Consider the following 57,263-nt stretch of genomic DNA (forward strand, 5'->3'; position numbering starts at 1 on the left):
CCTTCTTCTTGAGCTTCGAGCTTAACGGCCCGCGCCCCGTTCGATTTTTGAATATTTAAGGTTCAAAAATCGCCCAGGACGCTACCAACTGGGGAAATTTCAAACGCCCCTTTTGGGGAGATTACATCCGGCACTTACACCGACCAATAAATTCCTCAGCTACGATGGCCCAGAGGTGACCTCTGTGGTCGTCAATAAAGGCGCCCGGCGGGTCTATTTGCTGAACGGGGATGATATCTTGCGATCTTATGATATGGAGCTGGGCTTTGCCCCGCTGGGCCATAAAGAGATCGAGGGAGACGGCAAAACCCCGGAGGGGCAGTATTTCATCGATCGTCGCAATCCGAATAGCGCCTACCATCTGTCGATTGGGATTTCGTATCCCAATGCCGCAGACCGGGCCAAAGCGGCCGCCATGGGAAAGAGCCCCGGCGGAGAGATCTTTCTGCATGGTGAGCCCAACAACCCAAAGGCGCGCAGACGCGCGGCCCGCGTGGATGATTGGACGGCGGGATGTATTGCGGTGACCAATGAAGAGATCGAAGAGATCTATGCCATGGTCAAAAACGGGACGCCTATTTTCCTAAATCCCTAAGTGGGCTGTGCCCTTGAGGTCCCTCGCTGAAAGGGGCGATCTGAACCTTGCGCGCGGCACAATGGCGCCGCGCCAGGATACTGATATCTTTAGTTGATGATGGATGCCGGTGTAGTGTTGCCCATGATCAGGGTCCACCAAATTTTTCCATTCGGCTCCTGGAACCAGGAAAACCCAAGACTGTTGGCTTTGGGGTCAAGAATAACGGTCCGTGTGGTCGCATCTTCCATCCAGGCCGTCAGGGTTTGCAGCTCGGTCTCATAGGTTTCGGAAATCGTCTCACCAACAAGCTCACCAGTGAACCCAACCCGTGCGATACGATCAAGCGGGGAGGAACCGTCAGACCCAAAATGCCAGGGGCGGTTTTGAATGGACATGTCTCTGGAATGGGTCGCTGCTGCGGCCGTCAATTGTGCGTTCAGTTCGACTGACTGACGTCCAGCGGCTTGTCGCAGAGCATTGACTGAGTCCAACATCCGCAATTGCACCTTGTCGGCATTGCGAATGCGATAGACCTGACCAGAGCTGGTATCGCCGTCAGGTGCCGGCGCACAGGCGGCCACAAAGCTCATCAATCCGGCAAATAGGATCAGAAATACACGCGTCATTTTACACCCTGTTTCATCTGCTGATTGGTCCCATATCGTGCCTGTGGCATCGGCGCAAACCCGTCGGCGGTGATTTGATCAGTCGCGATTGGTTTGATTTGCGACTGCGGCATTCGCGCCATAAGATAGCGGCAAGAACTCTATCTCCTTACCGTTTGGAAAAGTCATGACTCGCAGTTTGTTTGGTTCCTTGTCTCGACGGCAGTTTATTGCCGGTTCCGCAGCGTTGACCGGCGCTGGTCTCTCGTCTGGTGCACTGGCCCAGGATATCGACGATGCAGCGGCAGAAGCCTATGATCCTCTGCGCCCGCCGCCGGAACCTGAACCGCCGGTGAAACGCAATATCTCTGCGTTTCGCTCCATGCGGTGGGAGCCGTATTTCGACAATCTGCGCAACGGTGCGATTCTGGTCGATCTGGACAGCCGGGCCCTGCATTACTGGTCCGAAGATGGGAATGATTACCGACTTTTCCCCTCTTCCGTGCCACTGTCCGAAGATCTGACCCGCAAAGGTCGCACAAAGATCATTCGCAAGGTTGATGGGCCCGGTTGGGCGCCCACTCCCAACATGCGCAAACGCAATCCTGAGTGGCCAGCCTATATTCCACCGGGTCCGGATAACCCATTGGGAACACACGCATTATACCTCAGTTGGAAGTACTATCGTATTCATGGGACCCATGATACCCGCAAGATCGGGAGGCGATCTTCGAATGGTTGTATTGGCCTTTACAACGAGCATATCGCTGAATTGTTTGCGCTCACAAAAGTGGGTACTCAGGTGTTGCTAATTTGACGACATCCCCAAGTGGTGGGATGTGGTGCACGTACAAGCAATTGCAATCTCGAATTTTTGCTGGTTAGACAAATGTTACGAGGTAAGTCTTGGGCGCGTGGTGCAGGTGGACTGTTCCGCGCAACTTTTTTGGAGGTTAACATGAAAAAACTCGTTATCGCTGCTGCTCTGACTGCTGCCGCTTCCACCGCAACTGCTGGCAACCTGTCCGAGCCAGTTGTTGAAGCACCGGTTATCGTTGAGCAGGCCGAAAGCTCCTCCAGCGGCATCCTGCTGCCGCTGCTGCTGCTGGTTCTGGTTGGCGCAGCTGTCGCAAGCAACTAATTGCTCGCAACAGATCTATAGAAAAGGCGGAGGATTCACCTCCGCCTTTTTTATTTGTGGGGTCTGAGCAGATTAGTGCGATCTGCTTTGCTGAATTTCGGCAAGAACCCGATCCATACAGTCCAAGATCATTTGGATGTCCTCGGCCTCGATGGTCAGAGGCGGGCGAATTTTGAGGATGTTGTCCTTCGGCCCTTCGCTGCCGATCAGGATGCGATGATCCCTCATTCGGTTTTTCAGGTAGGCACATAGATCCGTTGCCTCGGATCCATCGGGTTCGATCAATTCGACGCCGATGAACAGCCCCATGCCCCGCACGTCGCCCAGCATCGGATAGCGGGTTTGAAGCTCTTTCAGCCCCGAAATCAACTCTGCGCCGCGCTCTTTGGCGTTCTGCTGCAAGTGTTCATCTTCGACGATGGTCAACACCTCGGTCCCGATCCGACAGGACAGGTTTGATCCGCCAAAGGTGGAGAAAAACTCTGGTCCTTCGGCAAAGCTCGCAGCGATGTCCCGGGTTGTCACCAATACGCCCAGCGGGTGCCCATTTCCGATCGGCTTACCTAGGACGACAATATCAGGCGTGGCTCCCTGATGTTCGAAGCCGAAGTAGTAGTCCCCAAGCCGACCCAAGCCGGTCTGGACTTCATCCGCGATGCAGATCCCACCGGCGGCGCGAATTCTCTCATAAACAGCGGGCAGATATCCTTTGGGCGGAATGATCTGACCGCCAACAGATGGAAATGTTTCGGCGATGAAACCCGCAAGACCATAGCCTTTTGCGATCAACTGTTTGATTGCATCATCCACCAGCTCAGCGAACTTTTCCGCGCGCTCTGGATCGTCGCGGCGGAACCGACCGCGGTAGTCGTCAGCGACCTCCACTAGTTCCACCCAGTCTGATGGGCCAACACCACCTTTAGCGTTGAATTTATACGCGGAGATATCGATCACACCGGTGGTATTGCCGTGATAGCCGTGATCCGGGGTAATCATACCCTTGGCTTTGGTATGGGCACGCGCCAGGCGAAGCGCAAGCTCATTGGCCTCTGAGCCAGAATTCACAAAGAAGCAGACCTCCAGGTGACCTGGCATTTTCTCCAGGATTTTCTTGGCGAATGCGGTTTGCGCCGGATGGAGGTAGCGCGTGTTGGAATTCATGCGTTTGAGTTGATCTGCGGCGACGGATTGAATCCGCGGGTGAGCATGTCCGACGTGTGGCACATTGTTATATGCGTCGAGATAGGGGCGTCCCCATTCGTCAAAGAGATGATGCTTCCAGCCTCGCATCAACATCACTGGATCCGCATACGTGAGGCGCAGGTTGGGTCCAAAAAATGCTTCCCGGTCCGCCAAAACCTCGGCCTTCTGGGTGGGATGGTATTCGGTTTTTGCGTCAGGCAGGTTCAACAACGGTGCTGGATTGGGGCAGAGGGCGTTCCAGAGCCCCAAATCGTCTGGATCCGCGACGCCAGGCCAATCGGTTTCTATGCCCTCCGTGGACAGAGCGATCTGAAAATGGACATGAGGCGCCCAACCGCCATTTTGGAGCGCGGTGCCGAGCTGGCAGAACGCGGCCCCCTTTTCGATCTTATCCCCCGGATTGAGCCGGTCACAGCATTCGGGATCAAGGTGGCCGTAGAGTGTATAGAACGGATCGCCCTGGTCAGTCGTGTGTTTCAGGATGATGACACCGCCATAGTCCAGGTGGTCGGCGCGATTTTCAACTACCAGCACCTCGCCCTCCAGCGGCGCATGAAGCGCTTCGCCAGATGGAGCAAAGACATCGACCGCCAGATGCACCGTGCGTCTGTCACTGGCTTTGTAGGGGCCTTTGCGAAACGCACCAGCGGTATAGATCAAACGAGGCTCGTTGTAGTAGCCCAGCCACCAATCGGTTCCTTGTGCACCTGAAAACTCAGCCCCCACCTGCGCGGCTTCGGCCAGCGGCATATCAAAAGGGTTCTGCGGCCATGTTGAGTTTTCAACTGACAAAGACCCCATTGGGATGTCCGCCAGATCTTGGCCCATCAGGGGTGCAAAAGTCCCAGCATGGGTTTGGAGGTAGGCCATGACATCATCCGCCCCATCAACAACCGGCAGTCCGCAGGCGGTGCGCAAGCGCCCTGCGATCAGGGTGGGATGCTCTGCGTCTTGCTCCAGGAACTGCCAGGCCGGTGCCTGTGAAATGGTGATGTAGGGGTCGTCCGGATTGTCCTGCGCCATTAGTGTGGAGTTGATCACCGAAACCGCCAACCGCATGCGCAGCAATGGCCACAGCATATCGATTTCCTGCGCCGACAAGGGCGTGGTTGCATGATACCCCGCAACCAATGCCCGCAGGGCAGCCTGAGGGCGGGTTTGATCCAACACGATATAGGCCGCTGCAATCGCAAGATCGCAGATGCGCGGTGCCGCGCACATGTCCCCAAGGTCGATCAATCCGCTGATATGCGGTTCGGTTGTCAAACCCCCGCTGAAAAGGATGTTGTAGTCGTTGGCGTCATTGTGGATCGCCTGACGGTCCAGCTGGTCCAGATCAGGTTTGATAGAATTGAACGTGCTGCAGATCTCTTCGATCAGGCTGCGCCGTGCTGGTGTGTCGACGATGTGGATATGCTCTGCGATCCAATCTGCAGTCGTCAGATTCCATTTGAAGTCCCGGTGTAGAGCGGGGTGGTCAAACCCTTCCAGCGCCTGCGTGACGCCAGCCAGTGTTTGTCCAAATTCAAAGATGAGCGATTGGGATTTCGGATTGCTATGAGCATAGCAGGATCCCGGTAAACCGGTTTGCAGCCAGATAATCCGATCGTTGTTTTCGTTGTCGCGGATCGTCAGGCAGTGTTGATTCCCGGCCGTGGGGATGATCCGCGGCAGGGGGAGCTCCGGTGCAGATGTGGCAATCCGTTGCAGCGCGGAGATCTGCATATCGACAAGCGCGGGATCGCAGCCCGGGTGCATGGCTTTTAGAACATAGGTTGACTCATCTGCCGCTACCGCGCGGAAGTTCAGGTCGTATTCGCCATCAAGACGGGTCAACTCCGCCTGCAGGCCCCAATGCTCCTGCAGGGCGGCTTGCCAATATGTGGTGGTCATCAAATTCTCCCCGGTGCCGATTTTTTCGATCTGCCAAATATTGGATCCTATTTGACCCGGGGAGAGAATTTAGTCTAGCCACCCTTTCAGATTGCGACCGATCACACCTGCGAGCGCATCGATATGTTCGGCGTCATCGTTGAGGCAGGGAATGTACAAGAAGTCTTCACCGCCGGCCTCTTCGAAGCTCTCGCGGATCTCTTCGTTGATTTCTTCAAGGGTTTCGATGCAGTCCGCTGAAAACGCCGGCGCGATGACGGCGATATTCTTCTTTCCCGATTCTGCCAGCGTTGCGACATGATCAACGGTATAGGGTTTCAGCCATTCTTCTGGTCCAAATACCGACTGGAATGTCGTTGTGATCTCGGTGTCGGCCCAACCAAGCCGCTCTTTCAGGAGGCGAGTCGTTTTCTGACACTGGCAGTGATACGGGTCACCCTGCATCAGGTATCGTTTTGGCATCCCGTGATAGGAGACGACGAGGATTTCGGGCCTCTTCTCAGCGGCGGCATAGGCCTTTTCCACAGATCGGGCGAGCGCGTCGATATAGGCGGGATCGTCGAAATAGGGGGCCACGGTGCGCGCTGCCGGCTGCCATGGTTCCTCCATCAGCGCACGAAAGAACTGGTCATTTGCAGTTGCTGAAGTAGCGCCCGCGTATTGCGGGTAGAGCGGCACGAACAGGATTTTCTGGCAACCTGCTTCGATCATCTCACGCACTTTGGATTTGGTCGATGGGTTGCCATAGCGCATGCAGAAATCGACCATAACCTCAGAGCCGTAACGCTCTTGCAACGCGGCAGACATGGCTACGGTCTGATCCTTGGTGATGGTCATCAACGGGCTTTCGCCCTGTTCGTGGTTCCAGATCGATTTATACGCGGCACCCGAGGTGAATGGGCGTCGCGCCAAGATAATCAGCTGCAGCAGCGGTTGCCATTTCCAGGCCGGATAATCGATCACCCGTTTGTCCGAGAGGAATTCGTTCAGATATCGCCGCATCGGCCAATAGGTGTAGTCGTCTGGGGTGCCCAGATTTGCCAGCAAAACACCCACTTTTGCAGGCGCAATTTTCGGATGATCAGCCGGAGCATGTGCAGGGCAAGTGGCGAGGGTGGAGGCATCCAACATGTATCAGGTCCTGTGCGGTGTTCTGTCAGCAGAGTGTGCTGCTGGTGCTATCAATATGAATTACGGGTCAATTGACCAATCGGATCATTTCATCAGCCCCATAAGATAGGCCTATATCAGCTTCCGTCTACTCTGGCAGCTTGGTTTCGGGCACGCGCAGCGCGTCAGCTAGTCGCGCTTGGGCGGAACCTGGCCTGAGAGGTTTCTGCTGTGTTTCCGAGGGGCTCCAGCCAGTGAGGCAGATCAGATCAAAGGATGCGGGCAGGCGGCCGTCCGCTGCAGCATAGCTGTCCCGATAGATCGCTTCTGTTTCGGCAAACAGGCGGCGAGGGGAGGCGCATTTTTGTCGTTGGGCCAGCGCATTGGTCTCTCCCATCCCGCGAAGGTCGCGGATCAGATGCACAACATCGCGGTAGTGCGCGGTCAAGGGCACAACGTCGGCGACGGGCAGAGCGAATCCTGCGCGCTGCAGCAGGCCACCCAATCCCCGGACTTCACCCATCGGGGAAACCCGAGGGGATAATCCGCCCATGATGCGTGTTTCTGCAGCAGCCAATGCGCTGCGCAATTCCTGCAGGGTTTTGCCCCCCAGCATCACCACCAGCAACAAGCCATCTTCGCGCAGTGCCCGGCGACATTGGATCAACTGCCCAACAGGGTCATTGGCCCAGTGCAGTGACATCGCATGGACAACAAGATCATGCGCCCCTGCTTCCAGATCCAATGTCTCCGCGTCATCCACATGTTTGGCAGCAGGCATGAACACATCCCAGCCTTGCGCAAAAGGTGCGATAACCGCTGGATTTGTAAAGGATCTGTTAACCAAGGTGAGCCGATCCTCAATTTCCTCTCGCGCAATATCGTGAAGGAACAGAGCATCGGACACCACCCGTTTGCGATGAGCGATCAAGGCGTCGCGATCAAAGAGTTGCGGCGGGTTTGATGTGGCAGTTGTCATGAGGGGTATTTAGGTTGTTGCGCCAAAGGATACAAACAGCGGTTTCGCTGCTCTATCCACCGCGTTGCATTGCCTGTGGCGATTGGGTCGAAAGTGACTTTGGTCTTTGCGGACCGTGCTGGCGAGAAACGCCTTTCATTGGCAAAGTGTGTTGCGATGGATGTGGTGCACCTTTGATTGGGGAAGATGACGGGTTCGGTCTGGCCTGTGACAGTTGCCTTTCCCATCCGCCTGTCTGGGATCAGGGACGCGCGGCCCTTGTGTATGAAGGCACGGCACGGCGTCTGATTCTGGCGCTTAAGCACGGGGACAGGACAGATATCGCCCGGCCTGCATCCCAATGGCTTGCCCAAGCGGCGGCACCTTTCCTCCAGTATGATCCAATCGTGACGCCTGTGCCGCTTCATTGGAGCCGGTTTCTGTATCGTCGGTACAATCAATCCGCGCTGTTGGCTGCTGCCTTGGCCAAACGCCAATCTCTTGATTATTGCCCGGATCTTTTGTCGCGGGCGCGGCGGACCCCATCGCTCGAGGGCAAAAGCCGAGCCGACCGTCAGGCAATTCTTGCGGATGCCATTGCAAGTACGCCGCGCTGGGCTGCGCGGATCTCTGGGCGCAATATCTTGCTGGTTGATGACGTGATGACCAGCGGAGCAACCCTGTCCGCTTGTGCTATTGCAGCTTTGCGCGCGGGTGCGGCAGGTGTGCGCATTGTGGTGCTTGCCCGCGTCACACGGCCGTGATCTGACTCTGACAGGGCTGGCATTTCTGCCTGAGACATCCCAAATCAGCGTCAGACCTCTGATACGATCAATGGAGAATCGAATGAAACCTGTCGAGATCCACACTTCGCCGCTCTGCGGTTTTTGTCACGCGGCGAAACGTTTGCTGACGAGCAAAGGTGTATCCTTTTCCGAAGTCGATATTCTGGCTGCGCCAGATCGGAAGGCGGAGATGATCGAGCGTGCAAATGGTGGCCGGACCGTGCCGCAGATCTTCATTGGTGATACCCATGTTGGTGGCTGTGATGATCTTTATGCGCTTGATCGTTCTGGCAAATTGGATCCGTTGCTGGCAGCATAACTGCGTCAGTTCCGAAAAGAGAAACCCGTCATGCGCACCGCTTTGCTTCAAATCACGTCCAGCGACCAGCCTGATCAGAACCTAGAGATGGTGCAGCAGATGGTCGGGGACGCGGTCGCAAGCGGCGCCGGGTTTGTTCTGACTCCCGAGGTGACGAACTGTCTTTCGACCAGTCGGCGACATCAAAGCGCGGTGTTGCAGCTGGAAGCGGATGATCCCACCCTCGCCGGATTGCGCGCAACTGCCGCCAAACACGACATTTGGCTGTTGATTGGATCCTTGGCGCTGAAAACCACAGATGCAGATGGCCGTTTTGCCAATCGCCAGGTTTTGATCAATCCAGAAGGAGATATCACCGCGCGATACGACAAGATCCATATGTTTGATGTGGATGTCACGCCGGAGGAAACCTATCGCGAGTCGGACGGGTATAGACCTGGGCATCAGGCGGTTTTGGCGACCACTCCTTTTGCCAAGATCGGGATGACGATCTGCTATGACGTGCGGTTTCCACAGCTGCATCGGAGCCTGGCTCAGGCCGGGGCAGAGGTGTTGGTTGTGCCAGCTGCGTTTTCGCATGTGACTGGCGCAGCCCATTGGCATGCGCTGTTGCAGGCGCGGGCTATTGAAACTGGGTGCTATGTTTTGGCCCCAGCGCAGACAGGAACGCATCCTGCCACAGTCGGTCAGTCGCGCACCACCTATGGCCATAGCTTGGTTGTGGCACCTTGGGGCGAAATTCTTGTTGATGCTGGTACAGATGTGGGGATCAGCTACGTTGATCTTGACCTCGAAAAAGTGTCACAAGCGCGCAAACGCGTGCCTTCGTTGAAACATGACCGAGAATTTGACGGCCCTTGATGGATGACAAAAACCCCCTAGCAGTTTCGCTGTTCAGTGAGATTCTGATGGCTGACCAATTGGCGCGCACACGCCTGAGCAAGGTGATGCCAAAGGGAATGGAGTTGTCCCATTTTTCCGTGTTGAATCATCTGGCGCGCACTGGGCTTGAGCGGTCACCGGCACAGTTGGCCAAGGCTTTTCACGTCACCCGTGGTGCAATGACCAACACGCTGAACAAGCTGGAAACAGCGGGATATGTTCACATTCGCCCGGATTGGGACGACGCCCGACGTAAAATGGTGGCGATCAGCCCGGCGGGACGTCAGGCCAGGGACGCGGCGCTGGCCAGCATTGTGCCGATGATCAGCGAAGTCGTCAGTGAATTGGGCAGCGATCGGGTGAAGGCAGCTTTGCCCATCCTGCGTGAATTTCGGATGAAGCTGGGCAGTGGCGATTGAGCCGAACGCGTTGTGCGTTTTCAATCGCCATCCGCCATGCATTGAACCAAAGAACCAGCTTTTGTAGCAGTATCGGCCATCAAAACGAAAAAGGACGTCTGCAAGCAGACGTCCTATTGCCCCCCGTCAGGCTAATCCGTGAGTGGTAGTCTTAACGCCGTTTCACCTGGAACTGGGGTCTACGTGCATTCACTCGGGGTTGGTCAAGGAGTGTTAACCGTAACCCTTGAGTAGCATGATGAAATCTGCAGCCCAATAACGCAGAAGGATGCACGCCTATCCTTTCGTATAGGTGGTAGACGATCACGCCGCTGGCTTGGTGCTGGCGGTCACGTAATTGACGCTCAGATCACGGGCAGAGATCGACCAGGTCCATAGAATCGGATTGAACACGAAACCGCTGCGATCAACGGGGGTCAGGCCCGCCTGCACCAGGAGATCGCAAAGCTCATCAGGGGTGATGAATTTGGACCACTCGTGGGTTCCGCGTGGCAGCCACCGCATGACAACCTCCGCTCCAAAGATTGCCATCGCGTAGCTTTTGGGATTTCGATTGATCGTGGAACAGATCTGTAACCCACCTGGTTTCAGCAATTGCTGCGTGGCCGTGAGATAGCTGAGCGGGTCGGCAACGTGTTCAACAACTTCCATGTTCAGCACGACGTCGAATTGCTCACCATCCGCGGCAAGGGCTTCGGCGGTGGTGTGGCGATAGTCGATGTTCAGATTTGATTGCTCGGCATGAATTTGGGCGACTGGAATGTTGCCAGCGGCGGCATCAGCGCCAACAACCTCTGCGCCCAGCCTTGCCATCGGCTCGCTCAGCAGGCCGCCACCACAGCCGATGTCCAACAGGCGCAGGCCCGCAAAGGGTGCTTCTGCGGACAGGTCTCGGTCAAATTCTGCTGCAATCTGATTGGTTATGTAATCCAGCCGACAGGGATTAAGCATGTGCAAAGGTTTGAATTTACCCTTCGGATCCCACCATTCAGCGGCCATCGCTTCGAATTTTGCAATCTCGCTGGGGTCTACCGTGGATTGAGGCGCTTGCATTCCTGTCTCCGTGTGTTCTTTTATCGTTCAGGACTAAGTTAGGTCAGTAATGGACAAATACCCGTATCAAAAGCGTGCAGTGCAGTATTTGCACCCACCCCTTGAGCCCTTCGATCAACAGATGATCGATGTCGGGCAGGGACACCATATTTATATGGAGCAAAGCGGCAATCCGGATGGGTTGCCTGTGGTGGTTTGCCACGGGGGGCCGGGTGGCGGATCCAGCCCGGCGATGCGGCGGTATTTTAATCCGAAGGTCTACCGGATCATTCTGTTTGATCAGCGGGGCTGCGGCCGGTCCAAACCCCATGCGTCCTGTGAAAACAACACCACATGGCATCTTATCGCCGATATGGAGAAAATCCGCAGCCTGCTGGGAATATCAAAGTGGATCGTGTTCGGCGGCAGTTGGGGGGCGACATTGTCGCTGCTGTATGCGCAAACCCATCCAGACCGGGTCGATCGTCTTGTGCTGCGCGGGGTCTTTTTGATGACCCAGGCGGAACTGGATTGGTTCTACGGCGGGGGCGCTGGGCGATTCTGGCCCGAAACCTGGGCGCGTTTTGTGTCCCTGATCCCGGATGACGAGCGCGGTGATTTGATCGCAGCCTATAACCGGAGACTGTTTTCCGGGGATCTGGCCGAAGAGATCCGCTATGGTCGCGCCTGGTCGGCATGGGAAAACGCCTTGGCCTCGATCCATTCCAACGGCACATCTGGGGAAAGCCCGGGTGATTACGCGCGGGCTTTTGCCCGGTTGGAAAACCACTATTTCATCAACAATGGTTTTCTCGACTATGATGGACAGATCTTTGCCAACATGGGTCGGATTTCGCACATCCCCGGCGTCATCGTGCAGGGGCGTTATGATATGATTTGTCCCCCGGCGTCAGCGTGGCGGCTCAAGGAATTGTGGCCGAATGCACAGTTGAAGATGGTGCGCAATGCAGGTCATGCTCTGTCTGAGCCGGGAATCAGTGCAGAGTTGGTGCGGGCAATGGATCAGATCACAGAGGAACAAGGCCTATGACGCGGATCGACCGACGCGCGTTGTTCACCTCTGGTGCGGCGGCTGCTTTGCTGGCGGCCACTGGCGCAGGGTTGGCGGATACGCCGCGGCGGGGCGGTGTGCTGCGTCTTGCTGTGCCGCGTGAAGCAGATCTGATGCAACATGTTTTGCGCGGCGCGGTTCTGGATGGGCTGACGGAAATTGGCGCGGATGGGGTGCTGCGCCCTGAACTTGCCCAGCAGTGGACCAGTTCTGATGATGCGCGGGTGTGGCAGTTCGATTTGCGCAGCGATGTTGCGTTTCATGACGGATCGCCATTGACCGCAGAGGTGGCTGTCGCGGCTCTCCTTGATCGCGGTGATCATTTGCCCACGCTCCAGCATATGGAAGCCACAGCAGACCACAGCCTGCGTCTGGAACTTTCGCAATCCAACCCTCAATTGCCCTATTTGCTTGGCGATGCTGCGTTTCAGATTACCCAGCCAGGCATTTGGCCGGAACAAACGGCGTCTTTGGTGGGAACGGGATGTTACCAGGTGGAACGGGTTCGGCCTGGGCGGGATTTCAAACTGGCGCGGGTGGCAAACCACTACAAAGAGACCCAGGCCGGTTGGGTGGATAGCGTCGAACTGATCGTGATTTCGGACCCGTTGGTTCGGGCCGAAGCGCTGCGCGATGGATATGTGGATGTTGCCGCCTTGCCAGCTGCTGAGGGTTTGCTGTCTCGGGGTCATTTTTTCTTTCATCCCTCGGCTACAAATATGGCCCTGGCGGCACGACCGGATGTGGGCGTGCCTCGGGACATTGGGGCACAGTCCGCTTTGGATGATGGGCGCATTGCTGAACGGTGGTGGCGGGTCTGATCGCTGCGCGCCAGCCGTGGTGGCCCGCGCAATTGAACAACACTTGCAGTTTGGCCGATTAAGGCGTATACGCAGATCCAACAGCGGCGCGTTGGTTGAAAAGCCAAGCTCCACCGGAAAATTCAACGGGCCGCGCGCCCGTTTTTTTGTGTTCGAATCCTGGATTTGGAAACCGTATGACCAATGACCTGATAGCCAAGGCAGCCATCGATCGCAGGCTCGCTGAGATCATCACGCCCGTGATTGAAGATCTCGGATTTGAGCTGGTGCGCATTCGGTTGATGTCTGGCAAAGCGACGACGTTGCAAATCATGGCTGACAAGCCGGGTGGTGGCATCGAAGTTGACGATTGTGCCGAGATTTCCAACGCCGTTGGCGCCACTTTGGATGTGGAGGATCCGATCCTGGATGCCTATGCACTCGAAGTGTCCAGCCCCGGCGTCGACCGTCCGCTGACGCGTTTGAAAGACTTCGACATGTTCGAAGGCTATGAAGCCAAGATCGAAACCACCGAGTTGATCGATGGGCGGCGTCGCTTCAAAGGCGAACTGGCCGGTGTTGAAGACGATGAAGTGCTGATCAATATCGAAGAGCACGGTGAAACCGTGACCATCGGATTGAAGTTTGACTGGCTGAGCGACGCAAAGCTCGTGCTCACAGATGATCTGATCAAAGAAATGCTGCGTCAGCGCAAGGCTGCGGGCACTCTGAACGAAGACGCATTCGACGAAATCGAGGCCGAAGGGTCCGAAGAGGAGACAAAGTAATGGCTATCACCTCAGCAAACCAGCTGGAGCTCTTGCAGACAGCAGAGGCCGTGGCGCGCGAAAAGATGATCGACCCTGGGCTGGTCGTCGATGCAATGGAAGAAAGCCTGGCGCGGGCCGCCAAGAGCCGCTACGGCAGCGAAATGGACATCCGCGTGTCGATTGACCGCAAAACTGGTCGCGCCACATTCACCCGGGTCCGCACCGTTGTCGAAGATGACGCGCTGGAGAACTACCAGGCGGAAATGACCGTGGAACAAGCCAAACAGTACATGGCTGATCCAGCGGTTGGCGATGTTTTTGTCGAAGAGGTTCCGCCGGTTGAAATGGGCCGCATCGCGGCACAATCCGCGAAACAGGTGATCCTGCAGAAGGTGCGCGAGGCTGAGCGTGACCGCCAGTATGACGAGTTTAAAGATCGCGCAGGCACCATCATCAACGGTTTGGTGAAACGCGAAGAATACGGCAACGTCATCGTGGATGTTGGTGCTGGTGAAGCTATCCTGCGCCGCAACGAGAAAATCGGTCGTGAAAGCTACCGCCCTAATGACCGTATTCGCTGCTACATCAAAGATGTGCGCCGTGAGCCGCGTGGTCCGCAGATCTTCCTGTCGCGCACCGCGCCAGAGTTCATGGCCGAATTGTTCAAGATGGAAGTGCCGGAAATTTACGATGGCGTCATCGAGATCAAAGCTGTTGCACGCGACCCCGGCTCCCGGGCGAAGATCGCTGTGATCAGCTATGATGGGTCCATTGATCCCGTTGGTGCCTGCGTTGGTATGCGTGGCTCCCGCGTGCAGGCCGTTGTGAACGAGCTGCAGGGCGAAAAAATCGACATCATTCCGTGGAATGAAGACCAGCCGACCTTCCTGGTGAACGCGCTGCAGCCTGCAGAAGTGTCCAAAGTTGTCTTGGACGAAGAAGCGGGCAAGATCGAAGTGGTGGTCCCAGAGGAGCAGCTGTCGCTGGCGATTGGTCGCCGGGGTCAGAACGTGCGCCTGGCCTCGCAGCTGACCGCGCTTGATATCGACATCATGACCGAGGAAGAAGAATCCGCTCGCCGCCAGAAAGAATTCGAAGCCCGCACCCAGCTGTTCATGGAAACACTGGATCTGGACGAATTCTTTGCGCAGCTACTGGTTTCTGAAGGGTTCACCAACCTCGAAGAAGTGGCCTATGTCGAGATCGACGAACTGTTGGTCATTGACGGTGTTGATGAAGGCACGGCACAGGAGCTGCAGACCCGCGCTGCGGAGTATCTGGAAGCTCAGGCCAAGGCCGCAATCGATGCAGCCCGCGCTCTGGGCGCCGAGGACAGCCTGATCGAATTTGACGGTCTGACACCGCAGATGGTGGAGGCCCTGGCCAAGGACGACATCAAGACCCTGGAAGATTTCGCAACCTGCGCGGATTGGGAACTGGCCGGTGGCTGGACCTCCAACAAAGGTGAGCGGGTCAAAGATGACGGTATCCTGGAACCGCATGGCGTGACGCTTGAAGAGGCGCAGAGCCTGGTGATGACCGCGCGTGTTCTGCTGGGTTGGGTTGACCCTGCCGAGCTGGAAGCGGACGCAGAAGAAGATGCTGACCTCGAAGACGGTGATGAAACCGAGGCCGAGGCCTGATCAGCGGATACGGCGGAGCACGACGAATGACGCGTGGCGGAAGCGAAAAAGACCGGTCAGACGGACCAGAGCGGAAATGTCTCGCAACAGGTGACGTGCAGCCGAAACAGGGGTTGATCCGATTTGTGGTCGGCCCCGACGGCCAGGTTGTTCCGGATATTCTGGACAAATTGCCTGGTCGCGGTGTGTATGTGACAGCGACAAAAGCCGCGATTGCAGCCGCTGTGAAGAAGAAACTTTTTGCCCGTGGCTTCAAGGCACAAGTCGCTGTTCCGGAGGGGCTCGAAGAGACAATCGAAGCCCAGGTTCTGCGTCGTTTGGTTGATCTGATCAGTCTTGCACGTAAATCCGGTGATGCGGTGTCGGGCTATGAAAAGGTCAAAGACTGGCTGGCAAAGGAACATGCACGCGTTTTGATCCAGGCATCAGATGGATCTGGGCGCGGCAAATCGAAATTAAGCACGCCGCATCGTGGGAAATTCATCGGAGTTCTCACTGCGGATGAGCTGGGCATGGCATTTGGGCGTCAAACTGTGATACATGCGGCGCTGGCCTCTGGTGGACTCGGCAAACGTGTTGTAGAGGAAGCGCAACGACTACAAGGTTTGCGCGAAATGGTGGGCGGCAAGGGCCGCACGGAAGGATAAAGAGCTTTATGAGCGATAGTGACGGCAAAAAGACATTGGGTCTTCGTGGTGGGGCCCGCCCCGGGAATGTGAAACAGAGCTTCAGCCACGGTCGGACCAAGAATGTTGTGGTGGAGACCAAGCGCAAACGCGTTGTGGTCCCCAAGCCGACTGCGGCCAAAGGGGGCTCTGGATCGGCGCCAGCGGGAGACGGTTCTCGTCGGCCAGCGGGCATCAGCGATGCGGAAATGGCGCGTCGTCTGAAGGCTTTGCAGGCTGCAAAGGCGCGCGAAGCGGAAGAGGCTGCCCAGCGTGAAGCTGAGGAAAAGGCCCGCGCTGAAGAGCGTGAGCGCCGCCGTGCGGAGCAGGAAGCCAAGGAACGCGAACAGCGCGAAGCTGAAGAGCGTGCCCGCCAGAAAGCCGAAGAAGAAGAGCGCAAGCGTGTCGAAGCCGAAGCTGCTGCCAAGCGTGCAGCTGCTGATGCGGAGAAGAAGAAAACCGAAGCGGTCTCTCGCCCATCTTCCGCACCTGCACCACAGAATCGTAAAGGTGACCGGGAGCGTGATGACCGACAGAATCGTGGTGGCAAAGGCCGCAACGACGGTGGCGGTCGCCGGTCCGGCAAGCTGACACTTGGTCAGGCCACCGGTGGTGAAGGCGGTCGTCAGCGGTCCATGGCATCCATGAAGCGTAAGCAAGAACGTGCGCGTCAGAAAGCTATGGGTGGCTCGGTCGAGCGTGAAAAGATCATTCGCGACGTGCAGCTGCCCGAAGCCATTCTGGTGTCCGAGCTGGCGAACCGGATGGCGGAACGTGTGGCTGATGTGGTGAAGTCTCTCATGCAAATGGGCATGATGGTGACACAGAACCAGACCATTGATGCAGACACCGCTGAACTGATCATCGAAGAGTTTGGCCACAAGGTCACCCGTGTCTCTGACTCCGATGTCGAAGATGTCATCAAGGAAGTCGAGGACAAAGAAGACGACCTGAAATCGCGTCCGCCTGTGATCACGATCATGGGTCACGTTGACCACGGTAAGACATCGATACTGGATGCAATCCGCAATGCCCGCGTTGTTGCAGGCGAAGCCGGTGGCATCACCCAGCATATCGGTGCGTATCAGGTGAAGACCGAGAGCGGCACAGTGCTGAGCTTCTTGGACACACCGGGTCACGCGGCCTTTACCTCCATGCGGTCGCGTGGCGCACAGGTCACGGACATTGTTGTTTTGGTTGTCGCGGCAGATGATGCGGTGATGCCGCAGACGATTGAAGCGATCAACCACGCCAAGGCTGCCAACGTTCCGATGATCGTTGCGATCAACAAGATGGACAAACCGGCTGCCGATCCGATGAAAGTGCGCACAGACCTGTTGCAGCACGAAGTCATCGTGGAAGCCATGTCTGGTGAAGTGCAAGACGTCGAAGTGTCGGCGCACACCGGCCAGGGCCTGGAAGAACTGCTGGAAGCCATTGCGCTGCAGGCTGAGATCCTGGAACTGAAAGCCAACCCTGATCGCGCGGCACAAGGTGCAGTGATCGAGGCACAGCTGGACGTTGGCCGCGGTCCCGTCGCGACTGTTCTGGTTCAGAACGGTACCCTGCGTCAGGGTGATATCTTTGTCGTGGGTGAGCAGTACGGTAAGGTCCGTGCCCTGATCAACGACAAAGGTGAGCGGGTCAAAGAAGCCGGTCCATCGGTTCCGGTTGAGGTTCTGGGTCTGAACGGTACACCAGAAGCTGGCGACGTGCTCAACGTGACCGAAACCGAAGCTCAGGCCCGTGAGATCGCGGAATACCGTGAGCAGGCGGCAAAAGACAAACGTGCCGCTGCGGGCGCTGCAACCACGCTGGAACAGCTGATGCAGAAGGCCAAGGACGACGAGAACGTTTCGGAGCTGCCGATCCTCGTGAAAGCGGATGTGCAGGGTTCTGCCGAAGCAATCGTTCAGGCGATGGAAAAGATCGGCAACAACGAAGTGCGCGTTCGTGTGCTGCATTCCGGCGTGGGCGCGATCACGGAAACAGACATCGGTCTGGCCGAAGCGTCCGGCGCGCCGGTCATGGGCTTCAACGTTCGTGCAAACACCTCTGCACGGAATTCTGCAAACCAGAAAGGTGTGGAGATCCGCTACTATTCGGTGATCTACGATCTCGTTGATGATGTGAAAGCTGCCGCATCTGGCCTGCTCTCTGCTGAAATCCGCGAGAACTTCATCGGTTACGCAGAAATCAAGGACGTCTTCAAAGTGTCCAACGTGGGCAAAGTTGCCGGCTGTCTGGTCACCGAAGGTGTGGCCCGCCGCTCCGCCGGTGTGCGCCTGCTGCGCGACAACGTTGTCATCCACGAAGGCACGCTGAAAACGCTCAAGCGCTTCAAGGACGAAGTGGCCGAGGTTCAGTCGGGTCAGGAATGCGGTATGGCATTCGAAAACTACGACGATGTGCGTAAGGGCGATGTGATCGAAATCTTCGAGCGTGAAGAAGTCACCCGGACCCTGGATTGATCACCAGTCTGATAGCAAAAAGAAAACCCCGGTCATGCGACTGGGGTTTTTGTTTGTGGGTTAGGTCTCAACAGTGTCGATCATGACGTGGTTGATCAAAACGTCTGATCGCAGATCGGGCCAAAGATCACATCAGCGATGTTAGGCCGCTTCGCGGTCTGCGCGATCGATTGGCGCGCCGACGTATAGTTTGTCACCAACCCGCACGGTGATCCGGCCATCCGCATGTTGGCGCACAAAGGTGCCCTGGATCAGAATAAAAGAGCCTTGCTTGATCGTCCGTATCATGGTCGCCACCACCCTTGTCACAACAGAACCGTTACTGGGTCACTGTTCAGCATTCGTGAAAATGATTAACGATTGGTATATGGAGCGCGAGAAGGCACCGGCAAGGTTGGCGTTTTATGGTTACCGAGTGCAGCCCGGTGACGTTGCGGCACTGGCCAGCCCGCAGACTGGCCAGTATCTTGTGAGATCCCGTTACAGCCAATCCCGCAGGATCGGGATGAGCGGAATGTCTGCTTCGGGCATGGGGTAGTCCCGCAAATCTTGCGCTTTGACCCACTTCAGAACCTGTCCCTCTTTCGCCTGGGGGATGCCCTCCCATTTTCGGCAGGCGAACATAGGCATCAGCAGGTGGAAATCTTCATAGCTGTGGCTGGCAAATGTCAGCGGGGCCAGACAGGATTCCCATGTATCGATCCCGAGCTCTTCCTGAAGCTCCCTGATTAGAGCCGCCTCTGGTGTTTCACCCGGTTCGACCTTTCCACCTGGAAACTCCCAGAGACCAGCCATTGATTTGCCTTCGGGGCGCTGCGCCAAAAGCACGCGACCTTCGACATCGATCAGCGCGACCGCAGAAACGAGAACCATTTTCATGACCGATAATCCGCATTGATTGTGATGTATTGATGGGTGAGATCGCAGGTCCACACAGTCGCAGCCCCGTCTGCAAGGCCAAGATCGACCTGGATCAGGATATCCTGTTTCTGCATCTGTGCAGCGCCCATCGCCTCTTCGTAGGTGGGGGAGACCCAGCCCTTTTCGGCGACCAGTACGTCCCCAAAGGAGATTGAAAGCAGATCACGATCAGCCTCTGCTCCTGACTTGCCAATCGCCATGACCACCCGGCCCCAATTGGGGTCTTCTCCGGCAATCGCCGTTTTTACCAAGGGTGAATTGGCAATAGCCAAGCCATGAACCTTTGCATCGGCAGCACTGCGCGCGCCAGTCACCTGAATTTCAACAAATTTGGTGGCCCCTTCGCCATCGCGCACAACCTGATGTGACAGGTCTTGCATCACATCCCTCAGGGCTTGTTTGAACCCGTCATGGTCTGTCGCGTCCACTCCCGATGCGCCAGTGGCACAGAGCATCAGACTGTCGGAGGTCGAGGTGTCACTGTCGACAGTGATGCAATTGAATGTGCGATCACACAGCTCAGATAGCATCGCCTGCAGCGGGCCTTGGGCAATTTTTGCATCCGTGAAGATATAGACGAGCATGGTCGCCATATCCGGGGCGATCATGCCAGACCCCTTTGCGATCCCCGCAATAGAGACGGTTTTGTCCCCAATCGTGACCTGAGCAGACGCACCTTTGGCGAAAGTGTCTGTGGTCATGATTGCTTCTGCCGCGGCTTCGATGCCTGCCGGGTCAAGCGTGTCGGTCAGTGTGTCGATCTGCGTCACGATTCGGTCATGAGGGAGCAGCTCACCGATCACGCCTGTTGAGGCTGTGAAGATGCGCTCCTGCGGAAGATGAGTGCTTGTCGCAACCGCTTCGGTGATTTCCGCCACGGAGGTTTGACCGTAATGGCCGGTGAAGGCGTTTGAGTTGCCCGAGTTGACCAAAAGTGCCGCCCCTGCCTCATGGGCGGATGGGCTGGCTGCGGCCAGTTTCGCCTGACAATCCAAGACTGGCGCGGACCGCGTTGCAGAGCGGGTGAAAACCCCGGCAACAGTGGTGCCCGGGTCCATGACGGCGAGCATCACATCTGTGCGGTCTTTGTATTTCACACCAGCGGCAGTGGTCGAAAACTTCAGCCCCTCGATAACCGGCAGGTCTGGGAAATGATCCGGGGCAAGTGGTGAGCGCGGCAATGCCATCTATCAGTTCCTCACCAAGTCGAGATCTTTCAGGATCGCGGGATCAAGGTCTTCGATCTCCGGACGGATGATTTCGGCTTCACCGGTGAGCGTGCGGACGGTTTCCTCTACGGCTTCTTCGCGGATCTGCGCAGCCAGTTGATCGCGGATGTCTGCGAAATCCGGTGCGGCAGACTTACGCCGCTCATTGAGCTTGATGACGTGCCAGCCGAACTGGGTCTGCACTGGTGCAGAAATTTGTCCGGCGCTCAGAGCGAGAACCGCCTCTTCAAATTCTGGAACCATACGGCCTTTGGTGAACCAGCCCAGCTCCCCCCCGTTGGGACCCGATGGTCCGGTGGAGCGTTCCCGCGCCAGCGTCGCAAAATCGGCACCTTCCAGCAAATCGGATTGCACGCGGCGGGCCTCTTCTTCGGTTTCGACCAGAATATGGGAGGCGTTGAATTCGTCGCCACCGTCGCCACCGGAGTACTGCTCGGCATAAGCGGCGCGCACCTCTTCTTCGGTGGCTGCGTTTTCCATCACGCGTTCGATCACATCAGCCGCCATGAGCGAGCGGGTCTCATTTTCCAAAGACAGCGCCACATATTTCGGCAATTCGCCGTTCAACTGCTGCTTGAGGGTTGTTTGCTGAATGAGCTGATCAAGGATCGCATCATAAAGCACATCATCTGGCAGCTGCTGGTACTGTGCGGGCAACGTGGCCCGGGCAATAATCATGTGACCAATTGTGATCTCTTCGCCATTCACGGTTGCAACAACTGTGTCTGCATGTGGTGCTGCCGTGGCGGACATGGGCAGAGACAAAGCTGCGGCCAGAGCAAGCCCCGACAAAAAAGTGAGACCTTTGCGCATTGAAATCTTCCTATTATCTGGCCACGGCAGGCCGCAGCGTTGACACTGTATTTGCGGCCCCTTACATCGCCAAGAGGCCTTTGGCAGGACTGCAGTTCCATCATTGTTTATGGGTTGCAAGCGAGGCGGGCAAGCCTGCCAACGTCAGAGGTCAGTGATAGGACCGTTGGAGAAAACATGCTGGGTATCGGAACACTCGCCAAAAAGGTCTTCGGCACGCCGAATGACCGTAAAATCAAGGCGACACGGCCGCTGATTGCAAAGATCAACGCGCTGGAGCCCGAGTTCGAGCAGCTCAGCGACGAAGGTCTGCTAGAAAAAACCGAAGACTTGCGCAAACGCGCCTTGGACGGTGTCAGCCTGGATGATCTGCTGCCCGAAGCCTTTGCCAATGTCCGCGAAGCCGCCAAACGTGCGCTTGGTCTACGCGCCTTTGACACCCAGTTGATGGGCGGCGTGTTCCTCCACCAAGGTAACATCTCCGAGATGAAGACAGGCGAGGGCAAAACCCTCGTGGCGACATTCCCTGCGTATTTGAACGCTCTGACCGGGAAAGGCGTTCACGTCGTCACAGTGAACGAATACCTGGCCAAACGAGATAGCGAATGGATGGGCAAGGTCTTTGCCCAACTGGGGATGACCACTGGTGTAATCTGGTCCGGTCAGCCCGAGGCGGAAAAAATGGCCGCTTATACCAGCGATGTCACCTATGCGACCAACAATGAGCTTGGCTTTGATTACCTGCGCGACAATATGAAACCCTCGCTGGATCAGGTTTTCCAAAAGCACCACAACTTTGCGATCGTGGACGAAGTGGACTCGATCCTGATCGACGAAGCGCGTACGCCGCTGATTATCTCTGGCCCGGCAGAGGACCGCTCTGATCTTTACTCCACCATCGACAAGGTCATTCCTCTGCTGAGTGATGAGCACTACGAGCTGGACGAAAAGACACGCGGCGTCACCTTTACCGAAGTCGGCAACGAATTCCTTGAACAGCAGCTGATCGACCATGAGTTGTTGCAGGAGGGGGCTTCCCTCTATGATCCGGAAAGCACCACGGTTGTACATCACGTGAACCAGGCGCTGCGGGCGCACAAGCTGTTTCAGCGCGACAAAGATTACATCGTCCGTGACGGTGAAGTGGTCCTTATCGATGAATTCACCGGCCGTATGATGGCAGGTCGGCGCCTGTCCGAAGGGCTTCACCAGGCTATCGAAGCCAAGGAAGATGTGAAAATTCAGCCCGAAAACACGACTTTGGCGTCTGTCACCTTCCAGAACTATTTCCGTCTGTATGACAAGCTGTCGGGTATGACGGGTACGGCCATGACAGAGGCCGAAGAATTTGCCGAGATTTACGGTCTTGGCGTGGTCGAGGTGCCAACCAATCGTCCCATCGCGCGGAAAGATGAGGACGACCAAGTCTATCGTACGGCCATTGAAAAGTACCAAGCCATGATCAATGAGACCAAGAAGGCCCATGAAAAGGGTCAGCCGGTCCTGTTGGGCACCACATCCATTGAGAAATCCGAACTGCTCAGCCAGCTGTTGCAGAAGGAAGGGATCAAACACAACGTTCTGAATGCCCGGCATCACGAGCAGGAAGCCCAGATCGTTGCCGATGCTGGCCGTCTTGGGGCTGTGACCATCGCAACCAACATGGCGGGCCGAGGCACTGACATCAAATTGGGCGGCAACGTCGAATTCAAAGTGCTGGAAGCCATCGCCGAAGAGCCTGAGGGCGATCACGCAGCCATCCGTGCGCGCATTGAGGAAGCTCACTCCAAGGATGAAGATGCGGTAAAACAGGCCGGTGGTCTGTTTGTGATGGCATCTGAACGGCACGAAAGCCGCCGTATCGACAACCAGCTGCGTGGCCGATCCGGTCGTCAGGGCGATCCGGGTCGCACAGTGTTCTATCTCAGCCTCGAAGACGATCTGATGCGTATCTTCGGGTCCGAACGTCTGGACAAACTTCTGTCGACGCTTGGCATGAAAGAGGGCGAGGCGATCATTCACCCTTGGGTGAACAAATCCCTTGAACGGGCGCAAGCCAAGGTCGAAGGCCGGAATTTCGACATGCGCAAGAATGTGTTGAAATTCGATGATGTGATGAATGATCAGCGTAAGGTGATCTTCAATCAGCGTCGTGAGATCATGGCCGCAGAAGACCTGTCTGAGATCGTGGCCGACATGCGGCATGAAGTGATCGATGATCTTCTGGACGTGCATATGCCGCCGAAAACCTACGCTGACCAATGGGACAGCGAAGGCTTGCAGGCGCAGGTCCGCGAAAAGCTTGGCATGGAGCTGCCGGTGGTCGAATGGGCCGCCGAAGAAGGTGTCGATGACGAGCAGATCCGAGAGCGGCTTGCGGCTGCCAGCGACGAGAAAATGGCGGAAAAAACCGCAGCCTTCGGTCCTGATACAATGCGCAACATCGAGAAACAGGTGCTGTTGCAGACCATTGATAGCAAATGGCGCGAACACCTCCTGACGCTTGAACATCTGCGATCTGTGGTTGGGTTCCGTGGCTATGCGCAGCGCGATCCGCTGAATGAATACAAGAACGAGAGCTTCCAGCTTTTTGAAAACATGTTGGATTCTCTCCGTGAAACCGTCAGCCAACAATTGGCACATGTGCGCCCGGTTAGCGAAGAAGAGCAGCGCCAGATGCTGTTGCAGATGGCTGCACAACAGGCCGAGTTGCAAAAAGCCGCAGAGGCAGAAGCGACCCCGCAGGTCGAAGAACCCCTTGAAGGCTTTGTCGAAGACGACCCTTCGACCTGGGGTAACCCTTCGCGAAATGACAAATGCCCCTGTGGCTCTGGCAAGAAGTTCAAACATTGCCATGGCCGTCTGAGCTGAGTCAGTTCGAACGATCGCAAGACAGGTCAAATTGCACTGTTTTGCCAGATTTTCAGCAAAAGGCGGCCATCAATCGGCCGTCTTTTTTCGTCAGACTTTGTTAATACATCGCAAATGGAGGCGGCCATGATCACAAGGCGGACAGGACTGTTGGCTGGTGCTACCATCTGCACCGCGTTGGTGATTGGTTTGCTGATGCAGCAGACTGCGGACCGTCAGGCGCTCAGGGCGGAACAGGTGTCTGTCCCAGCATATGATCCCACCGTGCAGTCGGATCAGCCCCTGAAAATAGAAGCGATCAGTCTGACGGCAGCGCCTATTGATGCCGAAGATCAAAGCGCAGCGGCCACCAGGGTGGACCCCACCGCCGGATGTGACATGACAGTCGAAGCCATTGCGCGCCCCTTTGCGGAGGTTCGGCTGACCATCCTGTCGTTGTGCCGCCCGGATGAGCGTTTGACCATCCACCACAACGGCATGGTGTTTTCCAGCAATCTGGATGCGGCAGGTGCGCTGACGGTTCAGGTCCCTGCTTTGGCAGAAACAGCTGTTTTCATCATTGAGCCGCAGAACGGGCGGGGCAGTGTTGCGACTGTGACCGTTCCAGATCTCAATTCTGTGAACCGTGTGGCGCTGCAATGGGCTGGTAACAGCGGATTTGAACTGCACGCCCGTGAATTTGGCGCCAGCTATGGTGGCGCAGGCCATGTCTGGCATGGCTCCGATCTCAGCGCGGGGCGGGGCACGGTTGTGCAGTTGGGCAATGCCGCGCAATTGGCGCCCAGACTGGCAGAGGTCTACAGCATTCCGCGCGATGGTGGCCAAGCGGGTTCTGTCGATTTGACAGTTGAAACAGAAGTCACAGCGATCAACTGTGGTCGCGATGTCTCTGCCCAAACGCTGGAACTGCGCGACGGTCAGCTCAGAACACGGGATCTCACTCTGACGATGCCAGAATGTTCGGCGACAGGCGATTTTCTGGTGTTGAATAATCTGTTGGAAACCCTGAAAATCGCCGGAAACTAACCAGCGGTTTTATCAGGACTTGCCATGGCTTTGCATCGTGCGGTGATTTGCGCCGCACTTCTTTTTGTCGCTTCGTTTGCGAAATCAATGGCGCAGGACGTGACCCTGACCTCGCCAGATGGAGCGGTTGAAATCACCGGCAATATCCTTGGTTTTGATGGCGAATTCTATCGTGTCGACACCCAGTTTGGTGAGCTGACAGTTGATGGATCCGGGGTGCGCTGCGACGGGCCGGGCTGCCCGAGCCTGTCGGATTTTGTCGCTGAGATTTCTCTGTCGGGCTCGTCCACTATGGCCGAAGTCTTGATGCCGGCCCTGATCGAAGGGTTTGCGCTGCGCAACGGGTTCCAAACCCGTCGTGATGCACTGCCCGATGGCAATTTTGAATATGTGTTGTTGCAGCAAACCGGGCAAACGGCTGCCCGGTTCAGTTTCTTTGTCAGCAACACGGACGAGGGCTTTGCCGACCTACTTGCCAATCAGGCGGACATCGTGATGGCCCTGCGGGAAATTCGCCCCGAGGAACGCTCCCGCGCTGCTGAGATTGGTCTGGGCGATATGACAGGTCCAAACCGCAGCCGTGTGCTGGCATTGGATGCGATGGTGCCTGTGGTGGCGCCGTCCAATCCCGTTCAGGCGCTGTCTGTGCAGGACCTCGCAGGCGTTCTGACGGGTGAGATCGCAAATTGGTCGCGCCTTGGCGGACCTGATGCGCCGATCACGGTTCATTTGCCTGTTGCGGAATCTGGTTTGGCGCAAGCCATCGATGATCGGCTTGTCCCCCCTGATGTCGAGCAGCTGGGCAATCGGCTGCGGCGTCATGATCGCGGAAGCACGCTGGTCAGGGTGGTGGCGACAGACCCCTTCGCGCTTGGCTTTGCGAGTTTCGCCGAAACATCGACTGCGCGTGTGTTGACCCTTCAGGGGCCCTGTGGGTTTTCGCTACGCGCCAGTCGCAGATCCATCAAGACCGAAGATTACCCGCTCACAGCGCCGATGTTTCTGTATCTGCCGTCGAGACGCCTGCCGAAACTGGCCCGGGAATTTCTGTCCTATGTCCGCGGCCCAGGGGCACAGATTGTTATCCGTCGGGCGGGATTCGTGGACCAGGCGCCAGAGCGCATTCCGATGAACGCACAAGGCGATAGGTTGGCCAATGCGATTGCAGGGGCCGGGGCCGAGGTGTCGCTTCAGGAACTGCAACGGTTGATCACTGGCTTGTCTGGGCTGCAGCGCCTGACCACGTCGTTTCGATTTGAACCTGGGTCAACGCGCCCGGATGCACAATCGCGAAGCAATATCCTGCAGTTGGCCCGCGCTTTGGAAGCCGGAGAGTATGATGCGCGCCGCCTGGTGTTTGTCGGGTTTTCCGATGGCGATGGCGGCGCAGAGGCCAATCGTGCGATCGCGATGAAGCGGGCGGAGGCCGTGCGCGATGCTGTCATTGCAGCTGCTGAAACGGCCAATCTGGAGCGGACGCAGATCGATCTGGATGCCTTTGGCGAAGCGTTACCAATGGCTTGTGATGACCAACGCTGGGGGCGTCAGGTCAACCGCCGGGTTGAAATCTGGGTGCAATAGAGCGGTCTAGAGGTAATTGGCCGACCGAAAGCTCAATTCTTTTGATTGCCCGATGATCAGGTGATCGTGCAACGCAATGCCAAGTGGTTCCAAGGCCTGATGAATGCGGTGCGTCATGGCTATATCCGCCTGTGAGGGCGTTGGATCACCAGAGGGATGATTGTGGACGATGATCAGCGCGCTTGCATTCAGTTCCAGGGCTCTCTTGGCCACCTCGCGAGGGTAGACTGGCACGTGATCGACCGTGCCCTGTGCCTGTTCTTCATCGGCAATCAGGACGTTTTTTCGGTCCAGAAACAAAACCCGGAACTGTTCCGTTTCGCGATGGGACATAACGGTGTGACAATAGTCCAGCAACGCGTCCCAGGACGATAGCACATGCCGCTGCATCACCTTGGCTCGGGCCATGCGATGGGCAGTGGCCTCGACGATTTTCAGATCCGTGATTACCGCGTCTCCGATTCCTTTGATGTCCGCCAAACGTTCGGGAGAGGCGGTAATGACCCGATTGAAGTCCCCAAAGACATCCAATAGTTCGCGCGCCAGCGGTTTGACATCCCGGCGCGGGATGGACCTGAACAGCAGCAGCTCCAACAGCTCGTAGTCAGGCACGGCTCTGGCGCCACCCTCCATGAAACGCGTGCGCAACCGAGTGCGGTGATCGCGAATGTATGATGGTACCTGTGCGGCTCGACTGGGCACTGCCGACTGGGCAAACAGGGGTAGTGATCCATCTTGAAAGTGACGATCGTTCTCCATGCCTAATGATCTGGCGATCATGGTTGAGGAAAGGTTAACGATAGCGCCCGCCTCAGTGCGCAACCGTGAGAACAACAAAAAAGCGCCACAAGGGCGCTTTTCCGTAGATCCTTAAGAGGGCTGCGACAGGCTGCTAGCCCTTCATACCGTCCCAAAAACTCTTAACCGAAGAGAAGAAGCTACGCGATTCGGGGTTGGTGTTGTCTTCTGACAGCTCTTCGAATTCGCGCAGCAGCTCTTTTTGGCGCGCGGTCAGATTGACCGGGGTTTCCACTGCGAGTTCGATAAACATGTCCCCGGTTGCCCCACCACGCAGGGCTGGCATACCTTTGCCACGCAACCGCATCTGGCGCCCGGATTGGCTGCCTTCCGGTATCTGGACACGACCCCGACCGCCGTCGATTGTGGGCACCTCGATTGAACCGCCAAGCGCTGCTTTTGCCAGAGACACTGGCACGCGGCAGTACAAGTTGTTGCCATCCCGTTCGAACAACCCATGTCCGACGACTTCTACAAAAATGTAGAGATCCCCTGGAGGTCCACCGCGCATCCCGGCTTCGCCTTCCCCAGCAAGACGGATGCGAGTGCCCGTTTCGACACCGGCAGGAATGTTCACGGACAGGGATCTGTCTTTTTCAACCCGGCCATGGCCCTGGCAGCTCTTACAGGGGTTTTTGATGATCTGACCCAAACCAGAGCAGGTCGGGCAGGTGCGTTCGACAGTGAAGAACCCCTGTTGTGCCCGCACCTTGCCCATGCCCGAACAGGTTGGGCAGGTGGTGGGTTCAACACCGCCTTCAGCGCCGGTGCCGTCGCATGAGGTACAGGAGATGGAAGTCGGCACATTGATGGTCTTTTGCTGACCGGAGAAGGCCTCTTCCAGAGAGATGCGCAGATTATAGCGCAGGTCGGATCCGCGCGATGCACGTTGACGACCGCCTGCACCGCCGCGGCCGCCCATGAAGTCGCCGAACAGGTCATCGAACACATCGGAAAACGCGGATGAGAAGTCACCTCCGCCAAATCCTTGTCCGCCGCCAGGCCGCTGGCCGCCTCCCATACCGTTTTCGAAGGCCGCATGACCATAGCGGTCATAGGCGGCTTTCTTTTCCGGATCTTTCAGGACGTCATAGGCTTCGTTTGCTTCCTTGAACTGGGCCTCAGCATCAGGATTGTCTGCGTTCCGATCTGGATGCAGTTCCTTGGCTTTCTTGCGAAAGCCTTTCTTGATCTCATCGCCGGTGGCCCCTTTGGACACCCCGAGAACATCGTAATAATCTCGTTTGGACATCGGAAAACCCCTCTTGCCGCAACGCAAGCGGGCCGGCCCGGAGTACGGACCGGCCCGCTGTGGCCAAAATCAGACCTTAACGCTTGTTGTCGTCCAGATCTTCGAACTCGGCGTCAACGATGTCGTCGTCGCCCGGACCAGCGGAATCGTCTGCGGCTGTTGGTTCATCCGCGCCTTCTTCCTGGCTGGCCTTATAGATCGCTTCACCCAGCTTCATGGCAGCTTCGGTGACGTTCTGGACGCCAGATTTGATCTTGTCGGCGTTGGCTTTTTCGTCTTCGAGGTCGTCTTTCAGAGCGGCAATCGCCAGTTCGATGGCTTCGATTGTGGTTGGATCCACCTTGTCGCCATGCTCTTCCATCGACTTTTCGGTCGAATGGATGAGGCTTTCCGCCTGGTTCTTTGCCTCGATCAGCTCGCGGCGCTCTTTGTCCGCCTCGGCGTTGTCCTCGGCGTCTTTCACCATTTTTTCGATGTCCTCATCGGACAGACCGCCAGAGGCCTGGATGGTGATGTTCTGTTCTTTGCCGGTTGCTTTGTCTTTTGCACCCACAGAGACGATGCCGTTGGCGTCGATGTCAAAGGTCACTTCGATCTGCGGCATGCCACGCGGTGCCGGCGGGATATCTTCGAGGTTGAACTGACCCAACATCTTGTTGTCCGCGGCCATTTCCCGCTCGCCCTGGAACACGCGGATGGTTACGGCGTTCTGGTTGTCTTCGGCGGTGGAGAAGACCTGCGACTTCTTGGTCGGGATGGTGGTGTTGCGATCGATCAGGCGGGTGAAGACGCCACCGAGGGTTTCGATGCCCAGCGACAGCGGTGTCACGTCCAGAAGAACCACGTCTTTGACGTCGCCCTGCAGAACACCGGCCTGAATGGCAGCGCCCATGGCGACCACTTCGTCAGGGTTCACACCTTTGTGCGGCTCTTTACCGAAGAACTTGGTCACTTCTTCGATGACTTTTGGCATGCGGGTCATACCGCCAACCAGAACCACCTCGTCCACGTCGGATGCGGAGAGACCTGCGTCTTTCAGCGCTGCGGCACAAGGCTTCAGCGAGTTCTTGATCAGGTCGCCCACCAGGCTTTCCAGCTTCGCACGGGTCAGTTTCATGACCATGTGCAGCGGCTGGCCGGAGGACGGATCCATCGAGATGAACGGCTGATTGATCTCTGTCTGGCTGGAGGAGGACAGCTCGATCTTGGACTTCTCTGCAGCCTCTTTCAGGCGCTGCAGAGCCATCTTGTCCTTGGTCAGGTCGACACCGTGCTCTTTTTTGAACTCATCGGCCAGGTAGGACACGATGCGCATGTCAAAGTCTTCACCGCCGAGGAAGGTGTCCCCGTTGGTGGATTTGACTTCAAACAAACCTTCGTCGATTTCCAGAATGGTCACATCGAATGTGCCGCCACCAAGGTCGTAGACCGCGATGGTCTGAGTTTCTTCTTTGTCCAGGCCGTAGGCCAGGGCCGCCGCGGTGGGTTCGTTGATGATCCGCAGGACTTCCAGGCCAGCAATCTTGCCTGCATCCTTGGTCGCTTGGCGCTGCGCGTCGTTGAAGTAGGCAGGCACGGTGATCACCGCCTGGGTCACATCTTCGCCGAGGTAGGATTCAGCGGTTTCTTTCATCTTGCCGAGGATGAAAGCGGAAATCTGCGACGGGGAGTATTTCTCACCCTTGGCTTCCACCCATGCGTCGCCGTTACCACCGTTGATCACGGCAAACGGCAGGTTCTTTTTATCTTTTGCCAGGTCCTGATCGTCGAACCGACGGCCAATCAGGCGCTTCACACCGAAGACGGTGTTATCAGGGTTGGTGACGGCCTGACGTTTGGCGGGCTGACCTACAAGGCGCTCTTCATCGGTGAAAGCAACAATGGAAGGGGTGGTACGGGCGCCTTCGGCGTTTTCGATAACGCGGGGCTGTGATCCGTCCATGATGGCCACACAGGAGTTTGTGGTGCCGAGGTCGATGCCGATAACTTTGCTCATGTTCGATCCCTTATGGTTTTTCAAGGCGATTACCCGAAGCCTGAACCCATTTTGGCATTCCGGCTCCGATTGATGTGCGGTTGGGTCTGCACCTCACCGCGTCTCGGCGTATATAGGGAGCAGAAAAGGCCCCTGCAACCGCCACTTCACGTCCTGTTTCGTGATTTGAAGCGCTTTTTGTGCAGGGCACAGGTTAAGAACGGACTAAAGGCCATGGCCAAGTTGTGGTTGCGCGGATTTCAGTTGATCAAACCCGGTCTCGATTCGGTTGCGCAGCAGCAACTGGTTGAGTGTCTGCGCCCCATTTTGCGGGCGGCGCCGTTGTTTTCACCCGAGGTGCCGGGTGGCGGGAAAATGTCGGTGCGTATGACCTCGGCAGGTGCGTTTGGCTGGGTCAGCGATGCCTCTGGCTATCGCTATAGCGAGCGCCACCCGTCGGGTCGCCGTTGGCCAGATATTCCCGATCCCATCTTGCAGATCTGGCGGGACACCACGGGTTTGGACCGCCTGCCGGATTGTTGTTTGATCAACTACTATGGCGAAGGTGCCCGCATGGGTCTGCATCAAGACAAGGATGAGGCGGATTTTTCCTATCCCGTGGTCTCGATCTCACTTGGAGATGATGGGTTGCTGAGAATCGGCAACCAGGTTCGGGGCGGCAAGACGGATACGGTTTGGCTTGGATCTGGTGATGTGGTGGTGATGGGTGGAGAGGCGCGGCTAACTTATCACGGCGTGGATCGCATTCGCTTCAAATCCTCGCGGCTTTTGCCCAAAGGCGGGCGGATCAATCTGACACTGCGTGTGGTTACCTGATGATGAGATTGATCAGCGACGTGCGCCCCAGCTGATCGATGCATGACGGCGGGTGTAGAACTCTCCCATCAGGCCGATCATGATTAACACCACTGCGACCCAACCAGCATACTGCCAACTGGTGAAATGTGGGTTGTAGTTAATGAAGATATACCCGCGCGCTTGATCGATGCAGTGAAACAACGGGTTCCAGTCAAACATCGACAGCATGAAGCCAGGCAAGGTATTGGCCAGAAACATTTTGCCAGAGGCGATCATATTGGCCCGTTGATAAATCGTCGACATCAACCCGACCAAGGCCGGTGCCCAGGGTTTTATCACCAGCAACACCAGCCCAACGGCAGACCCGGTGATCCAGGCTAGCAGCAGCATGCCGAACGCTTGAATGGGTTGCTCGATGTGAATCGGTTTGAAACCAACATGATAGATGAACAGGATGATCAGCAGTGACATGATCTGCAGATAGAGCGAGCCCAAAGCCGCCGAGAGGATCGCGATGATCGTGTTCATGGGGGCGTGTTGCATCATGGGACTGCTGGGCCCCTCGGCACCGGTGACTGCGCCCACCGCTTTGGTGTGGGTCATGAACAGAAAGATGCCGGACATCACGTAGAGCAGAAAATCTCCGCGAATGGCGGCGCTGCGCATCCCCAGCATGACGAACATGACATAGAAAACAGCGACAAACAGAACGGCCTGCAAGAGATTGAGACCAAGTGCCATGAAAGCGTTGTTGTGTTTGGATCGGACGCTGCGCACCACGGAATGAAACACCACTTCGCTCATGGCGATGAAACCGCTGATGCAGGATCTTTTGTGGCGTCGATATTCAAACATGAGGTGACAACTGCCTGTTGCTGTCGGAGGAACTCTGCTTACTGATTTTATCGTTATCACGGAAATCTTGCTGTTCCGTTGCAGCCCCATCATAAGGGGAGCGGCAATTCTAATCAACCAAACCCATTGGGGAGAGCATCTGTGACCTACGAAGACCTTGTACCTGTCATGCGTCGCCTGGCGATTGAGGCGGGTGAAAAGATCATGGAGATTTACAACTCCGATGAGTTTGAGGTGAAGGTTAAGTCAGACGAAAGCCCCGTCACCGCCGCAGACGAAGCGGCAGATGCGTTGATCTCTGCTGGCCTGTGCGCGGCGTTCCCCGATGTGATGTTGGTGACCGAAGAGCAGGCAGATTCCCATGATACCACGGGCGACACTTTCCTGATTGTTGATCCTTTGGACGGCACCAAAGAGTTTATTCACCGCAGAGGTGATTTTACAGTAAACATTGCCTTGGTGGAAAAGGGCGTTCCCACAAGAGGGGTTGTTTATGCACCAGCGCGCGAGCGGATGTTCTTTACACTGGCGGATGGAAGTGCGGTGGAAGAAACCGGCGCCTTTGACCCGGCCGCAGTTGGTGCCACAACGCCAATTCGCGTCGCCGACAGTGACAATTCCGCGCTGATGGTGGTGGCGTCCAAATCGCACCGGGATCAGGCAACCGACGATTACATCAACAAATATTCTGTGAAAGACAGCAAGAGCGCAGGCTCCTCTTTGAAGTTCTGCCTGGTCGCGACGGGCGAAGCCGATCTGTATCCCCGCGTTGGGCGCACCATGGAATGGGACACTGCGGCAGGCCACGCCGTCCTGTCCGGTGCGGGTGGCAAGGTTGTGCGGTTTGATGACCACAGCCCGCTGATCTATGGCAAAGAGGGATACGCCAACCCGTTCTTCATCGCGCTGGCCCCAGGTGTTGAGTTGAAGCAGCCCTGATGTCTGTTCTCATTGTCATTCCCGCCCGCTACGCCTCCTCCCGCTATCCTGGTAAACCGCTTGCCGTGTTGACCGGTGCCAGTGGGGAAAGCCGCACTTTGGTCGAACGGTCCTGGCGTGCGGCCCAGGCAGTGCAGGGCGTGGATCGTGTCGTGGTCGCCACGGATGATCCGCGCATCCAGAAAGAGGCCGAAGGGTTCGGCGCTGAGGTTGTGATGACAGCCGAGAGCTGCGCCAACGGAACCGAACGCTGCGCCGACGCGCTGGCGCGGCTGGGTGGCGGCTATGACATCGTTGTTAACCTGCAAGGCGACGCGCCACTGACGCCGCATTGGTTCGTCGAAGATCTTGTTGAGGGGCTGCGCCAGGCCCCTGACAAAGGATTGGCCACGCCTGTGCTGCGCTGCGAGGGGGCGATGTTGAACAGTCTCCTGGCCGATCGCAAGGCTGGCCGCGTCGGTGGGACGACCGCTGTGTTCGGGCAGGACAACAACGCGCTCTATTTCTCGAAAGAGGTGATTCCCTTCACCTCCCACAGTTACGGCGATGCGGATCCGACGCCTGTTTTCCATCATGTGGGTGTTTACGCCTATCGGCCCGACGCTCTGGAAGCCTACCCGGATTGGTCGGTTGGCCCTCTGGAAACTCTCGAAGGTCTTGAACAACTGCGCTTTCTCGAAAACGGCCGCAAGATTCTCTGTGTCGAAGTCGAATCGCGAGGACGGGAATTTTGGGAGCTCAACAACCCCGAGGATGTCCCTGTGATTGAGGCAATGATGCGGAAAATGGGCCACAATTAAGCCTGAAAGACACGGCATCATAAAACAGCGGATGGGGTTGCCCAACATATACGGCTTTGCTGTTTCTTCTATCAGAGTTAGCCGTTACTCTTGACCAGAAGATAGCCAAGCAGCGAGCCGCCAGCCCCCTCATAATTCACGCCGTAGCTGCACGGTGAGACAAGCAGACAAGAGAGTGGAACATGCGTAGAAAAGTTACAAAGGCGATCTTTCCAGTTGCAGGCCTCGGGATACGGTTTCTGCCTGCGACGAAATCCGTTCCCAAAGAGATCATGACATTGGTTGACCGTCCTTTGGTCCAATACGCCATCGATGAGGCGCGGGAAGCCGGGATCAAGGAATTCATTTTTGTCACGTCGCGTGGGAAGGGCGCATTGGAAGACTATTTCGACCACTCTCCGATTTTGGAACAAGAGCTGCGTCGCAAGGGTAAAGACGACCTGCTTGATATCCTCAAGGGCACCAATATGGATTCGGGCGCGATTGCCTATATCCGTCAGCACCAAGCCTTGGGTTTGGGTCACGCTGTCTGGTGCGCGCGACGCCTGATTGCGAATGAGCCGTTTGCGGTGATCCTGCCGGATGATGTGATTGCCGCCGAAACGCCCTGTCTGCAGCAGATGGTGGAAGCCTACGAAGAGACCGGCGGCAATATGGTTGCTGCGATGGAAGTTCCACCAGAGAAGACGTCTTCTTATGGTGTGCTCGATGTCAAAGAGGATATGGGTTCGGTTGTGTCGGTCAATGGCATGGTCGAAAAGCCAAAAGCGGATGAAGCGCCATCCAATCTTGCGGTGATCGGTCGCTATATTCTGGCACCGTCAGTTTTGCGGAACCTCAATAAGAAAAAGCAGGGTGCTGGCGGGGAAATCCAGCTGACTGACGCAATTGCAGAAGACATCGCTGCAGATGTTCCTGTGTATGGCTACCGGTTCCGTGGTCAGCGGTTTGACTGTGGTTCCAAGGCGGGTTTCTTGCAGGCAACAGTTGCCTTTGCGCTTGCCCGCGATGAGCTTCGTGATGATCTGATGAGCTACATCACAGAAATTGTGCAGGTGTCCAAAGCCGCGCAATAGGCCTGTTTCACTTTTGGACAGCGATTGTTTATTGTCGCTGCCAAATGGCCGGACAACGTGGTTCGGTCCCGGAGCAGGAAGAGACAGCTTTGACATATATTTTGGTAACGGGTGGTGCGGGCTACATCGGATCGCATGCCTGTAAGGCGCTTAAGGCTGCAGGCTACACGCCTGTGACCTATGACAATCTGTCAACTGGTTGGCAGGACGCGGTAAAGTTCGGCCCGTTTGAACAGGGCGACCTGCGAGACAGAGAGCGTCTGGATGCGGTCTTTGCGCAATACCAACCTGCAGCTGTCATGCATTTTGCTGCCCTCAGCCAGGTCGGCGAAGCGATGAGCGAGCCAGGCCGCTACTGGGCGAACAATGTTGGCGGGTCTCTCACGCTGATCGAAGCAGCGGTTGCCGCTGGATGCCTCGATTTCGTGTTTTCCTCGACCTGCGCGACCTATGGTGAGCATGACAACGTTGTGCTCGATGAAAACACGCCGCAACATCCATTGAATGCCTATGGTGCCTCCAAGCGTGCGGTTGAGGATATCCTGCGGGATTTCGGCGCGTCGCATGGTCTGCGGTCCGTGATTTTCCGCTACTTCAACGTTGCAGGCGCAGATCCCGAGGCGGCAGTTGGTGAATTTCATCACCCCGAAACCCATCTTGTGCCCTTGGTGTTGGATGCCATTGACGGGAAACGGGATGCGTTGACGATCTTTGGCACGGACTATGATACCGCGGATGGTACCTGCGTTAGAGACTACGTACATGTTTGCGATTTGGTCGATGCCCATGTGTTGGGTTTGCGCTGGCTGACAGATGGCAAAGGCAGTGAGGTGTTCAACCTCGGAACCGGGACTGGATTTTCGGTGCGCGAAGTCATGGACAAGGCCGGAGAGGTCACCGGCCGGGCGGTTCCGCATGTCACCGGGCCGCGCCGCGCGGGGGATTGTACCAAATTGGTGTCGGGATCTGTGCGGGCAGCCACGGTACTGGGCTGGGAGGCCACTCGCTCCAATCTTGAAACTATGATCGCGGATGCGTGGCGCTGGCACAAGGTCGGCGCATACGAGCGGTAGTGTGGTCGTAAATCCCGCCACGTGGTCCAAGGTGGCAGAGCTGCCGCCAATATCCTTGGCGGCGGCTTATCGATTGCGTTGGAAGCGGCGACAGCTGCTGTGGCGGGCGTTTCGGGCCCGCAGGCAGCTGCGGCTGATTGCGGATCGCACCAGCAGCGCTGGGCCAGATCCTATTCTCGCCTTCACTGTTCTGCGCAACGAAATCGCGAGACTTCGGTTTTTTCTCTCGTTCTATCGCGCGCTGGGCGTTGGCCATTTTCTGATGGTCGACAACGGGAGCGACGACGGGACCCTGGCGTATCTGGCTGATCAGCCAGATGTTTCGCTTTGGTCCTGCACTGCCAGTTATCGAGCGGCGCGCTTTGGGCTCGATTGGCTGACATGGCTGCAAATTCGCTACGGTCACAATCGCTGGTGTCTCACCGTTGATGCTGATGAATTGCTGGTCTTTGGAGGGGATCAGTCCCATGGGCTGCGCGGTTTGACGGATCATTTGCAGCGTCGTGGTGTTTCCGGGTTTGGGGCGTTGATGCTGGATCTGTTTCCGAAAGGGCGCTTGTCGGACACCAACGGTGACGCAGATATGGACCCACGAAAGCTGTTGCCGTGGTTTGACCCAGGACCGTTTCGCGCGGTACGCCAACGGCCACGTGGTAACCTTTGGGTACAGGGCGGTTTGCGCGAGCGGGTCTTCTTTGCTGATCAACCGCATCGTTCCCCGACGCTGAACAAACTCCCGCTGGTGCGCTGGAACCGGCGCTTTGCCTATACCAATTCGACCCATGCGGCTCTGCCACGGCGATTGAATGCCTTGTACGATGGTCCTGGAGGCAGCTTGCCGTCTGGTGCCTTGCTGCACAGTAAATTTCTACCTCAGGTGGTTGCAGCGTCGCGCGTGGAAAAACAGCGGCGCCAGCATTTTCACGACCCGGATCAATTTGCCGACTACTATGATCACATCAGTGTGGATCCGGATCTTTGGCATGCGGGTGCAGTGCAGTACACCGGGCCAGAGCAGCTCGAACAGCTGGGCCTGATTTGTCCGATTGATTGGGACCAACCCCAAGGGACACAGCCGGCCTGAGACATCGGCTTGCAGCGCCGATGACGGCTGTCACCGGTGGTTTCCCGTGGCTTTTCGTCGCCTACAGGCGTTCGGCGTTTTGTTCGTCCTGACGCTGGCGCACCATTTGCCGTTTGGTGATCAAAGAGGCGGTGATAACGCCAATCGTGACAATCGCGATCATGATGGTGGACAGCGCATTGATCTGCGGATCCACCCCAAGTCGCACAGCCGAGAATATCTTGATCGGCAGCGTGGTTGCTGATGGTCCAGCAGTGAAGGACGCGAGCACCAGGTCATCCAGCGATAGGGTAAACGCCAAGAGCCAACCGGAAATGACCGCTGGCGCAATGATGGGCAGCGTCACCAACCGAAAGGCATCTGTCTGTGAACACCCTAGATCAAGCGCTGCTTCTTCCAGAGAGCGGTCAAAGGTGACCAGCCGGGAAGATACGACAACCGACACGTAGCACATGGCAAAGGTTGTGTGGGCCAGCACGATGGTCAACACACCGCGATCCAGCCCGATGCCGATGAACAACAGCAAAAGGGATAGGCCAGTGATTACCTCTGGCATCACGAGCGGTGCATAGATCATCCCAGAAAACAGCGTGCGCCCCAGGAAACGTCCCCCCCGTACCATGACATAGGCGGCCATGGTGCCGATCACCGTCGCGATTGTGGAGGAGATCGCAGCAACCTTCAAAGTAACCCAGGCCGCTTTCAGGAAGGCTTCGTTATGGATCAGCTCTCCGTACCATTTGGTCGAAAACCCACCCCAAACGGTCACCAGTTTGCTTTCGTTGAAGCTGTAGATGACCAGGATGATCATCGGTATGTACAAGAAGGCAAAACCAAGCGTCAGGGAAACTGTGTTGAACCAGCTCAGTCTGGTCATTGCTCTGCCTCCTGCTGTTTCTGCTGATTGCGCTGGAACAGCACAATGGGAACGATCAGGATCAGCAGCAAAACCACGGCAACTGCTGATGCCACCGGCCAGTCACGATTGGAGAAGAACTCCTCCCACAGGACTTTGCCGATCATCAGCGTATCAGATCCGCCCAATAGCGATGGGATCACAAATTCACCAAGGGTTGGGATAAAGACCAGGAAGCACCCTGCGATGATCCCGGCGCGAGACAATGGAATTGTTACCAGCCAAAATGCCTGTAGCCGTGAACAGCCGAGATCTTCCGCAGCCTCGATCAGGGCGCCATCCAACCGTTCGAGCGCCGCATAAATTGGCAGGATCATGAATGGCAGATAGGTGTAAACGATGCCGATATAGACCGCTGTATTGGTGTTCAGGATAACGAACGGGCTGTCGATCAGACCCAATGTCATCAGGAATTGGTTCAACAATCCTTCGTTGGAGAGGATGCCCATCCACGCGTACACCCGGATCAGAAAAGATGTCCAGAATGGCAAGATAACGAGCATGATCAGGGTTGGACGCCACTCTTCCGGAGCGCGCGCCAGGCCGTAGGCCATCGGATAACCCAGCAAAAGCGTAAATGCTGTGGATACTGCAGCAATCTTGAGCGAGCTCAGATAGGCCTTCCAGTACAGATCATCTTCGGTCAACCAAACGAAGTTTTCAAAATCCAGCTGTGCCAGAAAGGCCCAGATCCCGCTGGCCCAGTCGAATTGGGGTATATACGGCGGGCGCGCAATTGCGGCATCTGACAGTGCGATTTTCAGGACGATGGCAAATGGCACCAGGAACAGTGCAAGCAGCCACAGATAGGGGATAGCGATCAGGACAACGCGGCGCATCAGTCAGCCAGCAGAACGCCAGCCGTTGCTGTCCAGGACAGCCAGACCGGGTCTTCCCAAGTGAATGCGCGACGGGCGATGCGGCGGGTGTTGGCTGTCTGGGCCTTGATGACGGCGCCGGAGGGCAGCTCCACGTGATATGTCGATATGTTGCCAAGATAAGCGATGTCCAAGACCCGCCCCGGCACGGCGTTGTCTGCGCCAGTGGGCTCTTCGGCTGAGATGGTTACTTTTTCCGGGCGAATGGCCAGATGGCAGGATTGTCCTTCTGAAAAAGACTGAGTGCTGGACACATTCAGCGGTGCCAACCCATCTTTCCAGGCCAGAGAGTATTGATCCTGACCCGACGGGGAAGCCGTGCCGTCAATGATGTTCACATCACCAATAAAGTCGGCCACATAAAGAGAGTTTGGATTTTCATAGATCCGGTCCGGTGTCGCAACCTGAACCAGTTTGCCATTGTCCATGACCGCCACGCGGGATGCCACTGTCATCGCCTCTTCCTGATCGTGGGTCACAATCACAAAAGTGGTGCCGGTTTTTTCCTGAATGTCCATCAGCTCGAATTGCGTGTCTTGGCGCAGTTTCTTGTCCAGCGCTCCGAGAGGTTCATCCAGCAGCAAAAGTTTTGGTGCCTTGGCAAGCGATCGGGCCAGTGCGACGCGCTGTCGTTGCCCGCCGGAGATTTGATGCGGCTTGCGTCGTGCAAATTTCTCCAGTCGGGTTAGACGCAGCATTTCGTCCACCCGCTCCGCAATATCATGCTTCGGCCGATTTTCCCGCTTGAGACCAAAGGCAATGTTTTCCCAAACGCTTAGATGAGGAAAAAGCGCGTAGGATTGAAACATCATGTTCACCAGCCGTTTGTTGGGCGGGACTGGTGCGATGTCTTGGCTGGATAGGTAGATCTTTCCTTCGGTTGGGGTTTCAAACCCTGCCAGCATCCTCATCATTGTGGTCTTGCCACAGCCAGAGGGCCCAAGCAGCGCGAAAAACTCCCGTTCGTAGATGTCGAGAGATAGGTCATCAATTGCAGTGAAGACGCCAAACCGTTTGGTTACATTCTGGAATTGGATCAGCGGCTTTGCTTCTGGATCATTCCAGGGTTCAAAAACAGGCACGGTCATGTTGGCCTCCCCGACAGTCACAGATTTTCATGCTGGAACAGACATGTCTGCTGCGGCACGCATGTTATTTGTTGGAAGAGCCGCTGAATAACAGCGGCTCTGGTCGATACGGGCAAACAGTTATGTGCCGGATTTGACTTTGGTCCACATGCGCGTTGCCTTGCGCTGAACTTTCGGCGGGTAACCTTCTTTGATGTAGAGGTTTTCTACAGTTTCAGCGCTGGGGTAGATCGCTGGATCGCCGATAACGTCTTCTTCAAGGAACTCTTGCGACGCCTTGTTGCCGTTGGCGTAGTACACATAGTTTGAAGCCGCAGCCATGTTCTGGGCGTCCATGATGAAGTTCAAGAACTTATGAGCGCCTTCTGGGTTGGGCGCATCGACCGGGATCGCCATCTGGTCAAACCACATCAACGCCCCTTCTTTTGGCGCGTTGTATTCGATTTCGACACCGTTCTCAGCCTCTGCCGCGCGGTCGCGGGCCTGCAAAATGTCGCCAGACCAGCCAAACGCCACGCAGATATCGCCATTCGCCAGAGCATTGATATATTCGGAGCTGTGGAATTTGGTGACGTAGGGGCGGATGCCCATCAAAACAGGTTCTGCTTTGGCGACAACATCAGCGTCCATGCTGTTTGGATCTTCATTGATGTACTTCAGGGCAGCCGGGATCATTTCATCCGGTGCGTCCAGGAAATGCACGCCACATGAGGCCAGTTTTTCCATATTTGCTGGATTAAACACCAGATCCAACGAGTCGATTGGCGCATCTTCGCCCAAGATCTCTTTGACCTTGGCGACGTTCACACCGATCCCGGTGGTGCCCCACATGTAGTTGACCGAATATTCGTTGCCGGGATCATATAGCGCGGTGCGCTGTTCGATGGCGTCCCACATATTGCCAGAGTTGGTCAGCTTGCTCTGGTCCAGCTTCTGGAAGGCACCGGCCTGGATCTGCCGAGCCATGAAAGATCCCGTTGGCACCACAACATCATAGCCCGAACCGCCGGCCAGCATCTTGGTTTCCAGCAACTCGTTGCTGTCGAACACATCGTAAATCAGGTCAATGCCGGTTTCAGCTTCGAATTTGGCCAAAAGCTCTTCATCGATGTAATCGGACCAGTTATAAACCCGAACTTCTTCGGCGACAGCGGCCGCACTGCTGAGCGCCACGATGGCGGTCAATGTCATCGTCTTGAGTGTCATGAATGTCTCCCTGTGCGTGCCGGTTTCACCGACCGGCTGGTGAGATTTGATCAATTTTTGCCTCTTTGGGCAACACTGTTTATGTTTTCACCTGGAAAAACTTGGTGCAAGCTGCCCAAAAATTAGGAGGAAACCCCAAGGTGAATTCAAGCCAGTCAGATGCATCAAATGTGGCCACACCCGCTGCGAAACCACCGGCACATGAAACGGTCTATCAGACCATAAGGGGCCAGATTCTCTTCGGGGAGCTTGCCCCCGGGCAAGCGGTCACCATCCAGGGTCTAGTGGAGGCGCTGGGCGCAGGAATGACACCGGTCCGAGAGGCCATTCGTCGGTTGATTTCAGATGGTGCACTGATGTTTCAGGGCAACCGCCGCGTTTCAGTACCCGTCTTGGACAAGAACGATCTGGTGCAGCTGATTTACGCAAGAAAAACAATTGAATGCCAGCTGGCGCGTTTGGCTACTGAGCAAGTTCAACCGAGCGATATTTCGGCATTGGAGGCCATTGATACTGCCTTGGACCAGGCAATTTCCTCCGGGGATGTGGCTGGGTATTTGGTGCAGAACTATCAGTTTCACACACGGCTGTATGAGCTGGCGAATGCCCCAATCCTGAGCGATCTGGCCGATCGCTTGTGGCTACAGTTTGGTCCATCGCTTCGTGTCGTCTGTGGACGTCTCGGGACGCAGAGCTTTCCGGACCGCCACAAAGACATCCTGGAAGCGCTGCGCCGCAAGGATCCGGAACTGGCCGCTTTGGCGATGGAAAGGGACGTTGCACAAGGTATGGATCAGATCGCGCAGGGCTTGGAATAGATCGACTGATTCGATTGACACGCTCTAATTTGATCATATTCTTGGTCACATCTGTTTTTTTGGAGTCTGTCTGATGACTGCGATCACGAACCATCTGCCAACGGCAGAATTGCAAGCCCTGGACGCTGCGCATCACATGCACCCGTTCACCGCCAATGGTGAACTGGCAGAAAAAGGTGCGCGGGTCATCACCCGTGCCAATGGGGTGACGTTGACGGATAGCGAAGGCAATCAGATCCTTGATGCGATGGCCGGGCTATGGTGTGTGAACATCGGCTACGGCCGTGCGGAGCTGGCAGATGTGGCAGCGCGGCAGATGCGGGAATTGCCGTACTACAATACGTTTTTCCAAACCACGCATGCCCCAGTGATCGCCCTGGCCGCAAAGATTGCGGAACTTGCACCCGATGGGCTGAACCACGTCTTTTTTGCTGGCTCCGGCTCGGAGGCAAATGATACCAATATCCGGCTTGTCCGTCATTATTGGGCCGAAAAAGGCCAGCCCAGCAAATCGATCATCATAAGCCGCAAAAACGCCTATCACGGCTCATCCGTTGGCAGCGGCAGTCTTGGTGGTATGAGCGCGATGCACGAGCAGGGTGGGATGCCGATCCCCGATATTCACCACCTCAATCAGCCAAACTGGTGGGCTGAAGCGGGTGACATGTCGGAAGAGGCATTTGGACTGGCTCGGGCGCAAGAGTTGGAAGAGGCTATCTTGGAGCTGGGTGAAGACCGGGTCGCGGCCTTCATCGCAGAACCCGTCCAGGGCGCAGGCGGCGTTATTGTGCCACCTCATACTTATTGGCCTGAAATTCAGCGGATCTGCGATAAATACAGCATCCTCCTGATCGCGGACGAGGTGATTTGCGGTTTCGGGCGGACGGGCAACTGGTTTGGCAGCCAAACCATGGGCATTTGTCCCGACATTATGACGATCGCAAAAGGCCTCTCTTCGGGATATGCGCCAATTGGCGGCTCCATCGTGAGCGATGAGATTGCGGCTGTGATCGGCGCCGGTGAGTTCAACCATGGTTACACCTATTCCGGCCATCCCGTTGCGGCAGCCGTGGCGCTGGAGAATTTGCGTATCCTGGAGGAAGAAGGTGTCTTGACCCATGTTCGCGAGGTTGCCGCGCCTTATCTGAAGGAGAAGTGGGAGTCGCTCCTGGATCATCCGCTGGTCGGAGAGGCCAAGATTGTTGGCATGATGGGATCTATTGCGCTGACACCGAACAAAGCCACCCGCGCGGCGTTTGCGTCCGAAACCGGAACGGTTGGCTATATTTGCCGTGAACGGTGTTTTGCCAACAATCTGGTGATGCGGCATGTCGGCGATCGGATGATTATCTCTCCGCCATTGATCATTACGCCGGACGAGATTGATACGCTGATCGCGCGGGCGCGCCAATCGTTGGACGAATGCTATGAGCTGCTGCAGCAAAAGGATCTCTTGCACAGCGCATAGGTCCGCGCTGCTGCTGGCCGTGCTGATTGAGCGCGATAAACCGACTTCACGTTGACACCTATTGCAGCCGGGGGCCACGGGCCCTCGGCTTTGTCGTTTATTGGAAATTCCTGTTTCCGGTAACGGTTTGGTGAGCGAAAGGCGGCAAATGAGGGATTCGAATTCGATCAGAGAAATGACCGTCAAATAGGTCGTTTTATTTCGAAGAGAGGTCGCAATTCGTCCCGTTGCGCTATCTCATGTCCCTAAGGTTATTTTCATAGATGTGCTGGATGATCCGGTTGCACATCCCTAGGTGGGTGTGTTTACATCTAGACAGAAGTGCAGAGCCAATCTGCCGAACCAAATCAGGGAGCCTCCATTGGCTGATGCGTCACACACGAGCGCGTTCGTTGAATTCGAGCGCGTACAAAAGAGCTATGACGGCGAGAATCTTGTCGTCAAAGATCTTAACCTCACCATGCCTAAGGGTGAATTTCTGACAATGTTGGGCCCGTCCGGGTCGGGTAAAACCACCTGCCTGATGATGCTGGCGGGTTTTGAAACAGCGACACATGGCGATATCCGTCTGGGTGGTGTTTCAATCAACAACATTCCGCCGCACAAACGTGGCATCGGCATGGTGTTCCAGAACTATGCGCTGTTCCCGCACATGACCATTGCTGAAAACCTCAGCTTCCCGCTGGAAGTCCGCAAACTGGGCAAGTCCGAGCGCGAAGAAAAGGTCAAGCGCGCGTTGGACATGGTTGAAATGGGGGCCTTTGGCGGTCGTCGTCCTGCACAGTTGTCCGGTGGACAGCAGCAGCGTGTGGCGCTGGCCCGTGCGCTGGTCTTTGAACCCGAGCTGGTTTTGATGGACGAACCGCTGGGCGCGTTGGACAAGCAGCTGCGGGAAAAAATGCAGTTTGAGATCACGCATCTTGCGCACCAGCTGGGAATTACCACTGTTTATGTGACCCACGATCAGACCGAAGCGCTCACCATGTCGGACCGTGTTGCCGTGTTTGATGATGGGCGAATCCAGCAACTGGCGCCGCCAGACCAGCTGTATGAAGAGCCAACCAACAGTTTCGTGGCGCAGTTCATCGGCGAGAACAACACCCTCGAAGGGGTGGTCAAGGAAATCAACAACGGCATTGCACTGGTTCAGCTCGACGATGGTGAGTTGATTGATTGTAAGCCGATCAACGTCTCCAAGCCCGGAGAGCGCACCCGCGTTTCGATCCGCCCTGAGCGTGTCGAATACAACAAAGATCGGATGAGAGAGGGCGCCCACACTCTGAAAGCAGAGGTGCTGGAGTTCATCTACATGGGCGATATCTTCCGGACACGTCTGCGTGTTGCGGGCAACGATGAGTTCATCATCAAGACCCGTAACGCCCCCGATCAGACCCGCCTGCAGCCGGGCCAGCAGATTGAAATCGGCTGGTTGCCCGAAGACTGCCGGGCGCTGGATGCCTGAGAGCTCACGCTCTCGGCCAGCCGCAGCTCAACCATCGGCACGAAATGACTGATGGACAATGACTTTAGAACGACAAACGCAACAAGGAGTAGAGTGTCGATGAAACTCACCAAAATGACTGCCCTGGCAGCGACCACAGCGCTTTGTGCGCCGATGGCGATGGCTTCCGATATGGCAAATGAAATGACAATCGTGTCCTGGGGTGGTGCGTATCAAGAGAGCCAGCTGAAGGCCTATGTTGAGCCCTACCTGGAAATGCACCCTGATCTGAAAGTGATCTGGGACGAAAGCTCCGCTGAAGCGACCGCCAAAATGCGTGCGATGACCGAAGCGGGCAACGTCACCTGGGATCTGGTTGACGCCGTTGCCTCCGACGCGATGCGCATGTGTGACGAAGGTCTGATCGCAGAAATCGACCATGACGCTGTTCTGGCGGCTGCACCCGATGGCACCTCCGCAAGCGACGACTTCGGTGACCTGCTGGTCAGCGACTGCTTCGTGCCGCAGATCGTGTATTCGACCACATTCGGCTATCGCATGGATCTGGTTGGCGACACCGCGCCAAGCTCGATCTGCGACGTGTTCGATCTGGCTGCATACCCAGGTAAGCGCGCGCTGCAGAAGCGTCCGATCGACAACATGGAATGGGCGCTGTACTGCGATGGCGTGGCCAAAGACGAGATCTATGACGTCCTCGGCACCGACGAAGGCGTAGACCGCGCACTGGCCAAACTGGACTCCATCAAAGACCAGGTGGTCTGGTGGACCGCGGGCGCAGAAACTCCACAGCTGTTGGCTGACGGCGAAGTTGTGATGGGTTCCACCTTCAACGGTCGTCTGTTCTCTGCAATTGCAGAGCAGAACCAGCCCATCGACATGCTTTGGGACATGCAGTCCTTCGACCTCGACGGTTGGGTTGTTCCCGCTGATCTGCCGGAAGACCGCAAAGCGCGTGTCATGGACTTCCTGAAGTTCGCAACCGACACCCAGCGTCTGGCGGATCAGGCGAAGTTCATCTCCTACGGGCCGGCTCGTGCGTCCTCCGCACCGCTGGTTGGTCAGCACGCCATTCTGGGCATCGACATGGCGCCACATATGCCAACCGACCCAGCAAACGCTGGCAACGTACACGTCTACGACTACGAATGGTGGGCAGACAACCGCGATGATCTGGATGCGAAATTCCAGGCATGGCTGGCCAAATAATCTGTCTTTGATCTGACAGATCGACGGACGGGAGAGGGCTGCCAAGCGCAAGCTGCGGCCCTCTCTCCACCAACAAAAATATTCCGACGGGGGCTCCTGACATGAGCGATATCACCCAGACCGGACCGATGCTAGCCGCCGATGGCACGCCATTGAAGCGAAGCCTGGCCCGAGCGCTCCGGATGCAGAAGATCAGGGCTCTGATGCTCATTGCGCCTCTGCTACTCTTTATCCTAGTGACATTTATTCTGCCGATTGGCGACATGCTGTATCGCTCTGTCGATAACCGCATCGTGCAGAATACACTTCCACGCACCGTTGTTGCGATCTCTGCCTGGGATCCAGCGTCTGATGAATTGCCGGGTGAGGCCGTTTATGCGGCGCTTGCGGCAGACCTCAAAGATGCCGCAGAGGCCAAGACGCACACCCGCGTGGCGAAACGTTTGAACTACGAAAACCCTGGCATGGCGTCGGTGTTCCGTAAATCTGGCCGCAAGGTCAAGAAATGGAATGTGACCGATGAGGGCCCTTACAAGGAACGCCTGATCGAGCTGAACGATGGTTGGGCTGATCTGGAACTCTGGCGCACGGTTGCGACCTATTCCTCCGCGCATACGATGGGGTATTTCCTGAACGCTGTGGATCTCAAACTGGGATCCGAGGGGGTTGAGGTGCGCCCAGAGGATGAACGCATCTACAATACGATGCTGATCCGAACCATGCGCATGTCGCTGATCATCACCTTCAGCTGTATCATGCTGGGCTATCCGGTTGCATGGTTGCTGGCGAATTTGCCGACCAGCAAGGCGAACCTCTTGCTCATCCTGGTTCTACTGCCTTTCTGGACATCGCTCCTGGTGCGAACCTCGGCGTGGAAAATCCTTTTGCAACAGCAAGGGGTGATCAATGATACGCTGGTCTGGTTGGGGGTTGTTGATGATGCCAATCGACTTGTGCTGATCAACAACGAACTGGGCACGATTATCGCGATGACGCATATTCTGCTGCCGTTCATGATCCTGCCGATGTATTCGGTCATGCAGACCATCAATCCATCCTATCTGCGGGCTGCAAAATCTCTTGGTGCGACCAACTGGACCGCATTCTGGAGAGTGTATTTCCCACAAACAGTGCCTGGTATTGGCGCGGGCTCCATTCTCGTGTTCATCCTGGCGGTGGGCTACTACATCACGCCTGCACTGGTTGGCGGCACCAAAGGTACGTTCATCTCCAATCTGATCGCCTATCACATCTCGACCTCGGGCAACTGGGGATTGGGTGCGGCACTCGGGGCCATTCTCTTGGCAGTCGTGCTGCTGCTGTACTGGGTCTACGACAAGATTGTCGGCATCGATAACGTTAAGCTGGGATAACGGACATGAGTGCACTTCCTCCTTATGCAACCACCGGCCAACGCGTTTGGTTCTACTCCTTCCGAGTGATCTGCGGCCTGATCTTCTTTTTCTTGATCGCTCCGATCATCGTGATCATTCCGCTGAGCTTCAACGCGCAGGATTTCTTCACCTTTACGCCTGAAATGCTGCGGTTGGACCCTGAAGGTTTTTCGCTGAAACACTATCGCGACTTCTTCAGCAACGATTCCTGGCAGAGCGCTATGTGGAATTCCTTGCAGATCGCACCAGTAGCAACCCTGTTGTCGGTAGGCTTTGGTACTTTGGCTGCAATTGGTCTGAGCCAGCAGCATGTGCCGTTCCGGCGGGCCATCATGGCGATCCTGATTTCGCCAATGATTGTTCCACTGATCATTTCGGCGGCTGGTATGTACTTTTTCTACAGCAAGATCGGCCTGCAAGGCAGCTATCTTGGTGTGGTTCTGGCACATGCCGCCTTGGGCATCCCGTTTGTCATCATCACGGTGACAGCGACGCTGGTTGGGTTTGACCGCTCTTTGACGCGGGCGGCTGCGAACATGGGTGCAAACCCTGTCACAACCTTCTTCCGGGTGCAGATGCCATTGATCCTGCCAGGGGTGATTTCCGGTGGCCTGTTTGCCTTCATCACCTCCTTCGACGAAGTGGTTGTGGTGTTGTTCGTGGGGTCTGCGGGGCAGAAAACTCTGCCATGGCAGATGTTCATCGGCCTGCGTGAGCAGATTTCGCCAACCATTCTGGCCGTGGCGACCCTGCTTGTTGCGATCTCGATTGCGTTGCTGACTGTGGTCGAATTGCTGCGCCGCCGGTCAGAACGGCTGCGGGGTATGAGCCCTAGCTGAAGCCTGAGCGGATCTCCAGCATTCTGAAAAAGTAAGGCCCCGGATCATTCCGGGGCCTTTTTTGTTGGGATTTCAGAGGGCCTTGTTGTTCGCCACGGCCAGATGTGTCTGACCGTAGCGGTCTCGCTTTGCGCTGTCAGAGACGTTCGATCGCCAAAGCGATGCCTTGCCCGCCACCGATACACATGGTGATAAGCCCCTTGGAGCCACCAATCCGTTCCAGTTCATACAGCGTCTTGAGCGTTATGATCGCGCCTGTTGCGCCAACCGGATGACCCAGAGCAATCGCGCCTCCGTTCGGGTTTACCTTGGCGGGGTCAAGACCCAGCTCTTTGTTCACTGCCAATGCCTGTGCCGCAAATGCCTCGTTTGATTCGATCACATCGAAATCAGCGACGGACAAACCGGTCTTCGCCAGCAGGTTTTGAACAGCAGGAACCGGACCGATCCCCATGAATTCCGGGCGCACACCGGCATGGGCATACCCCAATATCCGGGCTTTGAGTGTCAGCCCTGCTTTCTCGGCTGCGTCGGCTGTTGCCAAAACCAATGCCGCGGCCCCATCGTTGATCCCGCTGGCGTTGCCGGCCGTCACTCTGCCGTCTTTTTTGAACACCGCCTTCAATCCTGCGAGCGCTTCAAGTGAGGTGGCTTTGGGATGTTCATCGACCTCAAACGGCACCAGGTCGCGTTTCACCTTGATCTCGATAGGTGTGATCTGGCTGGCGAAATGTCCGGCTTCGATGGCTGCAGCAGCACGTGTTTGGCTGGTCAGCGCAAAGTCGTCCATTTGATCGCGGGTGATGTCATGTGCATCGGCAACATTTTCCGCCGTGACCCCCATATGGCCGGTGCCAAAGGGGCAGTTCAACGCGCCTAGCATCATATCCAGCGCCCGCGCGTCGCCCATTTTCTGGCCCCAACGGGCGCTTGGTACGATGAAAGGGCTGCGCGACATGTTTTCTGCGCCACCTGTCAGCGCAAATTCAGCATCCCCAAGCATGAGCGACTGGATGCCAGAAACAATGGCCTGGGCGCCGGATCCACAGAGGCGGTTCACATTCATCGCGGGCGTTCCATTGGGGATCCCGGCCTGCATGGCCGCCACGCGGCTTAGATACATGTCGCGGGGCTCTGTGTTGATCACATGGCCAAAGACAACGTTGCCGATCTGCTGGGGATCCACGCCTGCGCGCTCCATCGCGGCTTTGGAGGCGACGGTTGCAAGATCTATCGGGCTTGTTGCGGCCAATGCGCCACCAAAGGTGCCGATGGCCGTGCGCGCACCATCGAGGATCACGATATCGGTCATTTTCTTTCTCCTTATCCGGTTTGCGCCACTTTATGCAGCTGCGCCGTGGTCTGTCCCCCGAAACGTCCCGTCAGAGCGTGCAAAAGATCCACGCCCAAAGATTTGACAAATGCTGCAGTTCAGCGCAGTGATTCCGTCATGACGGAACATGCAGACGATATCCTGACCCTCTTGCCTGCGCGCCTGAAAGAGGCGCGGCGGTCCCAGGGTCTGAGCCTTGAGGCAGTTGCCAATCTCTCAGGGGTGAGCCGCTCCATGGTGAGCCAAATTGAGCGCGGGGAAAGCTCTCCGACCATTGCCACGCTGTGGAATTTGACCCGCGCGTTGCAGGTGGATTTTGCAGGGCTTCTGGAGCGTTCGGACACGCAGAGCCGGATTGATGTGCTGCACACCGCGGATGTGCCATCGATTGAAAATATGGGCGAAGGCTGCCTGATCCGTATTTTGTCTCCGCCAGAAGATGCGGGCGGACACGAGGTCTATGATATCAGCTTCTCGGACGGGGGCACATTGAACAGCCAGCCTCACGGTCGCGGTACCGTCGAGCATCTGACCGTTCTGGATGGCACGGTCGATGTGACCTCGGGTACGGCAAGCGAACGGCTGCACATCGGGGATACCGCACGCTACGCCGCCGATGTGCCACATACCATCAACTCCGTTCACGGGAGCGCGCGTATTTTTCTGATTGTCAAAAACGCCTGATCGTTTTCTCGGATCGCTATATCCAGTTTCACGGATTTATTTCCGCTAAGATGAAATTCCCCTATTTCGGAATTTCATCCGCCATGTTAGAACTTCTTCTCGAGAGAGAAGGAGTTTCCGCATGTCCACTGATTTTCTGACTGACATCTCAAACACACTGGAAGAGATCAAAGCCGATGGTCTCTACAAGCGGGAACGAATGATCACCTCGCCTCAGGCGGGTGCCATCACCGTTGGCGACGCGGAGGTGATCAACCTGTGTGCCAACAATTATCTCGGTTTGGCAGATCACCCGGATCTGGTGCGTGCAGCGCGATCAATCATGGATGACAAAGGCTTCGGCATGGCCTCTGTCCGCTTTATCTGCGGCACCCAGGATATTCATCGTACGCTGGAACAGCGCCTGGCATCTTTCCTTGGCCAGGATGATGCGATCCTGTTTGCGGCCTGTTTCGACGCAAATGGCGGATTGTTCGAACCGTTGTTCGGGCCTGAGGATGCCATCATATCTGACAGTCTGAACCATGCCTCGATCATTGATGGCATTCGGTTGTGTAAGGCCAAACGCTATCGCTACCTCAACAATGATATGGCGGATCTAGAGGCCTGGTTGGTTCAGGCCCGACAAGATGGGGCCCGCCATATCCTGATCGCAACCGATGGCGTGTTTTCGATGGATGGGTATCTGGCCAATCTGCCGGAAATCCGCAGGCTGGCTGACAAATATGATGCCGTCGTGATGGTGGATGACTGTCATGCCACCGGGTTTATGGGAGCCACTGGCGCAGGCACGGCAGAGCATTTTGGGGTCAAAGTTGATATTGTCACCGGCACGCTGGGCAAGGCGCTTGGGGGCGGTATTGGCGGCTACATTGCAGGGCCGCAGCCAGTGATTGATCTCCTGCGGCAGCGGGCGCGGCCCTATCTGTTTTCCAATTCGCTGCCGCCATCAATTGTCGCCGCCGGTCTGGAGGCGATCCGGTTGGTCGAAGAGGGCGGCGCATTGCGGGCCCAGCTGTTTGAAAACACCAGATACTGGCGGGCAGGATTGCAGCAGCTCGGCTTTGATCTTTTGGAAGGCGAGCATCCGATTGTTCCTGTCATGCTGGGGGATGCCCAGTTGGCACAGGATATGGCAGCGGCACTGTTTGACGAAGGCGTTTATGTCGCTGGTTTCTTCTTTCCGGTGGTGCCACGAGGTCAGGCCCGCATTCGCACCCAAATGAACGCGGCGCTGACCCGCGCTGAGCTGGACCGGGCGCTGGCGGCCTTTGGTAAGGTCGGCCGTGAGTTGGGGGTTCTGTCATGACCTTACCCAATACTATGAAGGCGCTGGAAAAGAGCTATCCGCGTGAAGGTCTTTGGCAGGTTCAAGCTCCGGTTCCGGAGATAGGACCGGATGAAGTTCTGATCAAAGTCACCAAAACCGGGATCTGCGGCACGGATATTCACATCTGGAATTGGGATGAGTGGGCGGCCCACACGGTGCCCTTGCCGATGATCACTGGCCATGAATTTGCAGGTGAAATCGTTGAGTTGGGCCGCAGGGTCAGCGACCTGAAGGTGGGCCAGCGGTGTTCGGGCGAAGGCCATTTGATCCAAACCGATTCTCGTCAATCCCGCGCAGGTAAATTTCACCTCGATCCGGGTACGCGGGGCATCGGTGTGAATGAGCAAGGCGCATTTGCACAATATCTAAAATTACCAGCCTTCAACGTGGTGCCACTTCCGGATGAGATCCCGGACGAGATCGGCGCGATCCTGGATCCACTGGGCAATGCGGTGCACACGGCGCTGAGTTTTGATCTGCTGGGAGAGGATGTTTTGATCACAGGGGCCGGCCCAATAGGCATCATGGCCGCAGCTGTGGCGAAACATGCCGGCGCGCGCCATGTGGTCATCACGGATATCAATCCGGACCGTTTGGCCTTGGCCGAACATGTGGTCCCGTCGGTACGGACCGTGAATGTGAACGAGGAGGCCCTGCCGGATGTGGTGCAGGCGTTGGGGTTGAAGCAGGGGTTTGATGTCGGGCTGGAAATGTCGGGAAACCAGGCGGCGTTGGATCAGATGGTGGATGCATTGGTGATGGGGGGCAAAATCGCCCTGCTTGGCATTCCACCAGGTCAATCGCCTGTCGATTGGTCCCGGATCGTGTTCAAAGCCATCACGATCAAAGGCGTCTACGGTCGAGAGATGTTTGAGACCTGGTATAAGATGATCGCGATGTTGCAGAACGGGTTGGATATCAGCCGCGTGATCACCCATCGCTTTGATGTGGATGATTTTGCCAAAGGCTTTGCTGCGATGAAATCAGGTGCCAGCGGCAAGGTCGTGTTGGACTGGACCTGAGGAACGAGTGGGGGGGCTTTGCCCCCTCGGGCCTGCGGCCCTCACCCCCAGGATATTTTTGGCAAAGGGAAGGGGATCACGCAGGACACAGCATCATGGGGTGAGCGGCTGGCGCCCTTCTGGGGTCAATAGCCAGCAATCGCGGCCTTCGAAGACGGCGACGGCCAGTGGTTTGCCGTAGCCTGCGCCAGTGTCGAGATTGACCCGGTTGCCGTAATGCGTTGCCGCATCGACCGGTGTGTGGCCATGGACAATCAGTTTTGGATGATTGCCAGCGTGATCGTGAAACGGTTTGCGGATCCAGATCAGATCCTGTTCGGTTTGTTGATCAAGCGGTATGCCTGGTTTGATCCCGGCGTGGACAAACGCAAGATCCGTTGTCTGATGCATTGGCAGAAGGCCGTTCAGAAATCTGATGTGGCTGTCTGGAACAACAGCCTTGGTCTCTGCATGGAGATCCTCTAGCCGGGTGCGATCATCGAACGTGACCCCATAGCTTTCCAGGGTTTCCCGGCCGCCCAGACGGTCATGCAACCAGTGATAGCCGACCAGAAGATGCGGATCATGGCGTGGAGTGTCTTCGAGGAACCAGGCAAACATCCGGTCATGGTTGCCAAGCAGGGTGATCCAGTTCTGTCCTGCATCTTTTGCGTTCAGGATGCGATCAATCACCGCCCGGCTGTCTGCGCCGCGATCGATGTAGTCGCCCAGAAATACAACGGTGGGGCTGGGCCCGCCATCTGCGTGGATCAGTTCAAGTGCGCGCTCCAGCTGAGCGAGTTGGCCATGAATGTCACCGATGGCGTAAATCGGAGCGGTCATACAAGACTCCTGTGCCGTTTGTGTGAGCCTAAACGGGCTGCGCCGCCCGTTATAGAGGGGCGGCGCAGCTGTTGAAATGGGACTTTTAGCTCGGATTAGATGACATCAAACACCAGAGGCTTGATCTGGGTGAACAGACCAGTTTCCGCGAGCTTGGCCCGTGCTTCTGCTGGGACAGGCTCATCCACATAGAGCAGGGCGATGGCTTCACCTCCGGCGTCTGACCGCCCCAGGGTGAAGTTCGCAATGTTGACAGCGTTGTCCCCCATGGTCCGGCCCAAGGCCCCGATAATGCCGGGGACATCTTCGTTGGTTGTGTAGAGCATATGCGCGCCGACCTCGGCATCGATGTTGATCCCCTTGATCTGGATAAAGCGGGGTTTGCCATCGGAGAACACGGTACCAGCCACGGAGCGTTCGCGTTTTGCTGTGACCACAGTAACTTTGACGTAGCCGTCAAAGGTGCCGGATTTGTCCTGATTGGTCGTCGAAATCTTGATCCCACGTTCTTTGGCCACCACAGGTGCGGAGACCATGTTCACATCCGGGTTCACGCTTTTCAGGATGCCCGCGATCACGGCGCAGTTCAGCGCCTCCAGGTTCATATCGGCAACCACACCGTCGTATAGGACGTTGATTGCCAGCACGGGTTCATCCGACATCTGCCCTGCAAAGGAACCAAGGTGATCTGCGAGTTTGATCCAGGGTCCCATGACCTTGGCCTCTTCGGCGGTGACGGATGGCATGTTCAGGGCATTTTCGACGGCCCCATCCAGCAGATAATTGGACATCTGTTCCGCCACCTGAAGCGCCACGTTTTCCTGGGCTTCGGTTGTGGCGGCGCCAAGGTGCGGCGTGCAGACCACATTGGGCAGACCGAACAGCGGGTTTTCCTTGGCCGGTTCGACGGAGAACACATCAAAGGCCGCGCCAGCGATATGGCCGGAGGTCAGCAGTTCCGCGAGTGCAGCTTCGTCGACCAGGCCACCCCGCGCGCAGTTGATGATCCTTACGCCTTTTTTGGTCTTGGCCAGATTTTCCTTCGACAGGATGTTGCGGGTTTGATCGGTCAGCGGGACATGCAGGGTGATGAAATCCGCGCGGGCCAGCAGTTCGTCCAGCTCCAGCTTTTCAACACCCATCTTTGCGGCTTTTTCGGCGCTGAGAAACGGATCATATGCGACCACTTTCATCTTCAGCCCCCGGGCGCGATCACAGACGATGCCCCCGATGTTGCCCGCGCCGATCACGCCGAGCGTTTTATTGGTCAGCTCAACACCCATGAATTTTGACTTTTCCCATTTGCCAGCATGGGTCGATGCAGAGGCCTCGGGCAATTGGCGGGCCACTGCAAACATCATCGCAATGGCATGTTCCGCTGTGGTGATCATATTGCCAAAAGGCGTGTTCATGACGATGACACCGCGCTTGGATGCAGCATCTTTGTCGACATTGTCAGTGCCGATCCCGGCGCGCCCAACGACCTTCAGGTTGGGGGCGGCCTCCAGGATTTTCTCGGTGACTTTGGTGGCGGACCGGATGGCGAGGCCATCGTATTGGCCGATGATGGAGGCCAGTTTGTCTTTGTCCTTGCCGACGTCGGGCAGGAAATCGACATCAATGCCGCGGTCACGGAAAATCTGGACGGCGGTTTCGGACAGTTTGTCAGAGACGAGTACTTTGGGAGCCATTGTATTGGTCCTTTTGTTCGGGTGCCACATTGGGCAGAAAATGGGGAACTGTGCTCCGGCGGGTCATGCCGGAGCCACGTTGTTCTGTTGGTCAGCCTTGGGAGAGCAATTCGGTCTCATAGGCCCATTCGAGCCAGGGCAGCATTGCTTTGATATCGGCGGTTTCCACGGTGCCGCCGCACCAGATCCGCAGGCCGGCTGGTGCATCCCGGTAGGCACCCACGTCGAGGGCTACATTTTCCGTTTCCAGCCGCTTGGCCACAGCTTTTGCAAAGGCCGCGCCATCCTTGATCCGGTCATCGGTAAACCGGAGGCAAACGCCTGTGTTGGATCGTGTTGCCGGATCTTCGGCGAGATTGTCGATCCAGTCGTGTTTGGCGCAGAAATCAAAAATCGCTTGGGCGTTGGCATTGGCCCGCTTCATCAAGCCCTGAAGCCCACCAACGGACCGCGCCCAGTCCAGCGCCAGAAGGTAGTCTTCGACAGCCAGCATGGAGGGGGTGTTGATGGTGGCGCCTTTGAAAATGCCATCGATCAATTTGCCGCCTTTGGTGAGACGGAAGATTTTGGGCAGTGGCCAGGGTGGTGTGTAGCTTTCCAAGCGCGCCACCGCTCGGGGGGAGAGGATGATCATGCCATGGGCCGCTTCACCCCCCAGCACCTTTTGCCAGGAGAATGTCGTCACATCCAGTTTGTCCCAGGGCAGGTCCTGCGCAAAGGCTGCAGAGGTGGCATCGCAGATTGTCAAACCTTCGCGGTCGGCAGGAATCCAGTCTCCATTCGGTACGCGCACGCCCGATGTTGTGCCGTTCCACGTGAAAACGATATCTTTTGCGAAATCGACAGCCGCAAGATCGATCAAGGCGCCATAATCAGCAGTTTTGACTTCGGCGTCGATCCGCAACTGTTTGACCACATCCGTGACCCATCCTGCACCAAAGCTTTCCCAGGCAAGCATTTCCGTGCCGCGCGCGCCCAGCAAGTTCCACATCGCCATTTCCACCGCCCCGGTGTCGGAGGCGGGCACAATGCCGATTTTGTAGTCTGCGGGGACCCCAAGCACCTCTCGGGTGCCTTCGATGGCGGCCAGGAGCCTTTCTTTGCCGACAGCAGCACGGTGGCTGCGCCCAAGTGGGGCGTCTGCGAGTTTTTGCACATCAAAAGCGGGGGGTTTGGCACAGGGGCCAGAAGAAAAACGCGGATTGGCCGGCCGCGTTGCCGGTTGTTCAATAGCCATTACTGCTACCCTTCCAGATAAGCGCCTCTCGTTGGGGAGAGGTGTCCCACTGACCGGAGTACTGCTCCTCCGAGGGGGTCGCAACACATGAATCGCCATTTCGCGGCTATTTTGGAATCAATTGCGACGCATTTTGACGCCTTTCGGAAACATATGATCGGGATTCAACCAAACGGTCCGTTGGGCGAACGATGAGGGTGGCTCCTTGTCATTTCTTTGCAGAGGACAGGGAAACAGGGGCTTGGCCTTGCCTGTCTCGCAGGCTTATGACTGGCGCAGTCTTTCTGATGGAGCATTGTCATGTTTGTTGTCACGCTTTTGTGCGCCCCCGCAACAGCAGCGCTTGCGCCTGCTTTGATCGAATCCCTCCGCAATGCGTGGGGTGGCGGTGATGTGCAGTGGCTGGCCCCGG

52 protein-coding genes and 1 pseudogene (1 of these 53 running past the window's edge) are annotated in these 57,263 nt (G+C 56.6%); 32 read left to right on the forward strand and 21 right to left on the reverse strand.

Annotated elements, in window-relative coordinates; all coding sequences use genetic code 11:
* Positions 1-112: 112 nt before the first annotated feature.
* Complete coding sequence (locus tag Q0C28_RS01535; RefSeq protein ID WP_293572884.1) at positions 113-595, forward strand: L,D-transpeptidase family protein; 483 nt, start codon at positions 113-115, stop codon at positions 593-595.
* 89 nt (positions 596-684) lie between these two features.
* On the opposite strand, the gene Q0C28_RS01540 is transcribed toward Q0C28_RS01535, so the two are convergent.
* Positions 685-1,203 carry a CAP domain-containing protein gene (locus tag Q0C28_RS01540; protein WP_293572885.1) on the reverse strand — a complete coding sequence of 173 codons (519 nt, stop codon included), beginning with the start codon at positions 1,201-1,203 and terminating at the stop codon, positions 685-687.
* Positions 1,204-1,369: 166 nt separating this feature from the next.
* Here Q0C28_RS01540 and Q0C28_RS01545 point away from each other — a divergent pair, with 166 nt between their 5' ends.
* Together Q0C28_RS01545 and Q0C28_RS01550 are read left to right on the forward strand one after the other, a co-directional pair.
* Positions 1,370-1,999, forward strand: a complete 630-nt coding sequence (locus Q0C28_RS01545; RefSeq protein WP_293572886.1) for a L,D-transpeptidase — start codon at positions 1,370-1,372, stop codon at positions 1,997-1,999.
* A 141-nt stretch (positions 2,000-2,140) separates the two neighbouring features.
* Positions 2,141-2,323 carry a hypothetical protein gene (locus Q0C28_RS01550; protein WP_293572887.1) on the forward strand — a complete coding sequence of 61 codons (183 nt, stop codon included), beginning with the start codon at positions 2,141-2,143 and terminating at the stop codon, positions 2,321-2,323.
* Between the two features lie 72 nt (positions 2,324-2,395).
* On the opposite strand, the gene Q0C28_RS01555 is transcribed toward Q0C28_RS01550, so the two are convergent.
* The 3 genes from Q0C28_RS01555 to Q0C28_RS01565 form a co-directional block, all read right to left on the reverse strand.
* Positions 2,396-5,419, reverse strand: coding sequence for an aminotransferase class III-fold pyridoxal phosphate-dependent enzyme (locus Q0C28_RS01555; RefSeq protein ID WP_293572888.1), 3,024 nt, complete (start codon positions 5,417-5,419; stop codon positions 2,396-2,398).
* Positions 5,420-5,488: 69 nt separating this feature from the next.
* Positions 5,489-6,550, reverse strand: coding sequence for a ferrochelatase (gene hemH, locus Q0C28_RS01560; RefSeq protein ID WP_293572889.1), 1,062 nt, complete (start codon positions 6,548-6,550; stop codon positions 5,489-5,491).
* A gap of 127 nt (positions 6,551-6,677) precedes the next feature.
* Positions 6,678-7,508: a methyltransferase domain-containing protein gene (locus Q0C28_RS01565; RefSeq protein ID WP_293572890.1), complete on the reverse strand. Its 831-nt coding sequence runs from the start codon at positions 7,506-7,508 to the stop codon at positions 6,678-6,680.
* A gap of 14 nt (positions 7,509-7,522) precedes the next feature.
* Between Q0C28_RS01565 and Q0C28_RS01570 the strand changes: the two genes are divergently transcribed.
* The 4 genes from Q0C28_RS01570 to Q0C28_RS01585 all read left to right on the forward strand — a co-directional run bounded on the left by Q0C28_RS01570 (position 7,523) and on the right by Q0C28_RS01585 (position 9,892).
* Entirely contained in the window at positions 7,523-8,251 is a 729-nt protein-coding gene (locus tag Q0C28_RS01570) for a double zinc ribbon domain-containing protein (protein ID WP_293572891.1), read from the forward strand.
* Positions 8,252-8,333: 82 nt separating this feature from the next.
* Positions 8,334-8,591 carry a glutaredoxin 3 gene (gene grxC, locus Q0C28_RS01575; RefSeq protein ID WP_293572892.1) on the forward strand — a complete coding sequence of 86 codons (258 nt, stop codon included), beginning with the start codon at positions 8,334-8,336 and terminating at the stop codon, positions 8,589-8,591.
* A 30-nt stretch (positions 8,592-8,621) separates the two neighbouring features.
* Positions 8,622-9,452, forward strand: coding sequence for a carbon-nitrogen hydrolase family protein (locus Q0C28_RS01580; protein ID WP_293572893.1), 831 nt, complete (start codon positions 8,622-8,624; stop codon positions 9,450-9,452).
* Positions 9,452-9,892, forward strand: a complete 441-nt coding sequence (locus Q0C28_RS01585; RefSeq protein ID WP_293572894.1) for a MarR family transcriptional regulator — start codon at positions 9,452-9,454, stop codon at positions 9,890-9,892. Before Q0C28_RS01580 ends, Q0C28_RS01585 begins: the two co-directional genes overlap by 1 nt.
* A 303-nt stretch (positions 9,893-10,195) precedes the next feature.
* Here the strand turns inward: Q0C28_RS01585 and ubiG are convergent, their stop codons facing one another.
* Complete coding sequence (gene ubiG, locus Q0C28_RS01590; RefSeq protein ID WP_293572895.1) at positions 10,196-10,945, reverse strand: bifunctional 2-polyprenyl-6-hydroxyphenol methylase/3-demethylubiquinol 3-O-methyltransferase UbiG; 750 nt, start codon at positions 10,943-10,945, stop codon at positions 10,196-10,198.
* A 49-nt stretch (positions 10,946-10,994) separates the two neighbouring features.
* Between ubiG and pip the strand changes: the two genes are divergently transcribed.
* The 6 genes from pip to infB all read left to right on the forward strand — a co-directional run bounded on the left by pip (position 10,995) and on the right by infB (position 18,345).
* A complete protein-coding gene (gene pip / locus Q0C28_RS01595) occupies positions 10,995-11,975 on the forward strand; it encodes a prolyl aminopeptidase (RefSeq protein WP_293572896.1) in 981 nt (326 codons plus the stop codon).
* Positions 11,972-12,817 carry an ABC transporter substrate-binding protein gene (locus Q0C28_RS01600; RefSeq protein WP_293572897.1) on the forward strand — a complete coding sequence of 282 codons (846 nt, stop codon included), beginning with the start codon at positions 11,972-11,974 and terminating at the stop codon, positions 12,815-12,817. The genes pip and Q0C28_RS01600 overlap by 4 nt, the downstream gene beginning before the upstream one ends.
* A 176-nt stretch (positions 12,818-12,993) precedes the next feature.
* Complete coding sequence (gene rimP / locus Q0C28_RS01605) at positions 12,994-13,584, forward strand: ribosome maturation factor RimP (RefSeq protein ID WP_293572898.1); 591 nt, start codon at positions 12,994-12,996, stop codon at positions 13,582-13,584.
* Positions 13,584-15,209, forward strand: coding sequence for a transcription termination factor NusA (gene nusA / locus Q0C28_RS01610; RefSeq protein ID WP_293572899.1), 1,626 nt, complete (start codon positions 13,584-13,586; stop codon positions 15,207-15,209). Before rimP ends, nusA begins: the two co-directional genes overlap by 1 nt.
* A gap of 26 nt (positions 15,210-15,235) precedes the next feature.
* A complete protein-coding gene (locus tag Q0C28_RS01615; protein WP_293572900.1) occupies positions 15,236-15,856 on the forward strand; it encodes an RNA-binding protein in 621 nt (206 codons plus the stop codon).
* An 8-nt stretch (positions 15,857-15,864) separates the two neighbouring features.
* Positions 15,865-18,345, forward strand: coding sequence for a translation initiation factor IF-2 (gene infB, locus Q0C28_RS01620; protein ID WP_293572901.1), 2,481 nt, complete (start codon positions 15,865-15,867; stop codon positions 18,343-18,345).
* A gap of 141 nt (positions 18,346-18,486) precedes the next feature.
* Here infB and Q0C28_RS01625 read toward each other — a convergent pair whose 3' ends face one another.
* The 4 genes from Q0C28_RS01625 to Q0C28_RS01640 all read right to left on the reverse strand — a co-directional run bounded on the left by Q0C28_RS01625 (position 18,487) and on the right by Q0C28_RS01640 (position 21,308).
* The gene (locus tag Q0C28_RS01625) at positions 18,487-18,633 is read right to left on the reverse strand and encodes a hypothetical protein (protein WP_293572902.1); all 147 of its coding nucleotides are present in this window, start codon (positions 18,631-18,633) and stop codon (positions 18,487-18,489) included.
* Positions 18,634-18,825: 192 nt separating this feature from the next.
* Positions 18,826-19,224: an 8-oxo-dGTP diphosphatase MutT gene (gene mutT, locus Q0C28_RS01630; protein WP_293572903.1), complete on the reverse strand. Its 399-nt coding sequence runs from the start codon at positions 19,222-19,224 to the stop codon at positions 18,826-18,828.
* Entirely contained in the window at positions 19,221-20,453 is a 1,233-nt protein-coding gene (gene argJ / locus Q0C28_RS01635) for a bifunctional glutamate N-acetyltransferase/amino-acid acetyltransferase ArgJ (protein WP_293572904.1), read from the reverse strand. The genes mutT and argJ overlap by 4 nt, the downstream gene beginning before the upstream one ends.
* A gap of 3 nt (positions 20,454-20,456) precedes the next feature.
* Positions 20,457-21,308, reverse strand: coding sequence for a peptidylprolyl isomerase (locus tag Q0C28_RS01640; RefSeq protein WP_293572905.1), 852 nt, complete (start codon positions 21,306-21,308; stop codon positions 20,457-20,459).
* A 177-nt stretch (positions 21,309-21,485) separates the two neighbouring features.
* On the opposite strand from Q0C28_RS01640, the gene secA reads away from it, so the two are divergent.
* The 3 genes from secA to Q0C28_RS01655 all read left to right on the forward strand — a co-directional run bounded on the left by secA (position 21,486) and on the right by Q0C28_RS01655 (position 26,786).
* Entirely contained in the window at positions 21,486-24,179 is a 2,694-nt protein-coding gene (gene secA, locus Q0C28_RS01645) for a preprotein translocase subunit SecA (protein ID WP_293572906.1), read from the forward strand.
* Positions 24,180-24,305: 126 nt separating this feature from the next.
* Positions 24,306-25,205, forward strand: coding sequence for a hypothetical protein (locus tag Q0C28_RS01650; protein ID WP_293572907.1), 900 nt, complete (start codon positions 24,306-24,308; stop codon positions 25,203-25,205).
* A gap of 24 nt (positions 25,206-25,229) precedes the next feature.
* Positions 25,230-26,786 carry a phosphate ABC transporter substrate-binding/OmpA family protein gene (locus tag Q0C28_RS01655; protein ID WP_293572908.1) on the forward strand — a complete coding sequence of 519 codons (1,557 nt, stop codon included), beginning with the start codon at positions 25,230-25,232 and terminating at the stop codon, positions 26,784-26,786.
* Between the two features lie 6 nt (positions 26,787-26,792).
* Here Q0C28_RS01655 and radC read toward each other — a convergent pair whose 3' ends face one another.
* The 3 genes from radC to dnaK all read right to left on the reverse strand — a co-directional run bounded on the left by radC (position 26,793) and on the right by dnaK (position 30,832).
* Positions 26,793-27,545, reverse strand: a complete 753-nt coding sequence (gene radC, locus Q0C28_RS01660; RefSeq protein ID WP_293572909.1) for a DNA repair protein RadC — start codon at positions 27,543-27,545, stop codon at positions 26,793-26,795.
* Positions 27,546-27,678: 133 nt separating this feature from the next.
* The gene (dnaJ, locus tag Q0C28_RS01665; protein ID WP_293572910.1) at positions 27,679-28,836 is read right to left on the reverse strand and encodes a molecular chaperone DnaJ; all 1,158 of its coding nucleotides are present in this window, start codon (positions 28,834-28,836) and stop codon (positions 27,679-27,681) included.
* 76 nt (positions 28,837-28,912) lie between these two features.
* On the reverse strand, positions 28,913-30,832 hold the full coding sequence (dnaK, locus tag Q0C28_RS01670) for a molecular chaperone DnaK (protein ID WP_293572911.1): 1,920 nt from the start codon (positions 30,830-30,832) through the stop codon (positions 28,913-28,915).
* A gap of 213 nt (positions 30,833-31,045) precedes the next feature.
* Here dnaK and Q0C28_RS01675 point away from each other — a divergent pair, with 213 nt between their 5' ends.
* Entirely contained in the window at positions 31,046-31,648 is a 603-nt protein-coding gene (locus tag Q0C28_RS01675) for an alpha-ketoglutarate-dependent dioxygenase AlkB (protein WP_293572912.1), read from the forward strand.
* A gap of 12 nt (positions 31,649-31,660) precedes the next feature.
* Here the strand turns inward: Q0C28_RS01675 and Q0C28_RS01680 are convergent, their stop codons facing one another.
* Positions 31,661-32,485 carry an ABC transporter permease gene (locus Q0C28_RS01680; RefSeq protein WP_293572913.1) on the reverse strand — a complete coding sequence of 275 codons (825 nt, stop codon included), beginning with the start codon at positions 32,483-32,485 and terminating at the stop codon, positions 31,661-31,663.
* A 141-nt stretch (positions 32,486-32,626) separates the two neighbouring features.
* On the opposite strand from Q0C28_RS01680, the gene cysQ reads away from it, so the two are divergent.
* The 5 genes from cysQ to Q0C28_RS01705 all read left to right on the forward strand — a co-directional run bounded on the left by cysQ (position 32,627) and on the right by Q0C28_RS01705 (position 37,457).
* Positions 32,627-33,424: a 3'(2'),5'-bisphosphate nucleotidase CysQ gene (cysQ, locus tag Q0C28_RS01685; RefSeq protein WP_293572914.1), complete on the forward strand. Its 798-nt coding sequence runs from the start codon at positions 32,627-32,629 to the stop codon at positions 33,422-33,424.
* Positions 33,424-34,224, forward strand: a complete 801-nt coding sequence (locus Q0C28_RS01690; RefSeq protein WP_293572915.1) for a manno-octulosonate cytidylyltransferase — start codon at positions 33,424-33,426, stop codon at positions 34,222-34,224. The genes cysQ and Q0C28_RS01690 overlap by 1 nt, the downstream gene beginning before the upstream one ends.
* A gap of 182 nt (positions 34,225-34,406) precedes the next feature.
* Complete coding sequence (gene galU / locus Q0C28_RS01695) at positions 34,407-35,300, forward strand: UTP--glucose-1-phosphate uridylyltransferase GalU (protein ID WP_293572916.1); 894 nt, start codon at positions 34,407-34,409, stop codon at positions 35,298-35,300.
* Positions 35,301-35,389: 89 nt separating this feature from the next.
* The gene (galE, locus tag Q0C28_RS01700) at positions 35,390-36,373 is read left to right on the forward strand and encodes a UDP-glucose 4-epimerase GalE (protein WP_293572917.1); all 984 of its coding nucleotides are present in this window, start codon (positions 35,390-35,392) and stop codon (positions 36,371-36,373) included.
* Position 36,374: 1 nt separating this feature from the next.
* The gene (locus Q0C28_RS01705; RefSeq protein ID WP_293572918.1) at positions 36,375-37,457 is read left to right on the forward strand and encodes a glycosyltransferase family 2 protein; all 1,083 of its coding nucleotides are present in this window, start codon (positions 36,375-36,377) and stop codon (positions 37,455-37,457) included.
* A 61-nt stretch (positions 37,458-37,518) separates the two neighbouring features.
* Here Q0C28_RS01705 and Q0C28_RS01710 read toward each other — a convergent pair whose 3' ends face one another.
* The 4 genes from Q0C28_RS01710 to Q0C28_RS01725 all read right to left on the reverse strand — a co-directional run bounded on the left by Q0C28_RS01710 (position 37,519) and on the right by Q0C28_RS01725 (position 41,545).
* Positions 37,519-38,334, reverse strand: a complete 816-nt coding sequence (locus Q0C28_RS01710) for an ABC transporter permease (RefSeq protein WP_293572919.1) — start codon at positions 38,332-38,334, stop codon at positions 37,519-37,521.
* On the reverse strand, positions 38,331-39,212 hold the full coding sequence (locus Q0C28_RS01715; RefSeq protein ID WP_293572920.1) for an ABC transporter permease subunit: 882 nt from the start codon (positions 39,210-39,212) through the stop codon (positions 38,331-38,333). Before Q0C28_RS01715 ends, Q0C28_RS01710 begins: the two co-directional genes overlap by 4 nt.
* Positions 39,212-40,339 (reverse strand): ABC transporter ATP-binding protein, encoded by a 1,128-nt coding sequence (locus tag Q0C28_RS01720; protein WP_293572921.1) that lies wholly within the window; start codon positions 40,337-40,339, stop codon positions 39,212-39,214. The genes Q0C28_RS01715 and Q0C28_RS01720 overlap by 1 nt, the downstream gene beginning before the upstream one ends.
* Before the next feature lie 120 nt (positions 40,340-40,459).
* Positions 40,460-41,545: a polyamine ABC transporter substrate-binding protein gene (locus Q0C28_RS01725; protein WP_293572922.1), complete on the reverse strand. Its 1,086-nt coding sequence runs from the start codon at positions 41,543-41,545 to the stop codon at positions 40,460-40,462.
* A gap of 140 nt (positions 41,546-41,685) precedes the next feature.
* On the opposite strand from Q0C28_RS01725, the gene Q0C28_RS01730 reads away from it, so the two are divergent.
* The 6 genes and pseudogenes from Q0C28_RS01730 to Q0C28_RS01755 form a co-directional block, all read left to right on the forward strand.
* On the forward strand, positions 41,686-42,363 hold the full coding sequence (locus Q0C28_RS01730) for a GntR family transcriptional regulator (RefSeq protein WP_293572923.1): 678 nt from the start codon (positions 41,686-41,688) through the stop codon (positions 42,361-42,363).
* Positions 42,364-42,436: 73 nt separating this feature from the next.
* The gene (locus Q0C28_RS01735) at positions 42,437-43,831 is read left to right on the forward strand and encodes an aspartate aminotransferase family protein (protein WP_293572924.1); all 1,395 of its coding nucleotides are present in this window, start codon (positions 42,437-42,439) and stop codon (positions 43,829-43,831) included.
* Positions 43,832-44,192: 361 nt separating this feature from the next.
* Positions 44,193-45,293 (forward strand): ABC transporter ATP-binding protein, encoded by a 1,101-nt coding sequence (locus tag Q0C28_RS01740; protein ID WP_293572925.1) that lies wholly within the window; start codon positions 44,193-44,195, stop codon positions 45,291-45,293.
* 99 nt (positions 45,294-45,392) lie between these two features.
* Positions 45,393-46,499 carry an extracellular solute-binding protein gene (locus tag Q0C28_RS01745; protein ID WP_293572926.1) on the forward strand — a complete coding sequence of 369 codons (1,107 nt, stop codon included), beginning with the start codon at positions 45,393-45,395 and terminating at the stop codon, positions 46,497-46,499.
* Between the two features lie 101 nt (positions 46,500-46,600).
* Entirely contained in the window at positions 46,601-47,872 is a 1,272-nt protein-coding gene (locus Q0C28_RS01750) for an ABC transporter permease (RefSeq protein WP_293572927.1), read from the forward strand.
* Positions 47,873-47,886: 14 nt separating this feature from the next.
* Positions 47,887-48,732: pseudogene (locus Q0C28_RS01755) on the forward strand (ABC transporter permease); the annotation flags it as partial.
* Between the two features lie 136 nt (positions 48,733-48,868).
* Here the strand turns inward: Q0C28_RS01755 and Q0C28_RS01760 are convergent.
* Positions 48,869-50,044: an acetyl-CoA C-acyltransferase family protein gene (locus Q0C28_RS01760; protein ID WP_293572929.1), complete on the reverse strand. Its 1,176-nt coding sequence runs from the start codon at positions 50,042-50,044 to the stop codon at positions 48,869-48,871.
* Between the two features lie 138 nt (positions 50,045-50,182).
* On the opposite strand from Q0C28_RS01760, the gene Q0C28_RS01765 reads away from it, so the two are divergent.
* The 3 genes from Q0C28_RS01765 to tdh all read left to right on the forward strand — a co-directional run bounded on the left by Q0C28_RS01765 (position 50,183) and on the right by tdh (position 53,101).
* Positions 50,183-50,749, forward strand: coding sequence for an XRE family transcriptional regulator (locus tag Q0C28_RS01765; RefSeq protein ID WP_293572930.1), 567 nt, complete (start codon positions 50,183-50,185; stop codon positions 50,747-50,749).
* Between the two features lie 121 nt (positions 50,750-50,870).
* Complete coding sequence (locus Q0C28_RS01770; RefSeq protein ID WP_293572931.1) at positions 50,871-52,058, forward strand: glycine C-acetyltransferase; 1,188 nt, start codon at positions 50,871-50,873, stop codon at positions 52,056-52,058.
* Between the two features lie 14 nt (positions 52,059-52,072).
* Entirely contained in the window at positions 52,073-53,101 is a 1,029-nt protein-coding gene (gene tdh, locus Q0C28_RS01775) for an L-threonine 3-dehydrogenase (protein WP_293572969.1), read from the forward strand.
* Between the two features lie 93 nt (positions 53,102-53,194).
* Here tdh and Q0C28_RS01780 read toward each other — a convergent pair whose 3' ends face one another.
* The 3 genes from Q0C28_RS01780 to Q0C28_RS01790 all read right to left on the reverse strand — a co-directional run bounded on the left by Q0C28_RS01780 (position 53,195) and on the right by Q0C28_RS01790 (position 56,851).
* Entirely contained in the window at positions 53,195-53,923 is a 729-nt protein-coding gene (locus Q0C28_RS01780) for a metallophosphoesterase family protein (protein WP_293572932.1), read from the reverse strand.
* A 95-nt stretch (positions 53,924-54,018) separates the two neighbouring features.
* Positions 54,019-55,614, reverse strand: coding sequence for a phosphoglycerate dehydrogenase (gene serA, locus Q0C28_RS01785; protein ID WP_293572933.1), 1,596 nt, complete (start codon positions 55,612-55,614; stop codon positions 54,019-54,021).
* A gap of 91 nt (positions 55,615-55,705) precedes the next feature.
* Positions 55,706-56,851: a phosphoserine transaminase gene (locus tag Q0C28_RS01790; RefSeq protein ID WP_293572934.1), complete on the reverse strand. Its 1,146-nt coding sequence runs from the start codon at positions 56,849-56,851 to the stop codon at positions 55,706-55,708.
* A gap of 300 nt (positions 56,852-57,151) precedes the next feature.
* On the opposite strand from Q0C28_RS01790, the gene serB reads away from it, so the two are divergent.
* On the forward strand, positions 57,152-57,263 hold the start of the coding sequence (gene serB, locus Q0C28_RS01795; RefSeq protein WP_293572935.1) for a phosphoserine phosphatase SerB. 764 nt of this gene lie beyond the right edge of the window; only the first 112 of its 876 coding nucleotides appear in the window; its start codon is at positions 57,152-57,154; the stop codon falls past the right edge of the window.

Origin of the sequence: Phaeobacter sp., from assembly GCF_022825805.1 — a bacterium.
Classification (GTDB): domain Bacteria; phylum Pseudomonadota; class Alphaproteobacteria; order Rhodobacterales; family Rhodobacteraceae; genus Phaeobacter.

Excerpts from the sequence above, each read along its gene's own strand:
- Q0C28_RS01545 (WP_293572886.1), top strand. The coding sequence starts at position 1,370 with ATGACTCGCAGTTTGTTTGGTTCCTTGTCTCGACGGCAGTTTATTGCC.
- grxC (WP_293572892.1), top strand. The coding sequence starts at position 8,334 with ATGAAACCTGTCGAGATCCACACTTCGCCGCTCTGCGGTTTTTGTCAC.
- Q0C28_RS01625 (WP_293572902.1), bottom strand. The coding sequence starts at position 18,633 with ATGATACGGACGATCAAGCAAGGCTCTTTTATTCTGATCCAGGGCACC.
- Q0C28_RS01715 (WP_293572920.1), bottom strand. The coding sequence starts at position 39,212 with ATGCGCCGCGTTGTCCTGATCGCTATCCCCTATCTGTGGCTGCTTGCA.
- Q0C28_RS01720 (WP_293572921.1), bottom strand. The coding sequence starts at position 40,339 with ATGACCGTGCCTGTTTTTGAACCCTGGAATGATCCAGAAGCAAAGCCG.
- Q0C28_RS01735 (WP_293572924.1), top strand. The coding sequence starts at position 42,437 with ATGACTGCGATCACGAACCATCTGCCAACGGCAGAATTGCAAGCCCTG.
- Q0C28_RS01555 (WP_293572888.1), bottom strand. The coding sequence starts at position 5,419 with ATGACCACCACATATTGGCAAGCCGCCCTGCAGGAGCATTGGGGCCTG.
- dnaK (WP_293572911.1), bottom strand. The coding sequence starts at position 30,832 with ATGAGCAAAGTTATCGGCATCGACCTCGGCACCACAAACTCCTGTGTG.
- Q0C28_RS01650 (WP_293572907.1), top strand. The coding sequence starts at position 24,306 with ATGATCACAAGGCGGACAGGACTGTTGGCTGGTGCTACCATCTGCACC.
- Q0C28_RS01550 (WP_293572887.1), top strand. The coding sequence starts at position 2,141 with ATGAAAAAACTCGTTATCGCTGCTGCTCTGACTGCTGCCGCTTCCACC.
- ubiG (WP_293572895.1), bottom strand. The coding sequence starts at position 10,945 with ATGCAAGCGCCTCAATCCACGGTAGACCCCAGCGAGATTGCAAAATTC.
- radC (WP_293572909.1), bottom strand. The coding sequence starts at position 27,545 with ATGGAGAACGATCGTCACTTTCAAGATGGATCACTACCCCTGTTTGCC.
- hemH (WP_293572889.1), bottom strand. The coding sequence starts at position 6,550 with ATGTTGGATGCCTCCACCCTCGCCACTTGCCCTGCACATGCTCCGGCT.
- Q0C28_RS01565 (WP_293572890.1), bottom strand. The coding sequence starts at position 7,508 with ATGACAACTGCCACATCAAACCCGCCGCAACTCTTTGATCGCGACGCC.
- Q0C28_RS01690 (WP_293572915.1), top strand. The coding sequence starts at position 33,424 with ATGTCTGTTCTCATTGTCATTCCCGCCCGCTACGCCTCCTCCCGCTAT.
- Q0C28_RS01780 (WP_293572932.1), bottom strand. The coding sequence starts at position 53,923 with ATGACCGCTCCGATTTACGCCATCGGTGACATTCATGGCCAACTCGCT.
- Q0C28_RS01760 (WP_293572929.1), bottom strand. The coding sequence starts at position 50,044 with ATGACCGATATCGTGATCCTCGATGGTGCGCGCACGGCCATCGGCACC.
- Q0C28_RS01655 (WP_293572908.1), top strand. The coding sequence starts at position 25,230 with ATGGCTTTGCATCGTGCGGTGATTTGCGCCGCACTTCTTTTTGTCGCT.
- Q0C28_RS01680 (WP_293572913.1), bottom strand. The coding sequence starts at position 32,485 with ATGTTTGAATATCGACGCCACAAAAGATCCTGCATCAGCGGTTTCATC.
- Q0C28_RS01770 (WP_293572931.1), top strand. The coding sequence starts at position 50,871 with ATGTCCACTGATTTTCTGACTGACATCTCAAACACACTGGAAGAGATC.
- galU (WP_293572916.1), top strand. The coding sequence starts at position 34,407 with ATGCGTAGAAAAGTTACAAAGGCGATCTTTCCAGTTGCAGGCCTCGGG.
- mutT (WP_293572903.1), bottom strand. The coding sequence starts at position 19,224 with ATGAAAATGGTTCTCGTTTCTGCGGTCGCGCTGATCGATGTCGAAGGT.
- serA (WP_293572933.1), bottom strand. The coding sequence starts at position 55,614 with ATGGCTCCCAAAGTACTCGTCTCTGACAAACTGTCCGAAACCGCCGTC.
- secA (WP_293572906.1), top strand. The coding sequence starts at position 21,486 with ATGCTGGGTATCGGAACACTCGCCAAAAAGGTCTTCGGCACGCCGAAT.
- Q0C28_RS01750 (WP_293572927.1), top strand. The coding sequence starts at position 46,601 with ATGAGCGATATCACCCAGACCGGACCGATGCTAGCCGCCGATGGCACG.
- Q0C28_RS01675 (WP_293572912.1), top strand. The coding sequence starts at position 31,046 with ATGGCCAAGTTGTGGTTGCGCGGATTTCAGTTGATCAAACCCGGTCTC.
- Q0C28_RS01580 (WP_293572893.1), top strand. The coding sequence starts at position 8,622 with ATGCGCACCGCTTTGCTTCAAATCACGTCCAGCGACCAGCCTGATCAG.
- Q0C28_RS01790 (WP_293572934.1), bottom strand. The coding sequence starts at position 56,851 with ATGGCTATTGAACAACCGGCAACGCGGCCGGCCAATCCGCGTTTTTCT.
- Q0C28_RS01540 (WP_293572885.1), bottom strand. The coding sequence starts at position 1,203 with ATGACGCGTGTATTTCTGATCCTATTTGCCGGATTGATGAGCTTTGTG.
- argJ (WP_293572904.1), bottom strand. The coding sequence starts at position 20,453 with ATGGCATTGCCGCGCTCACCACTTGCCCCGGATCATTTCCCAGACCTG.
- Q0C28_RS01615 (WP_293572900.1), top strand. The coding sequence starts at position 15,236 with ATGACGCGTGGCGGAAGCGAAAAAGACCGGTCAGACGGACCAGAGCGG.
- tdh (WP_293572969.1), top strand. The coding sequence starts at position 52,073 with ATGAAGGCGCTGGAAAAGAGCTATCCGCGTGAAGGTCTTTGGCAGGTT.
- Q0C28_RS01585 (WP_293572894.1), top strand. The coding sequence starts at position 9,452 with ATGGATGACAAAAACCCCCTAGCAGTTTCGCTGTTCAGTGAGATTCTG.
- rimP (WP_293572898.1), top strand. The coding sequence starts at position 12,994 with ATGACCAATGACCTGATAGCCAAGGCAGCCATCGATCGCAGGCTCGCT.
- Q0C28_RS01765 (WP_293572930.1), top strand. The coding sequence starts at position 50,183 with ATGACGGAACATGCAGACGATATCCTGACCCTCTTGCCTGCGCGCCTG.
- Q0C28_RS01600 (WP_293572897.1), top strand. The coding sequence starts at position 11,972 with ATGACGCGGATCGACCGACGCGCGTTGTTCACCTCTGGTGCGGCGGCT.
- infB (WP_293572901.1), top strand. The coding sequence starts at position 15,865 with ATGAGCGATAGTGACGGCAAAAAGACATTGGGTCTTCGTGGTGGGGCC.
- Q0C28_RS01640 (WP_293572905.1), bottom strand. The coding sequence starts at position 21,308 with ATGCGCAAAGGTCTCACTTTTTTGTCGGGGCTTGCTCTGGCCGCAGCT.
- Q0C28_RS01725 (WP_293572922.1), bottom strand. The coding sequence starts at position 41,545 with ATGACACTCAAGACGATGACATTGACCGCCATCGTGGCGCTCAGCAGT.
- dnaJ (WP_293572910.1), bottom strand. The coding sequence starts at position 28,836 with ATGTCCAAACGAGATTATTACGATGTTCTCGGGGTGTCCAAAGGGGCC.
- Q0C28_RS01745 (WP_293572926.1), top strand. The coding sequence starts at position 45,393 with ATGAAACTCACCAAAATGACTGCCCTGGCAGCGACCACAGCGCTTTGT.
- Q0C28_RS01710 (WP_293572919.1), bottom strand. The coding sequence starts at position 38,334 with ATGACCAGACTGAGCTGGTTCAACACAGTTTCCCTGACGCTTGGTTTT.
- nusA (WP_293572899.1), top strand. The coding sequence starts at position 13,584 with ATGGCTATCACCTCAGCAAACCAGCTGGAGCTCTTGCAGACAGCAGAG.
- pip (WP_293572896.1), top strand. The coding sequence starts at position 10,995 with ATGGACAAATACCCGTATCAAAAGCGTGCAGTGCAGTATTTGCACCCA.